Origin of the sequence: Lysinibacillus sp. UBA5994, from assembly GCF_002429725.1 — a bacterium.
GTDB lineage: Bacteria > Bacillota > Bacilli > Bacillales_A > Planococcaceae > Lysinibacillus > Lysinibacillus capsici.
In genome coordinates, this window is the sequence record NZ_DJAU01000012.1 from 194,378 (window position 1) to 251,594 (window position 57,217).

General features: G+C 40.5%; 68 protein-coding genes (1 of these 68 only partly in view). 55 read left to right on the plus strand and 13 right to left on the minus strand.

What is annotated here, in order from left to right; translation table 11 throughout:
* Positions 1–719 precede the first annotated feature (719 nt).
* From B3D98_RS03465 to B3D98_RS03510, 10 genes are all read left to right on the plus strand, one after another.
* Positions 720–950, plus strand: coding sequence for a hypothetical protein (locus B3D98_RS03465; protein WP_066038523.1), 231 nt, complete (start codon positions 720–722; stop codon positions 948–950).
* A gap of 90 nt (positions 951–1,040) precedes the next feature.
* Positions 1,041–1,547, plus strand: a complete 507-nt coding sequence (locus tag B3D98_RS03470) for a GNAT family N-acetyltransferase (protein WP_083225430.1) — start codon at positions 1,041–1,043, stop codon at positions 1,545–1,547.
* A gap of 106 nt (positions 1,548–1,653) precedes the next feature.
* Positions 1,654–2,157: a hypothetical protein gene (locus tag B3D98_RS03475; RefSeq protein ID WP_131519913.1), complete on the plus strand. Its 504-nt coding sequence runs from the start codon at positions 1,654–1,656 to the stop codon at positions 2,155–2,157.
* A gap of 243 nt (positions 2,158–2,400) precedes the next feature.
* A complete protein-coding gene (locus B3D98_RS03480) occupies positions 2,401–2,898 on the plus strand; it encodes an RNA polymerase sigma factor (RefSeq protein ID WP_016994968.1) in 498 nt (165 codons plus the stop codon).
* Positions 2,885–4,000, plus strand: a complete 1,116-nt coding sequence (locus B3D98_RS03485; RefSeq protein ID WP_288580632.1) for a hypothetical protein — start codon at positions 2,885–2,887, stop codon at positions 3,998–4,000. Before B3D98_RS03480 ends, B3D98_RS03485 begins: the two co-directional genes overlap by 14 nt.
* A gap of 219 nt (positions 4,001–4,219) precedes the next feature.
* A complete protein-coding gene (locus B3D98_RS03490; RefSeq protein WP_288581086.1) occupies positions 4,220–5,044 on the plus strand; it encodes a copper amine oxidase N-terminal domain-containing protein in 825 nt (274 codons plus the stop codon).
* A 147-nt stretch (positions 5,045–5,191) separates the two neighbouring features.
* The gene (locus B3D98_RS03495; RefSeq protein ID WP_054548773.1) at positions 5,192–5,509 is read left to right on the plus strand and encodes a hypothetical protein; all 318 of its coding nucleotides are present in this window, start codon (positions 5,192–5,194) and stop codon (positions 5,507–5,509) included.
* A 528-nt stretch (positions 5,510–6,037) separates the two neighbouring features.
* A complete protein-coding gene (locus tag B3D98_RS03500; protein ID WP_288580635.1) occupies positions 6,038–7,138 on the plus strand; it encodes an alpha/beta hydrolase in 1,101 nt (366 codons plus the stop codon).
* 163 nt (positions 7,139–7,301) lie between these two features.
* The gene (gene topB / locus B3D98_RS03505) at positions 7,302–9,431 is read left to right on the plus strand and encodes a type IA DNA topoisomerase (RefSeq protein ID WP_288580638.1); all 2,130 of its coding nucleotides are present in this window, start codon (positions 7,302–7,304) and stop codon (positions 9,429–9,431) included.
* Between the two features lie 107 nt (positions 9,432–9,538).
* On the plus strand, positions 9,539–10,384 hold the full coding sequence (locus tag B3D98_RS03510; RefSeq protein ID WP_288580641.1) for a nucleotidyltransferase: 846 nt from the start codon (positions 9,539–9,541) through the stop codon (positions 10,382–10,384).
* 80 nt (positions 10,385–10,464) lie between these two features.
* Here the strand turns inward: B3D98_RS03510 and B3D98_RS03515 are convergent, their stop codons facing one another.
* The gene (locus B3D98_RS03515) at positions 10,465–11,076 is read right to left on the minus strand and encodes a TetR/AcrR family transcriptional regulator (protein ID WP_009371039.1); all 612 of its coding nucleotides are present in this window, start codon (positions 11,074–11,076) and stop codon (positions 10,465–10,467) included.
* 202 nt (positions 11,077–11,278) lie between these two features.
* On the opposite strand from B3D98_RS03515, the gene B3D98_RS03520 reads away from it, so the two are divergent.
* The 19 genes from B3D98_RS03520 to B3D98_RS03610 all read left to right on the plus strand — a co-directional run bounded on the left by B3D98_RS03520 (position 11,279) and on the right by B3D98_RS03610 (position 28,387).
* Positions 11,279–12,031, plus strand: coding sequence for a glucose 1-dehydrogenase (locus tag B3D98_RS03520; protein ID WP_004228793.1), 753 nt, complete (start codon positions 11,279–11,281; stop codon positions 12,029–12,031).
* 464 nt (positions 12,032–12,495) lie between these two features.
* The gene (locus B3D98_RS03525; protein WP_048390622.1) at positions 12,496–13,854 is read left to right on the plus strand and encodes an aspartate kinase; all 1,359 of its coding nucleotides are present in this window, start codon (positions 12,496–12,498) and stop codon (positions 13,852–13,854) included.
* Positions 13,855–13,958: 104 nt separating this feature from the next.
* The gene (locus B3D98_RS03530; protein ID WP_048390624.1) at positions 13,959–14,144 is read left to right on the plus strand and encodes a hypothetical protein; all 186 of its coding nucleotides are present in this window, start codon (positions 13,959–13,961) and stop codon (positions 14,142–14,144) included.
* A gap of 204 nt (positions 14,145–14,348) precedes the next feature.
* Positions 14,349–15,032: an adenosylcobinamide amidohydrolase gene (locus tag B3D98_RS03535; protein WP_288580645.1), complete on the plus strand. Its 684-nt coding sequence runs from the start codon at positions 14,349–14,351 to the stop codon at positions 15,030–15,032.
* Entirely contained in the window at positions 15,029–15,985 is a 957-nt protein-coding gene (gene cbiB, locus B3D98_RS03540; protein WP_288580647.1) for an adenosylcobinamide-phosphate synthase CbiB, read from the plus strand. Before B3D98_RS03535 ends, cbiB begins: the two co-directional genes overlap by 4 nt.
* Positions 15,972–17,066, plus strand: a complete 1,095-nt coding sequence (locus B3D98_RS03545) for a pyridoxal phosphate-dependent aminotransferase (RefSeq protein ID WP_054548767.1) — start codon at positions 15,972–15,974, stop codon at positions 17,064–17,066. The genes cbiB and B3D98_RS03545 overlap by 14 nt, the downstream gene beginning before the upstream one ends.
* Entirely contained in the window at positions 17,063–17,671 is a 609-nt protein-coding gene (locus tag B3D98_RS03550) for a histidine phosphatase family protein (protein ID WP_054548766.1), read from the plus strand. The genes B3D98_RS03545 and B3D98_RS03550 overlap by 4 nt, the downstream gene beginning before the upstream one ends.
* Positions 17,672–17,683: 12 nt before the next feature.
* On the plus strand, positions 17,684–18,259 hold the full coding sequence (locus B3D98_RS03555) for a bifunctional adenosylcobinamide kinase/adenosylcobinamide-phosphate guanylyltransferase (protein ID WP_048390634.1): 576 nt from the start codon (positions 17,684–17,686) through the stop codon (positions 18,257–18,259).
* Between the two features lie 20 nt (positions 18,260–18,279).
* Positions 18,280–19,056 (plus strand): adenosylcobinamide-GDP ribazoletransferase, encoded by a 777-nt coding sequence (cobS, locus tag B3D98_RS03560; RefSeq protein WP_054548802.1) that lies wholly within the window; start codon positions 18,280–18,282, stop codon positions 19,054–19,056.
* A complete protein-coding gene (locus tag B3D98_RS03565; RefSeq protein ID WP_048390636.1) occupies positions 19,029–19,625 on the plus strand; it encodes a histidine phosphatase family protein in 597 nt (198 codons plus the stop codon). Before cobS ends, B3D98_RS03565 begins: the two co-directional genes overlap by 28 nt.
* Positions 19,577–19,969, plus strand: coding sequence for a bifunctional adenosylcobinamide kinase/adenosylcobinamide-phosphate guanylyltransferase (locus B3D98_RS03570; protein ID WP_288580652.1), 393 nt, complete (start codon positions 19,577–19,579; stop codon positions 19,967–19,969). The genes B3D98_RS03565 and B3D98_RS03570 overlap by 49 nt, the downstream gene beginning before the upstream one ends.
* Positions 19,970–20,000: 31 nt before the next feature.
* The gene (locus B3D98_RS03575; RefSeq protein ID WP_103117933.1) at positions 20,001–20,495 is read left to right on the plus strand and encodes an ECF transporter S component; all 495 of its coding nucleotides are present in this window, start codon (positions 20,001–20,003) and stop codon (positions 20,493–20,495) included.
* Entirely contained in the window at positions 20,492–21,178 is a 687-nt protein-coding gene (locus B3D98_RS03580) for a hypothetical protein (protein WP_288580655.1), read from the plus strand. The genes B3D98_RS03575 and B3D98_RS03580 overlap by 4 nt, the downstream gene beginning before the upstream one ends.
* 436 nt (positions 21,179–21,614) lie before the next feature.
* Positions 21,615–23,348 (plus strand): ABC transporter ATP-binding protein, encoded by a 1,734-nt coding sequence (locus B3D98_RS03585; RefSeq protein WP_288580657.1) that lies wholly within the window; start codon positions 21,615–21,617, stop codon positions 23,346–23,348.
* A complete protein-coding gene (locus B3D98_RS03590; RefSeq protein ID WP_288580660.1) occupies positions 23,345–25,156 on the plus strand; it encodes an ABC transporter ATP-binding protein in 1,812 nt (603 codons plus the stop codon). The genes B3D98_RS03585 and B3D98_RS03590 overlap by 4 nt, the downstream gene beginning before the upstream one ends.
* Positions 25,157–25,197: 41 nt before the next feature.
* On the plus strand, positions 25,198–25,617 hold the full coding sequence (locus B3D98_RS03595; RefSeq protein WP_066038512.1) for a DUF1801 domain-containing protein: 420 nt from the start codon (positions 25,198–25,200) through the stop codon (positions 25,615–25,617).
* Between the two features lie 126 nt (positions 25,618–25,743).
* Complete coding sequence (locus B3D98_RS03600) at positions 25,744–26,727, plus strand: alpha/beta fold hydrolase (protein ID WP_259949040.1); 984 nt, start codon at positions 25,744–25,746, stop codon at positions 26,725–26,727.
* 2 nt (positions 26,728–26,729) lie between these two features.
* Positions 26,730–27,401: a response regulator transcription factor gene (locus B3D98_RS03605; protein ID WP_115673717.1), complete on the plus strand. Its 672-nt coding sequence runs from the start codon at positions 26,730–26,732 to the stop codon at positions 27,399–27,401.
* A complete protein-coding gene (locus B3D98_RS03610) occupies positions 27,398–28,387 on the plus strand; it encodes a sensor histidine kinase (protein WP_054548761.1) in 990 nt (329 codons plus the stop codon). Before B3D98_RS03605 ends, B3D98_RS03610 begins: the two co-directional genes overlap by 4 nt.
* 34 nt (positions 28,388–28,421) lie before the next feature.
* On the opposite strand, the gene B3D98_RS03615 is transcribed toward B3D98_RS03610, so the two are convergent.
* Positions 28,422–29,291, minus strand: coding sequence for a DMT family transporter (locus B3D98_RS03615; RefSeq protein ID WP_131519934.1), 870 nt, complete (start codon positions 29,289–29,291; stop codon positions 28,422–28,424).
* A gap of 109 nt (positions 29,292–29,400) precedes the next feature.
* Positions 29,401–30,258 carry a LysR family transcriptional regulator gene (locus B3D98_RS03620; RefSeq protein WP_288580666.1) on the minus strand — a complete coding sequence of 286 codons (858 nt, stop codon included), beginning with the start codon at positions 30,256–30,258 and terminating at the stop codon, positions 29,401–29,403.
* A 136-nt stretch (positions 30,259–30,394) separates the two neighbouring features.
* On the opposite strand from B3D98_RS03620, the gene B3D98_RS03625 reads away from it, so the two are divergent.
* The 5 genes from B3D98_RS03625 (at position 30,395) to B3D98_RS03645 (ending at position 34,259) form a co-directional block, all read left to right on the plus strand.
* Entirely contained in the window at positions 30,395–31,603 is a 1,209-nt protein-coding gene (locus tag B3D98_RS03625) for an MFS transporter (RefSeq protein ID WP_066038507.1), read from the plus strand.
* A 29-nt stretch (positions 31,604–31,632) separates the two neighbouring features.
* Complete coding sequence (locus tag B3D98_RS03630; RefSeq protein ID WP_288580670.1) at positions 31,633–32,013, plus strand: SRPBCC domain-containing protein; 381 nt, start codon at positions 31,633–31,635, stop codon at positions 32,011–32,013.
* A gap of 112 nt (positions 32,014–32,125) precedes the next feature.
* Positions 32,126–32,842, plus strand: coding sequence for a toast rack family protein (locus tag B3D98_RS03635; RefSeq protein ID WP_288580673.1), 717 nt, complete (start codon positions 32,126–32,128; stop codon positions 32,840–32,842).
* A gap of 128 nt (positions 32,843–32,970) precedes the next feature.
* Entirely contained in the window at positions 32,971–33,495 is a 525-nt protein-coding gene (locus B3D98_RS03640; RefSeq protein WP_288580676.1) for a tubby C-terminal domain-like protein, read from the plus strand.
* 32 nt (positions 33,496–33,527) lie between these two features.
* Entirely contained in the window at positions 33,528–34,259 is a 732-nt protein-coding gene (locus tag B3D98_RS03645; RefSeq protein WP_288580679.1) for an alpha/beta hydrolase, read from the plus strand.
* Positions 34,260–34,383: 124 nt separating this feature from the next.
* On the opposite strand, the gene B3D98_RS03650 is transcribed toward B3D98_RS03645, so the two are convergent.
* The 3 genes from B3D98_RS03650 to B3D98_RS03660 are packed head-to-tail and all read right to left on the minus strand — an operon-like array spanning position 34,384 to position 38,253.
* A complete protein-coding gene (locus B3D98_RS03650; RefSeq protein WP_288580681.1) occupies positions 34,384–36,858 on the minus strand; it encodes an ABC transporter permease in 2,475 nt (824 codons plus the stop codon).
* Entirely contained in the window at positions 36,858–37,586 is a 729-nt protein-coding gene (locus B3D98_RS03655) for an ABC transporter ATP-binding protein (RefSeq protein ID WP_054548801.1), read from the minus strand. Before B3D98_RS03655 ends, B3D98_RS03650 begins: the two co-directional genes overlap by 1 nt.
* A gap of 52 nt (positions 37,587–37,638) precedes the next feature.
* Positions 37,639–38,253, minus strand: a complete 615-nt coding sequence (locus B3D98_RS03660) for a sigma-70 family RNA polymerase sigma factor (RefSeq protein WP_308339955.1) — start codon at positions 38,251–38,253, stop codon at positions 37,639–37,641.
* Positions 38,254–38,358: 105 nt separating this feature from the next.
* Here B3D98_RS03660 and B3D98_RS03665 point away from each other — a divergent pair, with 105 nt between their 5' ends.
* The 8 genes from B3D98_RS03665 (at position 38,359) to B3D98_RS03700 (ending at position 47,153) form a co-directional block, all read left to right on the plus strand.
* A complete protein-coding gene (locus tag B3D98_RS03665; RefSeq protein WP_288580684.1) occupies positions 38,359–39,252 on the plus strand; it encodes a DoxX-like family protein in 894 nt (297 codons plus the stop codon).
* A gap of 5 nt (positions 39,253–39,257) precedes the next feature.
* A complete protein-coding gene (locus B3D98_RS03670; RefSeq protein ID WP_259418953.1) occupies positions 39,258–39,869 on the plus strand; it encodes a DUF4166 domain-containing protein in 612 nt (203 codons plus the stop codon).
* Positions 39,838–41,394 carry a YndJ family protein gene (locus tag B3D98_RS03675; protein WP_288580688.1) on the plus strand — a complete coding sequence of 519 codons (1,557 nt, stop codon included), beginning with the start codon at positions 39,838–39,840 and terminating at the stop codon, positions 41,392–41,394. The genes B3D98_RS03670 and B3D98_RS03675 overlap by 32 nt, the downstream gene beginning before the upstream one ends.
* 118 nt (positions 41,395–41,512) lie before the next feature.
* On the plus strand, positions 41,513–41,890 hold the full coding sequence (locus B3D98_RS03680; protein WP_288580690.1) for a hypothetical protein: 378 nt from the start codon (positions 41,513–41,515) through the stop codon (positions 41,888–41,890).
* Positions 41,891–42,052: 162 nt separating this feature from the next.
* Complete coding sequence (locus tag B3D98_RS03685) at positions 42,053–43,735, plus strand: methyl-accepting chemotaxis protein (protein ID WP_288580693.1); 1,683 nt, start codon at positions 42,053–42,055, stop codon at positions 43,733–43,735.
* Between the two features lie 71 nt (positions 43,736–43,806).
* Complete coding sequence (locus tag B3D98_RS03690) at positions 43,807–44,766, plus strand: hypothetical protein (RefSeq protein ID WP_288580696.1); 960 nt, start codon at positions 43,807–43,809, stop codon at positions 44,764–44,766.
* Between the two features lie 227 nt (positions 44,767–44,993).
* Entirely contained in the window at positions 44,994–46,505 is a 1,512-nt protein-coding gene (locus B3D98_RS03695) for a right-handed parallel beta-helix repeat-containing protein (RefSeq protein ID WP_288580699.1), read from the plus strand.
* A 456-nt stretch (positions 46,506–46,961) separates the two neighbouring features.
* Positions 46,962–47,153 carry a hypothetical protein gene (locus B3D98_RS03700; RefSeq protein ID WP_054548747.1) on the plus strand — a complete coding sequence of 64 codons (192 nt, stop codon included), beginning with the start codon at positions 46,962–46,964 and terminating at the stop codon, positions 47,151–47,153.
* Between the two features lie 62 nt (positions 47,154–47,215).
* Here B3D98_RS03700 and aac(6') read toward each other — a convergent pair whose 3' ends face one another.
* Complete coding sequence (gene aac(6'), locus B3D98_RS03705; RefSeq protein WP_103117952.1) at positions 47,216–47,650, minus strand: aminoglycoside 6'-N-acetyltransferase; 435 nt, start codon at positions 47,648–47,650, stop codon at positions 47,216–47,218.
* A 122-nt stretch (positions 47,651–47,772) separates the two neighbouring features.
* Here aac(6') and B3D98_RS03710 point away from each other — a divergent pair, with 122 nt between their 5' ends.
* The 3 genes from B3D98_RS03710 to B3D98_RS03720 are packed head-to-tail and all read left to right on the plus strand — an operon-like array spanning position 47,773 to position 49,645.
* Positions 47,773–48,369 carry a class I SAM-dependent methyltransferase gene (locus B3D98_RS03710; protein WP_054548745.1) on the plus strand — a complete coding sequence of 199 codons (597 nt, stop codon included), beginning with the start codon at positions 47,773–47,775 and terminating at the stop codon, positions 48,367–48,369.
* Positions 48,370–48,396: 27 nt separating this feature from the next.
* Positions 48,397–48,972, plus strand: coding sequence for a DNA-3-methyladenine glycosylase I (locus B3D98_RS03715; protein WP_048393888.1), 576 nt, complete (start codon positions 48,397–48,399; stop codon positions 48,970–48,972).
* Positions 48,962–49,645 carry a DUF1963 domain-containing protein gene (locus tag B3D98_RS03720; RefSeq protein ID WP_112117936.1) on the plus strand — a complete coding sequence of 228 codons (684 nt, stop codon included), beginning with the start codon at positions 48,962–48,964 and terminating at the stop codon, positions 49,643–49,645. The genes B3D98_RS03715 and B3D98_RS03720 overlap by 11 nt, the downstream gene beginning before the upstream one ends.
* Here the strand turns inward: B3D98_RS03720 and B3D98_RS03725 are convergent.
* Entirely contained in the window at positions 49,642–49,770 is a 129-nt protein-coding gene (locus B3D98_RS03725) for a hypothetical protein (RefSeq protein WP_288580710.1), read from the minus strand. The two genes, B3D98_RS03720 and B3D98_RS03725, sit on opposite strands and share 4 nt — an antisense overlap.
* A 252-nt stretch (positions 49,771–50,022) precedes the next feature.
* Between B3D98_RS03725 and B3D98_RS03730 the strand changes: the two genes are divergently transcribed.
* Positions 50,023–50,223 carry a hypothetical protein gene (locus B3D98_RS03730; RefSeq protein WP_048393883.1) on the plus strand — a complete coding sequence of 67 codons (201 nt, stop codon included), beginning with the start codon at positions 50,023–50,025 and terminating at the stop codon, positions 50,221–50,223.
* Between the two features lie 158 nt (positions 50,224–50,381).
* Positions 50,382–50,681 (plus strand): hypothetical protein, encoded by a 300-nt coding sequence (locus B3D98_RS03735; RefSeq protein ID WP_048393880.1) that lies wholly within the window; start codon positions 50,382–50,384, stop codon positions 50,679–50,681.
* Between the two features lie 116 nt (positions 50,682–50,797).
* Here the strand turns inward: B3D98_RS03735 and B3D98_RS03740 are convergent, their stop codons facing one another.
* On the minus strand, positions 50,798–51,298 hold the full coding sequence (locus B3D98_RS03740; RefSeq protein WP_048393879.1) for a hypothetical protein: 501 nt from the start codon (positions 51,296–51,298) through the stop codon (positions 50,798–50,800).
* A 239-nt stretch (positions 51,299–51,537) separates the two neighbouring features.
* On the opposite strand from B3D98_RS03740, the gene B3D98_RS03745 reads away from it, so the two are divergent.
* The 4 genes from B3D98_RS03745 (at position 51,538) to B3D98_RS03760 (ending at position 53,135) form a co-directional block, all read left to right on the plus strand.
* The gene (locus B3D98_RS03745; RefSeq protein WP_103117954.1) at positions 51,538–51,924 is read left to right on the plus strand and encodes a hypothetical protein; all 387 of its coding nucleotides are present in this window, start codon (positions 51,538–51,540) and stop codon (positions 51,922–51,924) included.
* Positions 51,925–52,000: 76 nt separating this feature from the next.
* The gene (locus B3D98_RS03750; RefSeq protein ID WP_048393876.1) at positions 52,001–52,621 is read left to right on the plus strand and encodes an NAD(P)-dependent oxidoreductase; all 621 of its coding nucleotides are present in this window, start codon (positions 52,001–52,003) and stop codon (positions 52,619–52,621) included.
* Between the two features lie 15 nt (positions 52,622–52,636).
* A complete protein-coding gene (locus B3D98_RS03755; protein WP_175400806.1) occupies positions 52,637–52,813 on the plus strand; it encodes a hypothetical protein in 177 nt (58 codons plus the stop codon).
* Positions 52,814–52,979: 166 nt separating this feature from the next.
* Positions 52,980–53,135 (plus strand): hypothetical protein, encoded by a 156-nt coding sequence (locus tag B3D98_RS03760; RefSeq protein WP_016993988.1) that lies wholly within the window; start codon positions 52,980–52,982, stop codon positions 53,133–53,135.
* Between the two features lie 197 nt (positions 53,136–53,332).
* On the opposite strand, the gene B3D98_RS03765 is transcribed toward B3D98_RS03760, so the two are convergent.
* On the minus strand, positions 53,333–53,533 hold the full coding sequence (locus B3D98_RS03765; protein WP_016993987.1) for a hypothetical protein: 201 nt from the start codon (positions 53,531–53,533) through the stop codon (positions 53,333–53,335).
* A gap of 150 nt (positions 53,534–53,683) precedes the next feature.
* On the opposite strand from B3D98_RS03765, the gene B3D98_RS03770 reads away from it, so the two are divergent.
* The 3 genes from B3D98_RS03770 to B3D98_RS03780 all read left to right on the plus strand — a co-directional run bounded on the left by B3D98_RS03770 (position 53,684) and on the right by B3D98_RS03780 (position 55,257).
* The gene (locus B3D98_RS03770; RefSeq protein WP_048393875.1) at positions 53,684–54,013 is read left to right on the plus strand and encodes a hypothetical protein; all 330 of its coding nucleotides are present in this window, start codon (positions 53,684–53,686) and stop codon (positions 54,011–54,013) included.
* Entirely contained in the window at positions 53,997–54,635 is a 639-nt protein-coding gene (locus B3D98_RS03775; protein WP_288580732.1) for an O-methyltransferase, read from the plus strand. The genes B3D98_RS03770 and B3D98_RS03775 overlap by 17 nt, the downstream gene beginning before the upstream one ends.
* 64 nt (positions 54,636–54,699) lie before the next feature.
* On the plus strand, positions 54,700–55,257 hold the full coding sequence (locus tag B3D98_RS03780; RefSeq protein ID WP_288580734.1) for an isochorismatase family protein: 558 nt from the start codon (positions 54,700–54,702) through the stop codon (positions 55,255–55,257).
* A gap of 37 nt (positions 55,258–55,294) precedes the next feature.
* On the opposite strand, the gene B3D98_RS03785 is transcribed toward B3D98_RS03780, so the two are convergent.
* Entirely contained in the window at positions 55,295–55,516 is a 222-nt protein-coding gene (locus tag B3D98_RS03785) for a hypothetical protein (RefSeq protein ID WP_115673735.1), read from the minus strand.
* The gene (locus B3D98_RS03790) at positions 55,517–55,864 is read right to left on the minus strand and encodes a hypothetical protein (RefSeq protein ID WP_115673736.1); all 348 of its coding nucleotides are present in this window, start codon (positions 55,862–55,864) and stop codon (positions 55,517–55,519) included.
* Between the two features lie 297 nt (positions 55,865–56,161).
* On the opposite strand from B3D98_RS03790, the gene B3D98_RS03795 reads away from it, so the two are divergent.
* Positions 56,162–57,043, plus strand: a complete 882-nt coding sequence (locus B3D98_RS03795; RefSeq protein WP_281216558.1) for an AraC family transcriptional regulator — start codon at positions 56,162–56,164, stop codon at positions 57,041–57,043.
* A 12-nt stretch (positions 57,044–57,055) separates the two neighbouring features.
* Here B3D98_RS03795 and csaA read toward each other — a convergent pair whose 3' ends face one another.
* A protein-coding gene (csaA, locus tag B3D98_RS03800) for a chaperone CsaA (RefSeq protein WP_004228641.1) crosses the window boundary here: on the minus strand, positions 57,056–57,217 show its end. Its footprint extends 171 nt past the window's final position; the window shows 162 of its 333 coding nt (coding positions 172–333); the start codon falls outside the window, past its right edge; it ends in the stop codon at positions 57,056–57,058.

Genomic DNA, 57,217 nt, shown 5'->3' on the forward strand with positions numbered 1-57,217 from the left:
TAAACGTATGAGGAGTAAGCATTATGAAAGATAATCATCAAGATTCACAACTAAAGCGGGAATTAAGTACGCGTCACATGCAATTAATTGCACTTGGCGGATCCATTGGGTCGGTTTATTTTATGACTCTAGTTCAACCACTCAAATGGCAGAGCAGGCAAAGTGAGGAATAGGCTCTAAAGTAGCGGTTAAAACATGAAAAGTAGCGGATACAACGTGAAAAGTGATGGATAGAGCAGGCAAAGTGAGGGATAGAGCAGCCAAAGTGAGGGATAGGCTCTGAAGTAGCGGTTAAAACATGAAAAGCAGCGGATACAACGTGAAAAGTGATGGATAGAGTAGGCAAAGTGAGGGATAGGCTCTGAAGTAGTGGTTAAAACATGAAAAGTAGCGGATACAACGTGAAAAGTGATGGATAGAGTAGGCAAAGTGAGGGATAGGGCCATCTATTTTGCTCCTTTTCATTTAAGGGTCATATTGTTGAGTAAAGCAATACATCTTACATTTGCGTGTTTATCTTAACATTGGGTCCAATTGTTGAATAACATTCTTTTAAGTAAAGTTTCCAAACAAAGCTTCTGGCACTTTAAGTTTCAGCATTTTAATACATGATATACTTAAACGCACTTGAATTAACACAAGGTATATTGTTATCTTTGTAGTATCTAATTATTATAATAAATTGCGGTGAAATTCAATTCTATAAAGGGAGTGTAAAGGTGGACCTACTACTTTGGGTAACTATTGGTTTCATAATAATTGGATTTGTTGTGCTCGCTTCTATGAAAAAAGATATGGAAAGTAAGGTCGCTTTTATAAAATTGAATATGGAAGAAGAGGGAAATTCATCAAAAGCAAGATCTGTAGTTTGGTGGATATGGAGTACCACTGCTTGGGGGATCGTAAGTCTGTTTCTTGTTGTTTGGTGTGTCCATCATTACTTTGGGTAACTTTTTGGCTTCAAATGGGTAAAAACAGGTACTGCACATTTCTAAATGAAATATTGTAGCAAAATATATTAAAAGCAAAGGGTGGGTATTTTGAAGATAATCGAGACGGAACGATTATACCTTAGAGCGTTAAAAATGGACGATCATCATGAATTATCAAAAGTGCTTTCCGACCCCGAATCTATGCAATATTACCCTCATCCCTTTAATCAAGAAGAGGTTAAAAATTGGATCAGATGGAATGAGAAAAATTATAAGCAATATAATCACGGACTATGGGCAGTTGTTTTAAAAGAAGGAGATCTATTTATCGGTGATTGTGGAATAACCATGCAAAACATTGACGGTGTATGGTTACCTGAAATCGGTTTTCACATTATTAAAGCGTATTGGAATAAGGGGTATGCGACAGAAGCGGCATCTGCTTGTAAGGAATATGCATGGAATGTTCTGGGCTATTCTGAAATATTTTCATACACGACCTTAAAAAATATCCCATCCCAAAAAGTTGCGGAAAAAATCGGGATGGAAAATTATAAGATTTTTGAGAAGAATGGTGAACAACAAATCGTTCAAGTTGCCTACAAAAGTTTATGAATAGTTAGTAACTCATTTTTTATTCCAGAAAAGGGCGCGTTTATTTAGGAACGTGTCTTTTTCTTTTAAAGAATTGAATTGCATTCATTTTTCAAAGGAGGATCGAATGAAGAAATATATAAAAGGTTTAGTGCCTTGCATTTATTTGATGTTGTCGTTCTTTGTACTATCTGGCTGCAATGCTCAAAAAAGTGGTAATACTTATTATTTATTATTGATGGGTGAAAGTGAAAGCTGGAATCTAACTGGGTATGAAATTGTTATAACACCAGAAGACTTTAAAGCAGGATTTGGGACCTTAAAAATGAAAAACGTCAATACGTATATGACAGATTTCTTCCACTTTGAAACGCATGTGGTTATCGAAAGTGATGATTCAGTAGTTCATACTGATTCAGTTACTGGTGAGACGAATATAGCAGAATATACAACTGGTGCTATTGCAGGGCCATACATCAATAAAAATGGTGACTTTATTACACTGAAAGATATACATGAGATTTATGTGGTCGTTGAATGGTGGGATACTAGTAAGAACGAAAGTATAAAAGAAAGAGTAGATTTATTTAACAAATCGAAAAAAGAACAGTCCTTCTTGAACGAACTATAGGTAAAGTTGAATAACGATCTTCTGGGACGCTTTTCTGAAATAATAGAAAAGCGTCTTTCTTCATGAAAAGGGCCATTATCAGTAAGCCCATCTAATACATAGGTACTGTTGCATCATCTAGAAGTGCATTGCATACTACTGCAATCTTGATAAAAAGGCTACTCTAAAATATTTCCAGGAGATTGAACAATTTTTTAGAAAACGAGCGTCTAAGTAGTAGGATTGAAACGAGGTGAGTTGTTGTTGGAACAAATCGTAGAACAATATGGTGAATATTTGTATCATCTTAGCTATTTATATATGAAGGATTTTCAGCTTGCAGAGGAGATTACACAGGACGTACTCATGAAGTACTTATTACATAAAGACGATTTTAGAAAAGATGCTTCATTGAAAACGTATTTAACCCGTATCGCTATTAATTGCTGTCACGATGAACTACGTAAACAAAAGAGAAAATCATTTATTTCAAAGCTTTTACCACTAGGTAGAACTGAACCCTCCGTAGAGCAAACATATATAGCAACTGAAGATTTTGCAACTTTAAAGCAAATTGTCTTTGCATTACCACTTCATTATAGGGAAGTCATTGTACTGTTTTATTATGAAGAATTTGATGTTTCTGAAATTGCTAGTTTATTAAACGTCTCACAAAACACCGTTCGTACAAGGATTCGTCGAGCGAGAGAATTGTTGAAAACAAATCCGGAACTGGAGGCAATATTTTATGAAGGAATTTAAAGACAAGCTAAAAGAAGAATTGCGACAAGATGCCCCATTTACAAACGACATCAAGCAACGTATATTGCAAAAGAAACCCATAAAAAGAAAGTTTAACTGGCAGGTTGTCACCGTATCTATTGCAGCTTGTTTCATTATTGGGTTAATGCTATTCGTTGAGTTTTCTCAAAAGAATAACCTACAAACCGCAAGTCAGCAAAATGAGCTACTACCGATTGTCGATGATGTTTCTTCGTTAGACATCATTCAACCTAAATATGCCCATCTACTTGGAAAACAATGGATGCTGCATTTTTTACCAATGATTATCGATAAGGAAGCCCCCATTACGTATGGAGATTATATTGCTTTTTATGGAACGGATGGGCTTGTCGTTTCAACTGTATTAGGATTAGGGAATGATCATGTAACAATGAAGCAAGGGCAAATTTTAGTAGAGGATACCCCATTAAAAGTACATGGATTAAATGAGCAAATAAAAAAAGAGGATATCAATGACCCATTGAAAAACCCTTACTTTTTTCATAACTTTGGAACAAGACCAGCGCCATTCAATGACAAATCGATTTCTGCGAAAGAAAAAGAAATGGTTGTTTATGACAGTGACGAAGGCCATACGATTATGAAAATTAGTGAGGGGCAATTAGTCGGTAAGGTCGTAGGCTTCCAAAATTTTGAGCTAACATTTGAATTGTCTGAACAGGAGCAGCAAGTTTTTGATGCCTTTAAAGCGGATTATAATATTGAAAAGTTAAAAAATCTGACACCCCAAGCGATTACTAAAATGTTTTTAATGAGTGATATTGAAAAAGATTATGAAACATACGAAGCATTGTTTACAACAAATAAGAACGAAGAAACAGAAAGTATTCGAAGATATTATGAGAAAACGAAATTCGTACGTCAGGAGTTGTTTACAAAGGAAATAAATCGCCTTATTATTGCAAACCTCTTTGCTGGGCTAGAACATGCGGAGTTTGAGCAACAAACAGATACAACAGGTGTTGTAAAATTTATTTCACTTGAAGGACCAACAGAGCTAGGTATGGAGAAAAATGCCCAAGGAATTTGGCAGCCAGCCTTTAGTAGGGGAATTTATTAGGTTTTTAGAAAGGACATCAATTCTAGTTGATAATTTTCATCAGTATCTTTATCTAACAATCGGACGCGTTTATTTCGAAACGCGTCTTCTTTTATAGGTCATGTAGATTGAATAAAGAGCAGGATAGTTTAACGATATAGGTGGATTTTTATGGTAAAATATTTAGTGGAATGTATTTTTGGGGAGAATAGTGAGTTTTAAGAAAAGGAGTGTTCAATGTTGAAAAAAGTGTTCTCAGGAATTTTTCTTGGGTTGATTCTAATCATGACTTCGTCACCGGCATATGCAGCCGATTTTCAAATAAAAGTTGACGGTGTTACAATTGCATCTGATGTAAATCCAGAAGTTAAAAGTAATCGGACAATGGTTCCTTTACGTGTAATTAGTGAAAATTTAGGGGTAAATGTTGTATGGACGGATGCCCAAATCACTCTTACTAAAAACGATATACAGGTAACACTAAAACTTAATCGTAATCAAGTGGTGAAAAACGGTAAAACAGAAACGCTTGATGTAAAGCCATATATGAAGAATAATCGTACTTTTGTTCCGATGCGTTTTCTTGCCGAAACATTTGGCAGCAATATCACTTACAAAAACGGTACAGTAACAGTTGAGACACAGCCTCTCTTTATTGATGGTATAAAAGTAAAAGCATTGCAATACGAATATCATATGACATTAGGCGGAGTCGTACAGCAAATCAATGGGAATGGTTATAACGAAGCTATTTATAATACTTTTATAAAAAATAATGGAAGTAAAATCGAAGCACCTACTTATAATCCTTGGAATTCTCATCCCATTCCAGTAGGAGACTATGATAAAAATGCGCAATTTGATTTTTTAGACCAAGACTCGAACAGTATCAAACGGTTTGATATTTATTTTTCCACGGGGGACTTGGGCGGAGTTTTGGTGCATGATACTACTGCAAATCATTGGTATGTCTACAGTGATACCGCAAGACTGGGAATACTTCAATTAATTGATACAGCCTCGTTGAACGGCTTTGTGACGGTTATGAGTAATACAGTTCCATAAGGTGGATGATAGTGTTTTACTATTGTTTTAACGGACTTACTTTAATAAGGAGTAGAGCCTTTTTCTACTTAAACAACATTGCAACTTTGTTTGTACCATTACGCAGGTTTATATTTTCATGTTGTCAGAAGAAATGAGGTAATTTATTTGGATGAATGGAAGAAAGTTGTACTTAGTTTACTCGAAATCATTGTAATTCTATCGATTGGTTTACTTTTCACAACTTATATTTTAAGACCTATATACGAGAATTTTGGAATTCAATTTACAGGTGACGTATGGGTAAACTGGTTTGGATTATCGTATATTTTATTCGTCTTATACTCGTTGATTGTCGGTATTTTTATTTTTCAGGAAAGTAATATCTTTAAACAGCGACGTACATCCGTACTCTTTTGGCTCATTTTTATTGGTTCAAATTATGTAGTTTTTATTCCTTTTATAAAAGGTGAAAATCCATTCTAAGACTTCTATATAGTTCATTATTTCAACAATCCCAAAATCTATTACCGACACAAAGTAGGATAAAAATCAAAAACTGCATCCATTTAGATGCAGTTTTATTTTTTTCTAATCAGTGTTTCACCAAGTGGGATTCCAACCACAACAACCAAAACAGTTAAAATTAATAGTGCTCTAAAAATAAAATATGCAGCTTCATCAAACATCGTATCCCTCCTTCTTTTTTACAATATCTACCTCATATTCCGAAAGAATTATTGTTGTGTTTTTATAGTTTACGTCATTACAAGGTACGTATGCAGTTTTTAAAAAATTTGTGGTCTTCAGACATTTCTTTAGTAAGGAATACGTCATGCTTCCTCTAAAGGGTCACTTTAATCCTTTAGAAAATGGAAGAATACAACCTTATATTGATGCTATACAAGATCTTCAATCGTTATTTGCTAAAGAATGAGCTAAAGGTTAATAATCCTTTACCCGAGATAATAAATAGTAAACGATACATAAGTAAATTTAATGGGGGTTATGATGATGAGGGTAGCGAAGAAAATAGCCAAGATAGCAGGAATCCTTCTAGTTATACTGACTTTGTTTATGGGGGTTGGATACGCTATTCTTGTGATTAATCCGTTAGGAAATAAACCAGGCAAGCCAGTTGCGGATATTGAAGACAAGGTGGAGATTTGGGGAGAAGAAGTGGCAGGTAATCATTCGGGAAGTAAACTTGACGATATGAATATTAAGGGCAATCCTAACAGACTTTTGGCGACATTCAAATTTTCCACTGGCATTGTGGGAGAAGACTATAAAGACAATGAAGCGGCCATTGATACCTTTACCTATGTCCATGAAATTGAAGGGGGCTATGAAAAATCAACCTATGAAGATGAGCCCTATCTGATTCCTTATACGGTAGCGAACAGTGACAGTGCCGTCATTATTATGCCAGGTGGTGGTTATGGCTTTAAGGAAATGGATGGAGGAACAGCGGAAGGAAAGGAAGTAGCTGCATCATTAAATAAAGTAGGTATTAATGCATTCGTTCTCCACTATCGTTCCAATCCCTATGAGTGGCCTATTCCACAGCTAGATGTTCAGCGTGCCGTCCGATTTCTACGTTATCATGCCAATGATTATGGTCTCCATCCAGATCGAATTGGTTTAATAGGTTTTAGTGCTGGAGGCTATCAAACGGGTAGCTTTATTAACCTCATTCAGGGAGAAAAACTGTTTCCTGCTAGTTATCAGCCTGATGCCATTGATGCTGTTGATGATCAAGTAGCATCCGCTGCTATGATTTACCCTGCATTGACGTATCGCTATAATGTGCCCATGCTCTTTGCTTCTTTTAATGATGAAGATGTCAGAAATCCAGAAAAACGTGAAGAGCTCTTGCAGCAGACAGATTTATCTACGCATTTCAGAACAGCTCATATACCTCAGTTTATAGCTTATGGGACAAAGGATTTAGCAATCGGGGTAAAAGGTCCACAGGAGTATATCCAATCTGCACGAAACGCAGACGCGGATGTGACTGTGATAGTAGCAGAGGACCAGAATCATGGCTTTAAGCAGGAATACTATATGAGAGCATACCTTGAATGGGTAAAGAAAATTTTTGCTTCTTTATAATTCGCTTTAAAAGAGCTCAAAGATTTTAGTAAGTGCTATTTTATATGGTTTAAAGTAAAATAGTAGTAAGGTATTCACCATCAACTCAACTAATCTAATTAGTTGAGTTTTATGTTTTTATAGAAAAAGCTACTAAAATATTGTAAAGAAGATGTGATGATTAATGGGGAAAATTGCTATATTAGCAGAGAAACCATCTCAAGCAAGAGCATATGCAGACGCCTTTAAAGTGAAGCAAAAAGAGAAAACCTTTATTGAACTGGAACCTTGTGCTACTTTTCCTCATGGTGCAGTTATTACCTGGGCGGTGGGTCATCTTGTTGAATTAAAGGAGCCGAAAGAATATCAAAAGGAATGGGAGAAGTGGTCGCTTGCTTCATTACCGATCATTCCGCAAAAATTTGAAGATAAAGTGGTCTCTAAAACGTATCCACAATTCAATGCAGTCAAAAAAATCTTTAGTGATCCCCAAGTAACAATGATTTATAACTGCTGTGATAGTGAACGTGAGGGTTCAAATATCTTCTACTCCCTTTTGAAAATGACAAAAGTAAATAAGCCAGTTAAACGATTATGGATCAATTCATTAGAAGTGGAGGAAATCCGAAAAGGTTTTAATCATATGCAAGGTAATGAGCGTGATTTGCTTATGTACCAAGAAGCCAAAACGCGTCAAATTAGCGATTGGCTAGTGGGTATGAACTGTAGTCGCCTCTATACGCTACTGTTGCAGAAAAAGGGCTTCAAGGGCAGTATCTCCATCGGACGAGTACAATCGCCAACCGTCTATTTAATTTATAAAAGACAGCAGGAAATTGAACAGTTCAAGCCTGAAAAATTTTATGAAATTGAAGGGGTATTTAAAGCTCAACATGGTGTATATAAAGGGAAGGCGAAGCTAAAGACAAAAGAGCGGGCTGAGGCAGTGCAGTTATTGCAACAGCATGGGATTGAACCGAATGATACAGGTCTCATTACAAGTGTCACGAACAAAACGAAGCGGATGGCACCACCTAAACTACATGCGCTATCAACTTTACAAGCGGCTGCCAATAAACGTTGGAAATACAGTCCATCACATGTGTTGAAACTTACGCAATCACTTTATGAGAAAAAACTCGTTTCTTACCCACGTACCGATTCACAGCTCATTACACATAATGAGTTTGCTTATTTAAATGAATCATTAGGAAACTATCAGCAGCTCGTGGGAAAAGCATTTCAGCCAATCAATAGAGGGAAGAACAAGCGCTATGTCGACAGTGCCAATGTTGGGGAGCACTATGCGATAATTCCAACGAAAAAAATACCGACCGCCAAAGCGTTGCAATCCATGAATGCTGATGAACGAAATATTTATTTTGAAATCCTCAATACGACACTCGCTATGTTTCATCAGGATTATGAATACGATGAAAAAACGATTATCACGAATGTCAAAAATGTAGAGTTTAAAACAGTAGGGAAAACAGAGCTTGTCAAAGGCTGGAAAGAATTATTTTCAAATGAGACAGAGGTGCAGGCGCGTGAGGAGTCTTTACCTGTTGTCTTCCAAGATGAGCTGGTACAAAGTAAGATTGCTATACTAGAAGGCACGACAACACCTCCGAAGCCCTATACAGAAGGTCAACTCATTACGATGATGAAAACCTGTGGTAAATCGGTTGAGGATGAAGAGGAAATCGAGGTGCTGAAATCGATTGAAGGGATTGGGACGGAAGCAACTCGAAGTGGCATTATCGAGACGATTAAGAAGCATGGATTTATTGAAGTACGAAAAAATATCGTGAGCATTACACCGAAAGGACAGCTTTTATGTCAGGCAATTGAAGGGACATTACTGTCAAGTCCTTCCATGACGGCCAAATGGGAAATTTACTTACATAAAATTGGCCATGGGGAAGGCTCTGCCAAGCATTTTATTGAGAGCATAGGCAAGTTTATTCATCAACTAATAGCAGAGGTGCCTAAACAGTTAGAGTCACTGACAATTGAAGCAGAGCAGTTTAAACCAGCTGTGGTCAAAGATATTGCCATGTGCCCAGCATGCAAGGAAGGGAAAATAGGCTTGCGTAAAAGCTTTTACGGATGTTCGAATTATAAAAATGGTTGTAAGCAAACGTTCCCACAAAGGCTATTAGGAAAAAAACTAACGGAAAAAAACATCCATGATTTATGTAAGAGTGGGAAAACTGCTATGATGAAAGGCTTTAAATCAAAGAATGGCAAACAATTTAATGCAGCCCTACGTTTGGTAGAAGGAAAAATTGAATTTGAATTTAAAGAAAAGTAAATGCTGATAGTTTCAAAGGACTTCCAACATGAAAGTAGGATAGTGTGTTTGTATAGGACATGCTATCCTATTTTTAAGTAAATCAGTCACCTAAAAGGAGCGATGTAATGACGACTATAAAAGAAATTGGCAGCTTATGTCTGACAGATAGTGATGGATACATTATTAATCATGCAGATTGGAATAAAATCAACCCTATTTTTCTTGCTGTCATCAACGATGTGGTTCATACCTATCGCACCCTTCTCCAAGATGACTTACATAGCATTTATATAAGGGGATCGATTCCAAAGGGTATAGGTATTGAAGGAGTAGCTGACTTAGACACAATAGCGGTTACGAAGCATAAGCCTAAAAAACAGCAGGTAAAGCGGATAAAAGAAGTAGAACAAGCGTTAACTCAAAACCATCATTGTGTAGATGGGATTGAGCTAAGTGTATTCGGTAAAGAAGATATTTTAAATACGACATCTTTTTCAATCATTAGTTTCATCCTCCAAACCCATAGTATAAGTGTCTTTGGAGAGGATTTAATACCTCGATTACCAAGATATAAAGCGAACGAGGCTTTAGCGAATGACCACCTTATTCATTTGCAGGGGCAAATAAAAAATGCCTGTGATGATCTTCAAGATAATTCGGATAGAGAGGATATTAAAGATTGTTGTAAGTGGATTATGAAAATTATAGTAAGAGCAGGACTTGCACTTGTCATAACGAAGGAAAACACCTATACAAGGGATTTATTCCCCGCCTACAAACGGTTCTCAGAATATTTCCCTGACAAGGAAAGCGACATGAGAAGGGCACTTGAATATGCAATAACACCCATAATCGATACGAACGTTTTGTTATTGTTTTTAAATGAATTTGGAACGTGGATGGTCAGTGAAGCGGAGAAATGGTTACAATTCTATAACCCTACTAGAGAATTAAACATGAAAATCATATAACTTTCGAGACAAATAGAGAAAGGTAATCACATTTGCGTTGTGATTACCTTTTGTTGTTAATTGAAATTTGGTGTTCTGCTTTATCTTTCAAAAGGGTTGTCAATATAAGGGCCTTTAATGGTAATACGCATTAACTGGGTCGCCATAAATTTGGGGGTATAGGGCATATCATTTTCTAACCACCAGACGATTACTTCAAGAAAGGCGGCTGCATAAAAACGGACGGCCATTTCGCGCGGCACGGTCAGCTTTTGGTCGTCAGGCTCCATCATTTGAATGCCGCTCGAGACAAAATTGATAATAATGTCTTTAAGACCATCGGAGAAATAAGGGATATTTTTTTCTGTGAGATAGACCTTGTATAGCTTACTATTCAGCGCTATTTGTTCAAATAAATGCATAAATGTCTCATGTGGCTGGTCATAATTTGGTAATAAATCAAAATCCTTCTTCTCTTCGAAGGGTGGATGGATACTACTTACAAGCTCATGCAAGGCTTCTTCTGAGCTTTGATAGAGAAGGTCTAATTTATCACGGTAATGTAAATAAAAAGTGGCACGGTTTAATGTAGCCCGTTGTGTAATATCTTGTACCGTAATCTTTTCATAGCCTTGTTCATCAATTAATGCCACTAGTGCATCTCTTAATAATTGGCGCGTTCTGATGACGCGAGGGTCCATTTTTTTCGACATTTTGAAGCTCCTTGTATTAAATTTTCTATTTAAACAACAGTCCGATTGCAAGTGTTGTGAAAGCATCATTATGGGCTTTGGTGTTGTTTGCCCTTTTTCAATTGCGCGTTATAATTATATTAACGACACCGTGTCGATAATACAACTAGTTGTTAACGTGTTCACGAATTGTTCATTTATATAGAAGAAAGGGAGTTTTATGATGGGTCGTTTAAATGGGAAAGTAGCAATTATTACAGGAGCAGCAATGGGAATGGGCGCTTCTGAGGCAAAACTATTTGCACAAGAAGGCGCAAAGGTCATTGCAACAGATGTACAAATCGAGCCCTTGAATAATTTAGTAAAAGAAATTAAAGAAAATGGTGGGGACATTATTGGTCTTCAACATAATGTTACTTCTGAGGATGAGTGGAAAGCAGTGATTGCCGAGGCTGTAAAGGCATATGGCAAAGTGGATATCCTCGTCAACAATGCGGGCGTTTCATCACCTAAAACAATTGCCAACATGGAAATGGCTGAATGGAATAAAATTATGGATATTAACCTGAATGGTTGTATCATTGGCATGAAATATGTGATTCCTGAAATGCAAAAAGCTGGCGGTGGTTCAATTATCAATATTTCTTCGATCGGTGGAATCGTGGGAATGGCTGGTACAAGCCCTTATACAGCAGCAAAAGGAGCGCTTCGTGTGCTTTCTAAATCGGCTGCGATTGAATATGGTAAAGATAAAATTCGTGTGAATTCTGTTCATCCAGGCATTATTGTAACACCAATGACAGCGCCTACGATGGAAGAGGGCGGTGCATTGCCATACTATCAAGCTTACACGCAATTACCATACTTCGGTGAACCTGAAGATGTAGCTTATGGCGTAGTGTTCTTAGCGTCAGACGAATCCCGCTTTATGACAGGCGCAGAGCTCGTAATCGATGGCGGCTGGACAGCCATTTAATCCAATAGCAAAATCAAAACTAGGCATCACTCGACGTGAGCCTAGTTTTTTTATATCCACAGTCACTCCATAAAGGCCTCAAGAACGAGCGAAAAACCTCATAAATAAAAGAAAAAGCCTTGCTGAAGGAATCAACGATACATACAAAAATAGCACAGACATAGTGGATATTTGTGCATATCATAAATGGAGTAAGCGTTTTCTTCATTTATATAGAAGAAAGTCAAAACCGAAAATTTCACGATTATGTGAACGTCACGAAAAAAAATTCACAAAAACCTTAACTATTTCATGTGAAATCCGTATAATAAATCAAACAGTACGAAAATTGTCCATATTTCTCGAAAAATTGCGTGAATTTTTTAAATTGTATTGACGTAGGAAACGATAATTTGTACACTGTGTACAGTCAATTGTTTTGTGGAGGAATACAATTAATTTGAAAAAGTTAGGATTTGATAGATATGATCGTGTGTAAATTTGGTGGAACATCTGTAGCAAGTGCAGAACAAATACAAAAAGTAGCAAACATTGTAAAATCTAATCCGGCGCGTAAGATTGTTGCCGTTTCAGCACCAGGGAAACGTTCTGGTGACGATATAAAAGTAACTGACCTATTAATACAATTAGCAAATGCAGCGTTACTACAAGAGAATACAGAGGAAAAATTGCAAACTGTTGTGGATCGTTTTAGAGCGATTGCTGATGGTTTGGGGCTAGATAATGCCATTTGTGACGTAATCGCAGAAGATTTACGTGAACGTGTACAAGGTGACAAAACAAATGTGGAATTATTCATCGATAGTATTAAAGCAGCAGGTGAAGATAATAACGCCAAGCTTATTGCAGCTTACTTTAATGCCATTGGTATGCCCGCACGCTATGTCAGTCCTAAAGAAGGTTTAGTGGTCAATGATTTACCAGAAAGAACCTTTGCATTACCTGAAGCGTATGCTAATTTAGCCCCTTTAAAAGACACAAAAGAAATTATTGTGTTCCCAGGGTTCTTCGGTTACACTAAAGCGGGCGTATTGCGAACATTTGACCGCGGTGGCTCTGATATTACAGGCTCTATTTTAGCAGCAGCCGTTGAAGCGGAGCTGTATGAAAACTTTACGGATGTGGATTGTGTGTTCTCCGCGAATCCGAAAGTCGTCAACGATCCAGTGGAAATTAAAGAAATTACGTATCGCGAAATGCGCGAATTATCATATGCAGGCTTTTCAGTGTTCCATGATGAAGCGTTAATGCCTGTCTACAAGATTGGGGTGCCCGTTAACATAAAAAATACAAATAATCCATCAGCCCCAGGTACACGTATTGTACCAAGCCGTCCTGCAACAGGTCGTCCAGTTACAGGTATTTCGGCAGACAGTGGCTTTTCAACTTTATATGTCTCTAAATATTTGATGAATCGTGAGGTAGGCTTTGGACGTAAGCTACTCCAAATTTTAGAAGATGAAAATATTTCTTATGAACACACACCATCTGGTTTAGACGATATTTCTGTCATCATGCGTTCGAATCAACTAACACCAGAAAATGAAGCACGCATTCTTAGTCGTGTGAAAGAAGAGCTACATGCAGAGTATGTAGAAATGCGTCACGGTTTTTCCATGATCGTGATTGTGGGCGAAGGGATGCGTCATAACACAGGATTAGCTGCCCGTGCTGCCACAGCGATTTCAAAAACTGGCGCAAATATTGAAATGATCAATCAAGGTTCTTCTGAAGTGAGCCTCGTGTTTGGTGTCCTTCAGGAATATGAAAACCGCATTTTACAAGCGTTATATGAAGAGTTTTTTGCCCATGCAAAAGCATAATGACACAATCGTCACTAATCCAAGTGTTTCTTGCTTGGATTAGTGTTTTCTTTTTGCCGAGAATACGGTAAAATCGAGGGCGTACATAGTTGGGAGGGTTATTCGTGAAGAATTTAACAATCGGTATGCTTTTTTCAATCATCGGGATACTTTTTGTCTGTTTAACGATTATGGATATTTTACCGTCATCGACAAAAACAATGAAAATTGTTTACATAGGCATTGGGTGGGTCTTTATTATCGTCGGCTCTGTCATCCGCTTTAAGAATCTCAAACAAAAGCAGCAATAACACTTTGAAAATGGAATTGTGACAATAGCCAAAGTTATGATACAATTTCAAAGAAAATAAATAATTTGAGTATTATGAAGTTGTTATTCTGTACAAATGTTCAGAAGGTTCAAATTTTAATAAAGAATCGACCGTACAAATTCTTCTTTGTAAGAATTTGTTTTTTTATGTTCCGTCATAACTTTATCGCGAGGAGGCGATTGATTGCCTATACTTACTAAGGATTGCATTCATATTTTTGACGATTATGTTGCCCTTCAAACAGCTTCAGCCATGAAGGTTGTATCCTCAGCCATGCATAACCCAGGCTTCGGTCATTATACGCATCTGATGAATCGAACGGTGCCTATTACCTATGATGAACGACAGCCACATCAGGAATTGCTGCAGTTTTTGCAGGCACAGCATTTCCCGCATGACAATACAGTGGCTATGATGACGGCTGTCCAAGCCAAGTTTGCGACTATTCGTGACTTTACATATGAGGGAATCCACCTTGTCATTATGATTACCGCAGGGCTTGGCAATGCGGTGGATATTACCCGTGCTTTTCAACGAGAGGAGCAGTACCATGCAGGCACCATTAATACTTGGGTACTGATCAATGGGAAGCTGTCTGATGAGGCACTTTTTCAGGCAATGATTTCAACTACGGAAGCCAAGGTCAAGGCTTTAGTAGATGAGGGTGTTACAGATCCTACGACAGGCACGCTAGCTACAGGTACATCTACTGATAGCTTGCTTATTGCCTCGACAGAAGAAGGGGACTTCCATCAATATGCAGGTCCCATCACTATGCTTGGTAAGGTCATTGGCTATGGTGTTTATGAAACGTTGTGTGAGGCGGTTAGAAAATACAAAAAAGATAAAGAGGAGAGGTCTAAATGATTGCTATCGTGATTGCCTGCATCATAGGGCTTATTTTTGATTTAGTAGTAGGGGACCCTCCGAAGCTTCCTCATCCTGTACGCTGGATTGGACACTTGATTCAATCGCAAACAGCTTTATGGAATAAGGGCAAATGGCGCAAGCTACGTGGGACAGTGATGGCACTTGCTGTTGTTGGCACGACCATGTTTGTGGTGACGCTAATTCTATTACTAAGCTATCAGGTGAGTATCATTTTTGGCATCCTTGTAGAGGGTCTGCTGATTGGTATCGGACTGGCACAGCGGAGCTTGAAGGAGGCGGCGATGGCTGTCTATGAGCCGCTTGTCAAAGGGGATTTTTCCGAAGCACGTGTTAAGCTGTCTTGGATTGTCGGACGTGATACCGATAAACTAGGTGAGGATGAAATTGTGCGTGGTGTGGTAGAAACGGTTTCTGAGAATACAGGTGATGGTGTGACAGCTCCACTCTTTTATGCCTTTCTATTTGGGGCAATTGGTTTATGGGGCTATAAGGCTGTCAATACCTTAGATTCGATGGTGGGCTATAAAAATGAAAAATATAAAGACTTTGGTATGTTTTCAGCCAAGCTTGATGATGTCCTGAATTTTATTCCAAGTCGCATTACAGGCTTACTGATCGTGCTTGGTACGAAAAATGAAACAGATCGTTCGCTTGGCAAGCGCTTAAAGCGTTGGGTACAGGACGCTAAGAAACATCCTAGTCCAAATAGTGGCTATTTAGAGGCAGCGACTGCAGTGCAGCTTGGTGTACAGCTAGGAGGAAAAAATACGTATCAGGGCGTTGTTTCTCATCGAGCAATTATGGGGGAAAAATTAGTGCCATTAACGAAAGAGCATATTGCAACGTCCATTATTCATATGCGTATTGCCACAGTACTGTTTGCGCTTGTTATGTTAGCAGTGGAGGTGTTAATTTATGCGGTTACCTAATCACGGAGCAAATCCGCAAAATGTTTATCAGCAATTAGGCTTAACGATGCCTGAGGTGGTGTATGATTTCAGCGAAAATGTCAATGCGGCAGGACCACCAGCCTTTGTGGAGGCACGTTGGCGTACTTTTTATCCACTAATTCAGCGCTATCCAGATCCAGATGGGGAGCCTTTTTTAACGAAGGTCGCTGCTTTTCATCAAGTAGCAAAGAATACGATTTTACTAGGCAATGGGGCTTCAGAGCTTTTTAGTGTACTAGCAAGACGCTATGCCAATAAGCGTGTCATCATTGTGCATCCAACTTTTTCAGAGTATGAGCGAACATTGCGTGCAGCAGGTGCTACGATCGTTCCTATTGTCGTGACAGATTTTATCAATTACACATTGCCATTAGAGCAGCTACAGCAGGAAATGTTGACGGCAGATGCTGTTTATCTTTGTACACCTAATAATCCAACTGGCGTATTGCCAAATAAGGAAGATTTACTCGCCTTAATCGCACACGGAGCAATCGTTAACTGTGAGCTTGTTATCGATGAGGCATTTATGGATTGGGTAGATGAGGCGCATTCGCTGATTCAGTTTAGTGCCCAAAACCCACATGTTATTGTCGTTCGTTCGATGACTAAAATGTATGCGATTCCAGGTTTACGACTTGGGTATTTGGTTGCGCATGCTACAATTGTGAGCGCCTTAAAAGAAATGCTACCGCATTGGAATTTAAATGCCTTTGCGCTTGTAATTGGGGCAAGCTGTTTAGACGAACAGCACTATTGTCAGCAGGCAATTACCTATGCCGCTGCGCAAAGGGAATGGCTGCATCGTTACTTACAGGACAATGGCTGCCAAGTAACGAATAGTGTGACGAATTATGTGTGCTTCTCCTTACCGAAAACACAGCAAGCAGACGCCTTTTTCACCTATTGTCTTGCACAGGGGGTTGTGCTGCGTCACACAAAAAACTTTCAAGGCTTGCAGGGTGAGTGGTTCCGTATTGGCATAAAAGACATTGCAGCCATGACATCTTTACATAATTGTCTACAAACGTGGTTTAACCTAAATAAGGGGAGAGAAAAGTGACAACTTTTTATCTAGTAAGACATGGGGAAACACAATGGAATCAGGAGCATCGACTACAGGGGTGGCTGGATTCTCCATTAACGGAAAACGGTAGAGCAGCGGCTGAAAAACTTCACAAGCAACTGCAACAGATTCCTTTTACCGCTGCTTATTGTAGTTCAAGTGGTCGTGCAAGAGAGACGATGGCTATTTTGATGGCCAATCGCAAGCTGCCTATTGCCTATGAAGATGATTTACGGGAGATCTTTTTAGGGAAATGGCAGGGGCAGACAATCGACGATATACTGGCGACACATAAGCTTGATTATGAGCTATATACGAACTACCCTGCGCAGTTTGTGGCGAGTCATACAGAAAGCTTTGGAGCTGTAACAGAAAGAGCGATGTTTACATTAAAAAAAATAGCAGCCCAACATCACAATGAAACGATCCTCATTGTCTCCCACGCTGTAACGATTAAATGCATTATCAATGCTATTTTACAGCGCAGTATTAGTGAGCTATGGGCGGCCCCATACATTCATGGGACAAGTGTGACAGTGATTGAACGGCAAGGTCAACAATGGCTTGTGAAGGATATTGGTAATTTACATCATTTACAATAGGAGGTGTCCTACATGGCGCTTATTTTTATTACAGGTGGTGTACGTAGTGGTAAATCCCATTTTGCCGAGCAAGCAGCGCTTCAGCATTATGAGGCACAGGCATGTACAGCGAAACGCTTGCTCTATTTGGCTTCGGGTATTGCCTTAGATCATGAAATGGAAAAAAGAATCTTACGGCATCAGGCAGATCGCCAGGCACAGCCTGTACAATGGCTGACGGTGGAGGCTCCCTATGCAATTTCTGAAGTATTTGAGACACTTCAGGATGGAGATGTGGTGCTGTGGGATTGCGTGACAACTTGGCTGACCAATGCTTTTTACGAAGGCTATGACAAGGGGACACCCTGTTTACAACAGCCTGGTTGTTTAGCTAAGAAGCTACAGGCCGTCAAGCAGGCGATCCAATCACTACTGAAGAAGGATTTGACTTTTTTTGTGGTATCCAATGAACTGTTTGATGAACCTCCTTATGCTAGTGATGAAGTAGAATTATACCGACGAACGCTCGGACAGTTCCATCAATGGTTGGTTTCTATGGCACAGGAGGCCTATGAAATGAACTATGGCATTGTAAAGAGATGGAAATAATCAAGAAGGAAGGCAAGAGGATGAAAAATTTTTGGCATAGCCTCCTACTGGCATTTCAATTTTTTACGGTATTGCCAGTACATAAAGAGCTTCCGCTAACAAGGTCCACCATCACAGGCATGTTTGCTTGCTTACCGTGGATAGGTGCTTTAATGGGAACAACGGTGGCAGCTGTGCTTTATAGTCTTATGCAGTGGACAGCCAGCAGTGAAGTGATGCTAGCTTTCACTGTGATAGGGCTATTTGCTTTATGGACAGGTGGTTTGCACTTAGACGGCTTTATTGATATGGGCGATGCCTATTTTTCCTATCGAGATCGAGAAAAACGATTGGAGATTTTAGATGACCCCCGTGTGGGAGCGTTCGGAGTATTGGCTGTGGTGTTTTTATTAATGGGGAAATTTGTTATTCTACATGAGCTTTTAGTGCAGCAGAAGTTCGACTTGTGGATGGTGATATTCATTCCATTTCTAACAAGGGTGGGCATGAGCTTTTATTTTATGTCACTCCATTGCTCAAAGGAAAAAGGTCTTGCTTATTTTTTTAAGTCTCATATGAATGCTAATCGATTAAAAGTGATCATGCTGTTATCGCTCGTATTGGCGATGACGGTTGTTTTTATCAGCACGCAGTTCTTACTTCTTCCTGTTGTCCTAGTCGTCGTTTTAGCCATTGCACTTTTTATTTTTCGACAATTTACGTTGCGTAATTTTGGTGGAGTATCTGGCGATTTACTGGGTGCCTCCATTGAAGGGATGGAGGTTGTGCTATGGGTGACATTGTTACTGTGTGCTTAATTCGGCATGCGCCTACAAAAGAGAATCTTGAAAAGCGTTACCTTGGGTGGACGGACGCACCATTAGCAGATACAGCCAAGCTTGCTGTTGTGGATGCATTGGTTAAAAAGGTATATGGCAGTGATCTACAGCGCTGTCGACAAACGGCTGCTCATTATTTTCCCAATGCTAGCTACCAGGCAGAGGCATCCCTTCGAGAGACGAACTTTGGTGCATTCGAAGGGAAAACCTATGAGGAGCTAAAAATGGATGCTCACTATCGGGCATGGATAGATGATCCAATCCGTACACCCCCTCCACAAGGTGAGGCATTCGATGATTTTATGAAACGTGTTGTAGATGGATTTCATTATTTACCGAAAAATGAGGATAGCTATTATTTAGTGGTTCATGGTGGGGTTATTCGTGCCTTACTTGTTGCCTTTGCGCCAACAGAACAGCCCTTTTGGTCCTATCAAGTGCCACATGATAAACAATTTGTTTTAACATTTACAAGAAAGGCTTGGGAGGAGGGAGCACGATGCATGTCTTTATCGGAGGTGCCTATAACGGCAAAACCGACTATGTGAGGCGCTTGTATGAACCGCAACAGATGGTTATGATTGCTGGCGAACTACCTGAGGTAGCGCCCGCCTGTGATGTCCTTGTCCTAAAGAACTTAGAAAAATGGCTTGTGACACAAAACTTGGAGGAAGATGAACAAATCGTACAAAAGGTGCTAGCAACCTTACAAGAGCTTGAGCAGCATTGCACACTCGTACTTATTGTGACGGATATGGGGCGTGGGGTTGTGCCAATGGAAAAACAAGCCCGACAGCTACGCGATACCTGTGGTCGTCTATACCAAGCTTTGTTCAAGGAAGCGGAGCAAGTTGTACGGATTTGGTATGGAATAGCTGAGCCATTGAAGTAAAGTAGACATTCAACAGAAAAGAGGGAATGAAATGGAACGACAAAAATTAAGAAAATTGATTTTGACGGCGATGGTAGCGGCCATCTGTGCAGTAGGAGCAATGATTAAGGTACCAGCGTTTATTTCAACGGCTGCACTGGATTCGGCTCCTGCCTTTTTAGGTGTTGTCTTTCTATCCCCCATCTTAGCAGGGGTTGCTGGATTAATCGGCCATTTTATTACAGCATTAACATCTGGATTCCCCCTAGGACCTTTACATATTATTATTGCGGTAGAAATGTTGATTGTCGTATGGGTCTTCGGAATGATGCATAAAAAAGGCATGCACTTTTGGAAATGGCCAGTTGCCTTAGTATTAAATGGTATTGTTGCGCCACTACCATTTTATTTTATTATTAGTCCAGCATTTTTCTGGGGTGCTTTAGGTAGTATTCTAATGGCAACGGTGATCAATTTAATCATTGTTGCGGTAGTAATGCCCGTCCTATCAAAGGTTTTTGTGCGTAAGGAAGGTCGTGCACAGTGAGAAATGCGATGAAAGTAGGGGCGTTCATTGCGACCATGGATAATGCCGCAGCCATTGGACAAAAACCGCAAGATGTTGTGTCGGCACCAGACCAATTGACAGCCTACATGACAGCCCGTGTAACGTTTTTAGAACAGCTTGCTGCACAGGCACTACCTATTCAAGTTCTACTTGCGAATTTTTCTGGAGATGCCGCATGGTCTCGCTATGAAAAAGGTATACAGCAAGTGTTTACAGAGGCAGGTCTTACATGCCCAGCCATTACGGGGAGTACGGAATCCAATATGCCCACATTGCAGTCAGGCTTAGCTGTTACAATGCTTGGAGAAATTCAGCAGCAGCGTCGAGCATTTGACCACGATCAGCTTAGCTGGTACACCTATGGCCTGCCGCTTGAGGGTGAAGAGGTGTTGGCACAGCCTGAAGATGTGGCGCAGTTGCTGCCTGTTTTCAAGGCATGGCAGTCAGAAATTGTTCAGCAAGTATGGCCAGTCGGATCAAGGGGGCTGCAAGGAGAATTTGCCCGTCTGTTTGGGGAGCGACATGTGGAATGCGCCCTTGATGGTGCAAAATCAGCAGGCCCCTGTACAGTCATTTTGCTAGGCATTGCTCCAGACAATGAGTCACAGGCACAAAAAATTTTCCTGCGAAATTTTGAGAAACTCCGCATTTCTGAAAAGTGATGGGGCTTGTTTTGAGCAAATGATCGCATCTTGGGACAGGGCTAGATAACCCAGAGCAAGTGTTATTTTACTTCGATATGATTCTTGCTCTGGGTATTTCCTTACTTATTGACAGGATGACGCTGAATCTAAAGTAGCTGGCTGTTGCTTGTAAAGGAATAGGCCCGCTCTGTAGTGTGAGGAAGTCGCTCTTCAGCAGGGCAAACCCGCTCCAAAGTAAATGAAAGCCGCTCATAAGAAGTGGAACTTCGCTCTAAAAAGTCACCACCCTCCAAAATCTGCTTAGAAATTAGATTTTTTTTCCTTATGAAGACACTACACCACAATCAAACCACCCCAATAATATTACGAGACCCGAAAAATTATTTATCAAATGGGAATGATTTTCAGTTATAATAAGGAACGAATGGGATTTAAATAGAACGGAGTCGAATGTATGCAGGCAGTTAAACAATTAGGGCAGTATTTGGGGCCTTATAAATTTTTCACGCTGATTGCACCGCTATTGATGGTGCTAGAGGTGACGATGGATTTAATTCAGCCGACCATCATGCAACATATGATTGATACGGGGATTGCCAATGGGGATAATCGTTACGTATTGAATATGTTTGTGTGGATGCTTGGCAGTGCAGTGCTCGGACTTATTGGTGGGGTTGGTTGCTCGTATTATAGCTCGAAGGCGGCGATTCATTTTGCCTCGGATATTCGACAGGCTCTTTATGAGAAGATGATGACTTACTCAGCCAAGGAGCGAGATGCTTTTACAACGGGGAAGCTGATTACGATTTTAACGAGTGATGTGGAAAGTATTCAGCGTGCCTTTATGATGACGCTGCGTATTTTTGTGCGTGGGCCCTTGCTCTTTATCGGCGCAGTGATTATTGTGTTTGTCACAGCACGTGAGCTTTTTTCCATATTGCTCATTATCGTACCATTGTTGGTTATAGCGATGTATTTTTTCACGCAGTATTCGGGCGTGCTGTATCGTCGTGTTCAGGAGGCCATTGATGCCGTCAATACGAAGCTACAGGAAAATTTGGCGGGTATTCGTGTAGTTAAAGCCTTTCGCCGTGAAACACAGCAGGTAGCACAGTTTGGAGAATTAAATGAGGCGTTGACGAAACGTTTTATTACAGCTGAGCAAATTGTCGGCGTGCTTGTACCCTTTACGATGTTTGTTGTCAATCTAGGGATTGTAGCCGCGCTTTGGCTTGGAGCCATTAAGGTAGACGCGGGTACACTGCAAGTGGGCGTTATTCTTGCATTCATCAATTATTTAACGATTATTTTAAATGGACTGATGTCCTCTAGTATGGTGCTGATGCAAATAGCGCGAGCCTTGCCTTCAGGAGAACGCATTGTGGACGTGTTAAACAAAGAGATTGCTGTTAAGGAAGCGGAACATGCGCTGACCGATCCAATAAAAGGGGCCATTGACTTTGATCAGGTGAGCTATCGTTACTATGAAACAGCTGAGGATGTCCTCAAAAAGATTTCATTTTCGGTGAAACCAGGGCAAACGGTCGGCATTATTGGAAAAACAGGTAGTGGTAAATCGACGCTGGTGAAGCTATTACCTCGCTTATTTGATCCCTCTGGTGGCGAAATCCGCATAGACGGAAAACCGCTAAAATCCTACTCACTCGCAACCCTACGTGAGCATATCGGATTTACCTCACAGAAAGCATTATTGTTCTCAGGACCGATTGAAAAAAATATTCGTCTCGGTAAGGATAATGCTACAGCTGAGGACATACAGCAGGCATTAGAGGCGGCCTGCGCCAGTGAATTTGTAGAGCGACTTGATAAGGGCTTAGCACATGAATTATCACAGGGTGCTACGAATCTTTCGGGTGGGCAGAAGCAGCGGCTTGCATTAAGTCGTGCGTTTATTCGAAAGCCTGCTATTTTGGTGTTGGATGATACAACGTCAGCGTTAGATAGTGCATCAGAACAACAAGTGCAGCGAGCTATTGCCACCTATTATCAAGACACAACGACCTTCATCGTAGCGTCGAAAATTGCCTCCATTCAGCAGGCAGATGTTATTTTGGTACTAGAGGATGGCGACATTGTTGGGCAAGGAACCCATCAGCAGCTTCTACAATCAAATGCGCATTATCAAGCAATTTATGCGTCACAGCAAAAGGCTGGTGAACAAGGATGAGTCAAGGTCAACCAAAGCAAATGAATTTTGGACGTGGACCGCGTATGGGGGGACCAGCTGAGAAGGCGAAAAATCAAAGGGAGACATTGTCACGTGTATGGCATTATGTCAAGCAACAAAAAATAGGGCTGTTTTTCTCTATCTTTTTTGTCATTGCCTCGACCTTTTTAAGCCTTGCGGGGCCCTATATGATTGGGCATATTATTGATGATTACATTATGAAAAAGGATATCGACGGAACGATTCGTTTAGGCATCCTGTTGGCCGTTATTTTTTCAGTAGCCTCTATTCTGACATGGCTGCAAACCTATGTCATGATTCATGTGGCGATGAAAACCATTCGGACATTACGTCTGGAACTATTTCAAAAACTTCAGACACTGACATTACGTTTCTTTGATCAGCGTGCACTTGGGGATTTAATGAGCCGTGTGACCAACGATATTGATAATTTAAATACAGCACTTGCGCAAAGTGTTACGCAAATCGTGTCGTCCATTTTAACTGTAATCGGTGTCAGTATCGCCATGTTTACATTAAGCTGGCAATTAGCAATCGTGACATTGATTATTATTCCGCTGATCGTTTTCACAACCAAGCAAATCATTAAACGCAGCAGTAAAAATTATGCAGCACGACAACGAGATCTCGGGAAGCTCAACGGCTACATTGAGGAAATGATTACAGGAGCGGAGGTACTTACGCTTTTTGGCAAGGAGCAGCAAACGATTGATACGTTCCATCAGCAAAACGAAAATCTACGAAACTCTGCCCAACGAGCAGAAATTACCTCTGGCTTACTAGGTCCGATTAATAACTTTATGAATAATTTAGGCCTTGCTGTCGTCATCGGAACAGGTGCCTTTTTAGCAGTAAAGAGTATTGTTACAGTGGGGATTATTGCCGCCTTTGTGACCTATACACGGCAATTTTTCCGTCCGCTTAATCAGCTATCTAATCTATTAAACACCTTCCAGTCTGCTATTGCTGGGGCAGAGCGTGTTTTTGAGATACTAGATGAACCCTCAGAGGTAGCCGACAAGCCTAATGCTATCAAGACGGCATCGCTCAAGGGGGATGTTGTTTTCAAGCAAGTATCATTTAGCTATGAGCCAAATAAGCCTGTGTTAAAAAACATTGACTTCCATGCCAAGGCAGGAGAGACATTTGCTCTTGTTGGCCCAACAGGCTCAGGCAAAACAACGATTATCAATTTATTAACACGTTTTTATGACGTCGATCAAGGTGAGATTTTAATTGATGGGCATAATATTGAGCACTATCAGATGGCGACGATTCGCCAAAGAGTTGGTGTGGTTTTACAGGACACCTATTTGTTCTCGGGAACGATTCGTGAAAATATTCGCTTTGGTAAGCTAGATGCGACAGATGAAGAGGTTGTGGAAGCGGCAAAAATTGCGAATGCCCATCATTTTATAAAATATTTACCTGCCCAATACGAAACACCCGTGCAGGCAGGAGGAGCCAATTTAAGTCAGGGGCAGCGTCAGCTTATTGCGATCGCCCGTGCAATTTTAGAGAATGCAGATATTTTAATTTTGGATGAAGCGACATCTAGCGTGGATACCCAAACAGAGGTCGATATTCAAAAAGGCTTACAGCATTTAATGCAGGGACGCACAAGCTTTGTCATTGCCCATCGTCTGAAAACAATCGAAAATGCCGATCAAATCCTCGTGATTCAGCAGGGAGAAATTGTCGAGCAGGGCAATCACCAAGAGCTGATGCAGCAGCAGGGGATCTATCGTCATCTTCAACAAAAACTATTGTTAGAGCAGGTAGAATAGGGAATAATGAAGGTACATCTTCCAGAAGGCGAGGGATTGACATGTATGAATTAAAGACCAAAGAAACCGATGTAAGTGTCATTGAATTTATTGAAAGTGTAGACCATCCAAAAAAGCGTGAAGACGCCTATCGATTATTGGACATTTTTACAGAGGTCACAGGCTATGAAGCCAAAATGTGGGGACCGAGTATTATAGGCTTTGGTAAATATCATTACAAATATCAAACAGGCCATGAAGGGGATGCCCCACTAGCTGCCTATTCCCCTCGCAAAGCGAAAATTAGCTTATATTTTGCTCCAGGGGATGAACGAGAGCAACTATTACAACAATTTGGTAAACACACAACAGGAAAAGCCTGCGTTTATATTAATAAGCTAGCTGATGTGCATGAAGACATCTTAAAAGCCCTTATACAACAAACGATCGATTTTTTACGAAAAACCTATCCAGATGCTTAATCAAGAGAGCTGCCTATTAGTTAGGTAGCTTTTTTGTATGAAATTTATCTATTTTCTCCAAAAGTTTAGTAGATATTTATTTTTACCGTGTATCCTTGCAAGTATCAACGAAAAGAGGAGATACGTATGAAAAAGAAAGCAAAGAAAATGATTGTCTATATGGGGGCATTGATTGTGCTTGGAATGGTGATAATTTGTATTTATCACTATAGCTTAATACAGAAGGAGTCAGCTATTTTACAACCTAACGGCACATTAAACAATGTAGATGGTCACAATCTCCATGTTTATCAGGAGGGGGCTGGCGAGGATACATATATTTTTATGGCTGGCTCAGGTATCGCAGCACCCGTATATGAGCTAAAAGGGCTGTATCGTAAGTTTTCACAGCATCATCAAATTGCAGTAGTGGATCGAGCTGGCTATGGCTATAGCGACGTAGCCCATGATGATAGAGGAATCGATACGATTTTAGCGCAAACACGACAGGCACTTCTGCAAAGTGGGCTTGAACCGCCCTATGTCCTTGTGCCACATTCCATTTCAGGGCTAGAGGCCATTTACTGGGCGCAAAAATACCCAGAGGAAGTAAAGGGCATCATCGCGCTAGACATTGGCCTACCTAGTCAATATGTAAAGCATAAAATGGGGACGGTCGATCGTTGGATGGTGAGAGGCATGCACCTCGCTACTAAACTCGGCTTACATCGACTTTTGCCAACACAGGTCTATAATCCGCAAGTACTTCAACTGTCGTTTTTAACAGCACAGGAAAAGGAAATCTATCAGGCGTTGTCCTTTAAGCAATTTTTTAATGAAGATATGCAAAATGAGCTGTTGCAGGTCTACGAAAATAGTTTACAATCAGAACAGCTCAAAAAGCCGCAAGACACGCCTATCTTACTGATTGATGCGATTGTGGAAGAAAACAAACATTCGAAATATACGAAGCAAAATCGGCAGGATTATGCTGACTTTGCAAAGCAATTCACTAATGCACAGGTGAAAGAGGTCAGTGGGACACATAGTATTTATCTCTATCAGCCAGATGAAATCTATCAACTGGCAATGGAATTTATGAAAACAACGGGTGATGAGAAAGGTCGATAAGTATGAAAGGATTTAGAATCTTAATTATAGAAGACGATCACATGATTGGTGATCTACTGCAAAAAATAGTGCAGCGTGAGGGCTATGAGGCAATCTGGAAAACAGATGGCAAGGATATGATGGCGCTGATTCAGCAGGTGGATTTAGTCATAATGGATATTATGCTGCCAGGAGAGGATGGCTATCAATTAAGCAAAAATATTAAACGTTTAGGCTTAAATATTCCAATCATTTTTCTATCGGCACGTAATGATATTGAAAGTAAGCTAGAGGGGTTGATGGTCGGCGAGGATTACCTGACAAAGCCATTTGATCCGCGAGAGCTGTTGCTAAGAATGCAAAAAATGCTAGCACAACAGTATGGTACACTTACGCAAATTCAGCATTTATTGATCGATGGGGAACGCCGTCAAGTATTTCATCATAGTATCCATGATGAAATCGCCCTAACAGCGATTGAGCGAAAAATTTTCTTTTATTTATTTGACAATCGTGACAGAGTATTAACAAAGGAACATTTTTTTGATTATCTCTGGCCACTTGATGAACGCAATCATAATATTTTGAATGTCCATATTAAAAAAATTCGAACAAAGCTACAAGACCCAGCAGGCATTATTGTGCAAAATATTTATGGAGAAGGGTATCGTTTAAATACCTATAATAAAAAATGACCTTAAAAACAAAATACCGTACTTTGTTATTTGTAGCCATTGGGAGTGTGCCTGTTGTACTATTAGGCATTAGTGTGGCCATGTCAATTTTGTATGACAAGGCCTTTAAAATGAAAAATGACGGCATTCCGTTTCATGAGTCCTATGCCTATCCTGTGATGCTGATTGCGTTTGTGCTAGCGTTAGGAATGCTCGCATGGCTATTTTCCACATCGATTCATTCGTTACTATCCAAAATTACACTACTTAATAAAACAATACGAGAACTAGCAAGTAATGAGCGAATACCTGACACGTTAACGATAAAAAGTGAGGATGAAATTGGACAGCTTAGCCAATCTGTCAATCTTTTAATTGAGCGTACAACATACCGAGAATTAGAGCTTGCCCAGCAGCAGGAGCTTCAAAAAGAGCTGCTACAAAAGTTGCGACATGACATTCATACGCCGTTAACGGCTATCCGTTTGCAGCTGTTTTATCTAGAGGATCAGCTACAGGGGCAGCCCAAATTGGTGGAATCCTTACATGCACAAATTCAATATATCACGAATTTAACTAATGCATTTCAGTTACAGTCCTTTGATACGAGTGAACAGTCCTATGTCATGCAGGAGGAGGTTCAACTTGTCCCATTGTTACAAATGATGATAAAGAAGTGGCAGTATCTATATCGCATGCAGAATATTACGCTGCATTTTCAGCACGATGATTTACAAGCAGCTTGGCTTAGCAATGAATTGTGGCTACAGCGTTTATTCGATAATGTCTTTCAAAATACATTAAAGCATGCCCAAGCATCCAAGCTAGAGGTGACGATTAAGGACGGGCAAGTTGTCATGTGTGATGATGGTATTGGCTTTACGACTGAAGATGAGCATGGCGGACTTGGGCTTAAAATCATTCAGGATATTGCTAAAACATTGAATATCGAAGCTTCCTTACAATCAAACAAAAATGGCACGACCTTCTACTTTACACACCAATAAAAAACAACGGCAGCCTTTGCCGTTGTTTTTTATTTTACACTGATTTTCGTTGCTGTAGTAAGAACAGGGCAAGTCCTAGTAAAATGACCACAATACCGATCCCCTGTTGAACGGAAATCATCTCATCTAAAATAAAATAAGCTAATATACATGTGCCGATTGTTTCGCCTAAAATACTCATGGAAATCACCGTTGTACTTAACCATTTCAATAGCCAATTAAAAATGGTTTGCCCGAAAATCGTTGCAATGACAGCCAGCCCTACAAGGGACCACCAGGTGGAGGCTGAATAATCGAAAAACGATTCTTTCATAAAGAGGGCATAAACGGCTAAAAAGATCGAGCTACTGCCATAGCCGATAATAGAATAGGGAATGAGCGATAAATCCTTGCGCACTGATTGCCCAATAAAAAAGTAGGCTGTAATAATACCTGCCGCAATAAAGGCAAGAATATCGCCATAAAGGGCTTGTCCACTAATCTGGAAATCTTGCCAGCCAATAATGAAGCAGCCGATGATCGCTACGAAGCAGCCAACAATCGCTCCTTTTGAAAATCGCTCTTTAAATAAAAAATAGCTGCCTACTAAAGAGAATAGTGGCTGTAGTGTCACAATGACGGTTGAACTAGCCACAGATGTGTAGTTTAATGATTCAAACCATAACACATAATGACAGGACAAAAATAAGCCTGATAAAATGCCGAGTCCCCATTGTTTTTTTGAGAGACTTGTAAGCTCCTGCCGCAAGCTCTTCTGTGCCAATAAAAATGGAAGAAGTACTAGCATCGCAAAAAATAGTCGATAAAAGGCTGTAATCGCTGGTGGTGCATCAGCTAGCTTAACAAAGATTGCTGAGGTAGATAATGCAAATACTGCAAAAAATAACGAGATGTAATAAAACATGATGTACTCCTAAGCATTTACAAGATTAATAATGACAAACCTATTATAGTGTAGTCCGCATGAATAATATAGGGTTTTTAGAATATTAGCACAAAATAAGTTTATGGAGCTAATTCTGCTCAAGCAAGGATTCAATGACCTGTTTTAATTGCAGGATGAAGGGCTGCTTACTGTCATCTTTTTTATAGATATAAACTGTTTCGATCGCACTGTGAAGCCCATCTAAATCATAAAAATGCAGGTCGGGACAAGGATAAAGTGCTAGTAATTTGGTATTTAATACAGCCAATGTATGCTCGATTTCAAGAAAATCTAAAATACTACTAACTGATTTAATTTCCTTCATCGTAAAAGGTACCTGCTTGTCAGTGAGCCATTGTGCTAATGCATGGGTATACATGCAGCCCTTACTTAACACAAGCAATGTGACAGGTGTTCGTTGATCAAAGTCAATGATATGAGCGGAGCTTGAGATAACTTCAAACGTCTCTGTGGCTAGTACATCATAGTGTAGATCGCTATAATGCTTGATTGGATTACTTGTCAATGCACAATCTATTTCCGCCAGATGGACTTTGTGATTTAAGGCTGTACTTGATTCCACAGTGAAATCAACATCTATCGGACTTCGACTAGTTTGCAGTGCGTTCATAATGGATGGTCCATATATTTTAATGGTTGTATGAGATGTACCAACCAAAATGCTCGTTTGTGTAGGGCCGATGGTATGTAAAAAGTCTTCATACTGCTCGGCAACTTTCTTTAAAAACTGTAAATAATGTTGACCTACCTCTGTCAGCTTTAAGCCTTGGGGTGTTCGTTTAAAGATGTCCTGCCCAATTTCACGCTCCATTTTTTTCACCTTTGCTGTTAAGGCAGATTGTGTATAATTGGTGATTTCAGCCGATTTACTCAAGTTTTGCCTCTCTAAAAGCTCCATTTTTAAGGCAATTTCTTCAATGTTCATGTTGTTCCTCACATACCTATAGAATTTTTTAATAGCCGCTATCATTTTCCTCCATTTTACGTACGCGAGCTGTCCACGTACACTCTAGATAATGAAAAGGTAGACTGCAAAAGCAGTAACCTGATGGAGGGTTTTTATGCATACATATTATCGATGGGTCATCTTGCTTGTGGCTACACTTTCGCAAACAGCCGCAACCTTTGTGACCTACGGAATGGGGCCAGTTGCCTCTTTTTATCAAATGGAATGGCACTTAACGTCCTTCCAAACAGGGCTAATTGTTTCAGCCGTCAATATAGGGCCAATTTTCTCCATGCTGCTATTTGGTTATCTCATGGATAAAAAGGGAGAAAAGCAGATTATTGGATGGGGCTCGATACTACTGGGCCTGTCAGCCTTATTGCTAATACCCGTGAATCATTATACGACATTGCTTCTCGTATTAATAGTTGTGGGGATATGGTATGGCAGTGCGCAAACAGGTGGCAGTACTGCTATTGTGAAATGGTTTCCTAACAAGCATCGAGGACTTGCTATTGGGATACGCCAAACAGGTATTCCGATTGGAGGTGCATTGGCTTCCACTTTGCTGACCTATTTGTATCAACATCATCATCTATCCTCTGTCCATTTAGCACAGGGCTTGATGGCGATTGGTGGGGGACTATTATTTTTATTGCTGTACAAAGAACCAAAACAGCATGACACCGCTACGGCACCTCTCATTCCTTTTAAAGAGAAGATGCGTGCTATTCGGCACAATCGGGCGCTCTATCCTTTATTTTTTGTGGGCATGGTCATGATGTCCCTCCAAATGATTATCATTGCTCATTTTATGAGCTATTTACATCATGAAGGTGGGTATACATTAACCGAGGCAGGGCGCTATTTAAGTCTGATTTTATTTGGTGGGATGCTTGGGAGAATTGTACTTGCTTGGATGAGTGATCATTATTTCGCTCAAAAACGAGAGCCATTATTAGTGCTCGTCATGCTCGCTACATTCCTGATGCTTGGCTTTTTGCCCTTTGTCATACATAGCAAGGGCCTCATGATTTTATTTTGCAGTTTATTTGGGTTTTTAGCGCTTGGCTGGTATTCCATATATATCACTTGTGTCACGGAGCAATCCGATTCGCAAGCAGTAGGACTAACTGTTAGTGCAGCGTTAACAATTAATCAGTTCTTTATTGTCTTGGCACCAACGGTTTATGGTTTATTGGTTACTGTTTTTTCCAACTATCAGCTCGCTTTGGATGTTATCGCTGTGATGGTTATACTGGGGGCATTTCACTTATACAGAACATCCCAAGGTAGTTTAACTTCTGAAAGTTCGGTAAAATAATGGAAAAGAGGAAATGGAGGTTGCGACGAATGACCAGTTCGATTTGGATTGAGGCAAAGATAGATAAAGTATGGCAGGCGATTACAGAGGAGCAATCCCTCTCCCGATGGTACGCACCAGGCTCCATATGGGACATCCCTATACTAACAGCTGGGGAAAAGATGACATTTACCTTAATGCCAAATGCGCATAACCAGCTTTCTGAAAAACTGCCGATGGAGCTAACGATTCAGCAAGTGAAGAAAAATGAGGAATTTTCCTTCTATCTAGAAGTTCCTGAAACATTGATTGCTATTACGCTAGCCCAACAGGGTAATGGCACTACGGTGAGCTTTAATTCGTCAGGCTATGATGCCTCTCTTGCGAATTTAAAGGCATTGCTGGAGGGACATGACATTCCTTTTCAGTAAGCCTCTCTACGTCTTAGGTCTTAGATGAATTTCGAGCGGAGGGTCGTATTTTAATTTCCTTCCTTCTATATAATGAAATTATTGGTAGATTATACGGTGGGAGGAAATAATAGTGAAAAAATTAGTGGGTTTAGGTGTCGTGATAGGCACGTCAGCATTGGTATTATCGGGGTGCTTTTCCTTTATTCCAAATAAAATGCGAGAGGAAGCCATTTTGGTGGAAAAGGATAAAGCGAAAGCATTAGAGGTAGACATTGATTTAGGTGTTGGCGAAATGAATGTATCGAGTGGTGCAAAGGAATGGGTTGAGGGTAACGCAGAATATAATGTAAAAAAGCTAGCCCCTCAGGTAGACTATGATCTACATGGCGATACAGGAGAAGTGGAAATCAAGCATAAGGGCTCAACGAAGCTGGGGCTCTCCAATATTAAAAACACATGGGCGATTCAACTGAACGACAGCATCCCCATGAATCTAAATGTGGAAACGGGTGCCTCTCTTGCCAATCTTGATTTACAGGGTATTCAGCTGGAAAAGCTCGATATTGAAGCGGGTGTCGGTGATCTAACGGTTAACCTAGGTGGCGACTGGAAAAAGAGCTTTACAACGACTATTGAAACAGGTGTCGGTCAAACAACAGTTATTTTACCTTCAAAGGTTGGCGTGAAATTAACGACAGAAAAAGGCATTGGCTCGTCTAATGTGGAGGGCCTTATATCAAAAGGGAATGGTGTCTATGTCAACGAAGCTTACGACAAGGCGGATGTCGTGCTAGAGGTCAATTCGGAATTGGGCATCGGGGAAATTACCTTTAAGTTAGATCGATAGAAAATGGAGTAGGCTACTTGATTGAAATAAATGCAATAACCATAATAGGAGCGTCAAATACATCCTTTGTATTTGACGCTTATTTTATGGTAGTTTTAAGAAAGCAATGTTTCAAAGGAGCGAATAGATTGAAGACCTATACATACAAGCAACCAGCGGCCATCGAGTCAACAGAGGCCGTTACTATTTTAAATGAAGCGGGGGAGGTATCGTCCACCGTTCAACGCGTGTATTCCAATGCACTAAAAAAAGCATTCGATAAAACGATGGACTATCGTTATTTCGTTCGTTTTGATGTTCACGATCGCAATGGTCAGCCGCTTTTTACGTGTAAAAAAGTATCCCGTCGCGGGCGCGTGCATTTCCGTGGCAAGGATTTGGTAACAGGTAAAGACTATATGATTGCCTATGATGGCTGGCAAATTATGATTCCTGATTTAGTCATTACCAATGGCGAACAGCAGATCAAGCTCAACAAAGAAATGGAGGACTGGTCTGTTTTTACTGTGAATGAGCAGCCCATAGCACGCTGGCAAGCGACTTTCTGCGAGACGCATTTTGACATTACACTACAAATTGAAGACAGCAGCCCCATTCAGCAGGAAGCCTTTTTTATTGCCATCGGACAGGCAGTGCTGTTTGTTGGGGCTTAAATAAAGGTAGATGGAAGAAAGGGCTTGATGAAATGCTAAACATATTACCAGCAAAAGAGATTTATTTACAGGGAAATGAGCATGCCCTATTGCTTTTACATTCCTTTACAAGTCATACAAGAGATATGAAGACAGTAGCCACTGCACTACATAACCAAGGCTATACTTGCTATGCGCCGCTGTATCGTGGACATGGCACTCATCCAGAACAGTTATTACACTATCAGGTAGACGACTGGTGGCAGGATGTAGTGAATGCTCATCAATTTTTATTGGATGAAGGCTATCAAAAGATTTCGGTCATCGGTCTATCCATCGGGGGAATTTTCGCGTTGAAGCTTGCTCAATTAGAAAGGCTCGAGCAAATCATTGCCTTATCTGTGCCGTTTGATAAGGAGCCAGAGCAATTAAAACAAAGGATTATTGACTATGCCCATAATTACAAAACAATAGAGGGCAAGCCACCACTTCAAATCGCTCAGGAAATGGAGCCATTTGAGAACATGCCATTACATGCAATGAACGTATTCCAAACATTTATCCAAGCAACGATGGAGCAGCTTGATAGAATTATCATTCCTATCGCTATCTACTATGGTGAAAAAGACGATGCCTTATACACGCAAAGTGCTGAAACGATCTATCAGCACGTTCATTCATCTAGAAAGCAGAAGAAAGGCTTTGGAAATTCTAAGCATCTCATGACATTAGGACGAGATCAAGAGGCTATCATAAAGGAAATGATAGAATTTCTTCAAATTTAGAGAGAATTTCATTTATAAAAGGAGTGGGGGTGCTCCACTCCAAAGAGGGGTAAAAGCGCTCATTCAAGAGAGAGCCCCGCTTCTAAAAAAACAGCCACCTCTATCCATAGAGGGGCTGTTTTACTTATATTTCCAAGATCTCATTCGCTAATTTTTGTCTGCTCATCCAGTAGCCTTGGAGGGTAAAGACAATGAGGGTTGACCCTAGGAACGCGAGACTTGTGAGGCCCAATGTTAGAAAGTCATAGGACATCGGCGAGCCATCATCAATGAAGCCTAGCATCCTCGTTAAAACGAACCCCAGAAATGTACCGACCGTGAGACCATAAAGGACAAACGATAGGACTTGTGTCAGTATGAGTTTCATCAGCCCATTTGGTGACAGACCAATTAATCGTTGGATGGCATAGTCACTGCGTTTTGTATAAATGGTATGCAGTAATGTTTGGAGGACACCAAGCCCCGTGGCAGCTATTAAAATAACAAAGACGCCAACAAATAAGCTCCACCGTTGGAAGAACATTTCATTGGATTGTGCTAATATGGTCGCTTTATCTGTCAACTTCAGGGCTGGCCAGCGCTGTTCCAAGAATGACAGCTCCGCCAATGTCTGCTCTGGGTGGGATGTTTCTACCATAATGTCTTCGATAATTGGGTGATCCTGTGCCGTGAGGAATGATGACCAATCAACGATTAAATCAGCACGGTGAATAGGTGTATCAGTAATTCCTATAATTTGTAACTCACCAGTAGGCATATCCTGCCGGGCAGTAAAATCATAGGTACCCATCGTTACACGATCACCCACTGCCAAATGATAACGCTCGGCAAAGCCCTTTGTCACGACAAGGCCATTTTGCAAATTTCCTTCCTCAATTTGAGGCAACTTCTTTAATTGCATAAATTTCTTAATATCAATGGTTGTATAGTTCTCTGGTAGCCATTCATCGCCGAGTTGTAGAGCAATATACGCATTATTACTTTGTGTATACGCGTACTGTACGCTTGGCAATGCTTCTATTTCCTCTATAATTGCAGGCGTGATAGTTGGATCATTTAATTCATTATTGATTTTTATGGCTGTTTCGTATTGTGATTCTGTGTAGGCAAGGTCATTGAGTTGTAAGGTTTTCATTAATGAACTTCCAAAGGTTAAAATAACCATTAATCCTATCATGCTGAGCACCACGGGCATATTTTTGCGTACTTGTGGCATGAGCTGCTGGCATGCTAAATAGGCTTCCTTGCCAAGTACCCTTCGAATCGGCTTTAAAGCCAGATGAAGGATGGCAGTAAATAGATAGGGGATTAGTAACAGTAAAATTCCACATACAAATAGTGTTCCGAGTAAAATAAATAAGGCACCTTGATCGCTTCCTGTCCCAGCTAAATAGGCTTGTAAAAAGAAGAAGGTAGCTGACACACCTACAATACTGACAATAATTGTTTTCCATTTTGTCCAACGCAGCTCTAAATTTTCATTATCTGTCGCGATTTGTAATGGCAGTAGTCGAGAGCTTTTCGCTACTTGCCATTTTGTCATCACTTGAAGAATGATGAAGCTGGAAAGGGCAATTAAAAGAATAAACACAATAGGAAGCTCTGTTTTAGCTTCGGGTAAATGCAAAAAGCTAATTAATTGTGGTAGCCAGCTTTTTATTATCACAAGGCTCAGCGTTGTTCCAAGCATAACGCCAAAGCTAATGATCAGTGATAGTTGGAGCTTGACTATACGTCCAACCTGTTTCACGGATGCCCCGAGAGCCCGTAAGATCATGAGCTGCTCTTTAATTTTATAAAATAATAGCTGGAATGTGGACAGCAATAGGACACTTGAAATGAGTAAAATAAAAACGGATAGTACAATCATAAAAACCATTAAGCTCTGTAAATTTCTTTTAATCACATCGTAATCACTCATAACATCAACACGTAATGTTTCATCCAGTTGTTTGATTTCTGCGCCTACTGCCTTGGCACGCCCCTCATCAGTTTTAATGAGCGCAAATATGCCTGCCGTTTGTGGCTGACTGTTGTTCATCCATGCCTTAACTACGTCATTCGCTAAGAGGATGATATTAGGGCTGTCAGTGCCTTTCATCGTCGGTAAAATTTCTTGCACGATAAAATCCTTTGATTGAATATGAATGGAGTCCCCAACTCGTTTGTTGAAAAGACGGGCAACATTTTCCGAAAGAATGGCATCGTTCGGTCCAAGATTGACCGCAAAATGGTAGCGACTTTTCACAAGGTCATCATTTTCGACGCCAACGGTATAAAATGCGGTGTACTTTTCATGTTCAACGATTGTATGAGCTATCGATAAGCGGGACACTTGTGTGACACCGGCTAGAGTAGAAAGCTCCTCTATTTGATTTGTCGTCAACAATTTTTGCTGATCGGGATTATAACCAACCATTAAATCCATTTCCCCATACAACGCTTGGATGTCTGCCTTCATCTGGCTATTCGCATTCCAAATGTAGACGGTCATCGTCATCACCAGGCAAATCGAGATCGTAATAATACTAATACTCGTTAGGACATTTGCCCAAGCGGCACGAAAAAGCTTGAGGGCAATATTGCGCATCGTAAACATTAGCGATCCCCCCTCGTTATTTCCTTGAATTTCATTAGAATACAATCTAAATCCTCTTCATTTTGCCGGTTTTGATAGGAATCCACAATCGCCCCATCATGGAAGAACAATACCCGATTGGCATAGGTAGCCACATAGGGGTCATGTGTGACAAGTAATATCGTTTGCTGGTTCTTTTTTTGCAGAGCAACAAGCAGCTCTAAAATTTCATCTGTTGTATGAACATCCAAAGCCCCCGTTGGCTCATCTGCCAGTAAAATAGGAGGATTGGCAATAATCGCTCGCGCAATGGCGACACGTTGCTGCTGTCCACCAGAAAGCTCATGTGGTCGATGCTTTGCCCAAGCAGCGATGTTTAAGGTTTCCATCATGTGCTGCACACGCACCTTAATCTCCTTGCTAGGAATATCATTTAAAATAAGGGGAAGTGCAATATTATCCTCGACGGTTAAATCCTTTAGCAGATGAAAGGATTGGAAGATAAAGCCGATATTTTCTTTTCGGAATTGCGATGCTTTTGGCTCTTGATAAATAGCCTGAGCTTCCTTGCCAAATAAAAATAATGCTCCATCTGTTGGCTCATCAATGGCACTGATCATATTCAGAAGAGTACTTTTACCAGAGCCGCTTGTCCCCATAATCGCCACCATTTCTCCTTGATAAATGGTGCAATGGATATTTTTCAAGGCATTCACAGTATGATGCTTTTGCTGATAAATTTTGGACATCCCTTCAACACGTAGCACCTCTGTTAAACGTCCTTCAGGGATGGGTATTGCATTAATGACTTCTTTCAGCGGATTGAACCCACTCATCGAGATATGCCCCCTTTAATTGTTGTCGTAATGCATGCAAGCCACGGCGAATATGTGTTTTCACGGTACCTTCAGGGCATTGCAAAATCGCCGCAATATCCTTGACAGAGTAGTCTTGATAAAATCGTAGTAATAGCACCGTTTTGTACTTTTCCTCAAGCCTGCAAAGAGCCTGCCATAAATCCAGCTCTTCTTCGATGTATGTAGGAGATGCGCTTGTTAAATCCTCGAAAGTTTGTGGTTCAACAGGCATAACTGTTTTTTTCTTCGCAATATAGGTTTTACAGCAATTTATCATAATGCGGGTAAGCCAAGTGGCAAAATAGTGAGGCTCCTTTAATTGCGGTAGCCCCTCATAGGCTCGAATAATGGTTTGCTGAAAAACTTCTACGGCGTCGTTTTCATTTTGTACGTAGACATAGGCCATTCGGTAAAGCTTATGCTGCTCCTGCTCAATGAGCTGATAAAACGCCTGCTCATCACCTTGTTGGGCTAAGGCTACAAGAGTTTGTTGGGTGCTCGTAATGAAAATCGCCTCCTTTTCGACCATTAGACTCAGCAAGTCATCATTTCGATTCAAGTTTTTTATTTTTATTGAGAAACGTCATAAGCATACCCATTTAATAGAAGGTTATCAATTTACTGCTATAATGATAGTGGCTTCATCAAAAAAAGGAGTGAGTTTATGAGCAGAAAGCCTATTTATGTCGAGATAGACATTCAGGCTCCTATAGAGAAAGCATGGGATTATACACAAAATCCTCATTTGCATGAGCAATGGGATTTACGTTTTACATCGATTACATATATTCCGAAAAAAGCACCCGAGGAGCCACAGCGTTTTACCTATGAAACGAAGGTAATGCCAGGCCTACAGGTAAGCGGCTGGGGAGAAAGCAAGGGGGAGCATCATAAAGAAAATGGCACGCGAACATCCTCACTGCATTTTGGTACGCCTCAAAAGCGCTCACCCATAGCGGAGGGAAAAGGCTATTGGCAATATATCCCGCATCAACAGGGGCTGACATTTCTGACCCAATATGATTATGATACACGCTATGGCAAGCTTGGCGTATTCTTTGATTTATTTTTTCGTCCATTAATGGGGTGGGCGACGGCACTCAGCTTTGACGTTTTAAAAAGATGGCTAGAAAAAGGAGAAAATCCTACCGCACAGTATAGACGATTCTTTTTAACGATGCTTCTGTGTCTATTCTTTTGCTTTGTCTGGTTCTATCATGGTCTTGTACCGAAGATCATCCATATGCATCCGCAGGAATTAAAGATGACCGCTTCATTACTAAACCATGCAGATCAGCTAGTTATGTGGATAGGGGTTGCGGAAATTCTCTTTGCTTTTTGTTGGCTTTACCCGCGAGGAAAACGCTGGCTCTTTGGCATGCAAATCATCGTTTTTCCGCTCTTGACGATAGCTGCTATTGTTGCGGACCAGACAAGTGTACAAGCACCCTTTAATCCACTTACCTTTAATAGTGCTTTATGGGTGTTGTCGATTGTCGGATTTAGCTTAAGTAAGGATGTACCGAGTGCTAAAAGTTGTAAAAGAAAGCGAGGATAACAAGGATGACGATCTATCAAACATTATTAGGGGATGATTTTGCAAGACTTCATCCGATGTTACAACAGCGTTATGCGTTACCAATTGATGAACCATTTTTTGCTAAGGGCGTGATGCATCAAATAAAATCTGGTGCTAAATGGATGTGTCCCTTCTATACACTGGCTGCGAAAACGCGATTTCTGTTCCCAGAGTCAGGGGAGGATATCCCCTTTACTATTTCGAATACATGCAGAGCCCTGCCAAGTGGGGAACTAGACGTGCTATGGGAGCGCACCTTTTATTTCCCGCAGAAAACAAGGCATTTTGATGCAAGGATGACCATTGATCCAATCCAAAAAATTGTGAAAGATTATTTAGGCACACCCGCTCTTTTTTATTCCGATTTGCACTTTACGGTGACACGAGCGGGGACATTGGTCATTCGTTCAGGTAAGCAGCGCTTTGTCCTCTCGCGTTTCGAATGCCCGATGCCTAGACTGTTAGAGGGTCGAGTCATTGTAGAGGAAGGCTTTGATGAATCGAAAAATGTCTTTACCATTCATGTCTCCATCCATAATCCATTCATAGGGAGGCTCATGATGTATGCTGGTGAATTTACGCAACAATCGAAGTAATTTCATTTTTTTACTAGGGATTTTGTTCACGGTGATGTGCTTTGTGCTTAGTGGGCAACCCAATTACTTATGGTTACTAACCGTTGCTCAACTAATTTTCGTTCCCACCATGGTATCAATGGTTGTGGATGTTCAGAAAGTCGGCACAGCCATTACTATGGGGATGATGCTAGCCGTTACACTGCTGCATTGGTCGACGGATGGCGTTTTGGCTAATGTTTTGGCAGGCATGTATGTACTGTATACCTTCTATATCGCCATGCAAGGCGTGAAAAGATTTTTACAACGAGGTTTTACAAATATTGCGGAGTTTGCTATCGACATGGGGCTTTTCTACCTAGCCCTCGGTGGTCTGTGGTTTTTCGCCTATGTCACCAACATGGATACTGGTTTTTCACCATTAATAACGTGGTTAACGGCCATTCACTTTCATTATTCGGCTTGTTTATTACCCATTTCAGTTGGACTTTTAGGTCGATTACATGATAGTAGAGGCTATCGTGTTATGGTGATGATGTTGCTGGCAGGACCAATCCTTGTTGCGATAGGTATTGCCTTTTCCATTCTCATCGAAATCATCGCCGTCGCTCTTTATATTTTCGCCATTTACGGCTTGTTTTTCGTAGCGCTCAAAACAAAGCTTCCGTTTGGACAGGGGCTATTGCTGAGGACTTCCTATGGAGCGCTCTGTCTGACGATTCTTGGATCTTGTCTGTATGTTTACAGTCGTGTCAGCGGAAACATTTCCATCGGCATTCCAGAAATGCTTCAATTCCATGGTGTGATCAATGGTGTTTTCTTTGGGGGAATAGGGGTCATCGCCTGGCTAATGGCTGTCCCCCCAACAACACAGCGTCCGTTTGAGTTCCCTGTAAGCCAAATTCGCGGGAAGCTACATCATGAGAATATACCACACCCTGGCTTGGTCGATGCCTTACAGGATTTTGTTGATACAGCAAAGCTACCGCCTGTCATTCCACATTTTTATGAGTATACGACGACCTATCGGCTGCTTTCGACGGTGCAATGGAAGGCTTGGTTTAGACCTTTTGCCTTTCTGTATCAAGGAATGAGCCGTTTGCTCCAACAGCTCAATTTACCCTTTTCCAGTAAGCAAGTTGAGATGACGGGTAGCATTGTTCAGGTCGATTCTGCACGAGATAGCCGTCCGTCTCCACGTGCATGGATTCGGACAATTCATCAGCAAACCGTTTTTGTCGCGATTTATTCGAAGCACACAAGCGACGAAACGACCTATATGAATATAGCCTTACCACTCCCGTTCTCAACAATGGTTGGCATTTTGTATGCCTATGAAGAAAATGGTCAGCTACACCTAACAAGTCGTCATGATGGAGATGCAGGAATTTATTTGGCGATAGGAAAAAATGTGATGAGGCTACCCCTACAGGAGCATTTTCAAATTTCTGCGGTAGATGACCAGACATTGTCAGCACGCCATCAGATGACGTTATTTGGTATTCCATTCCTACAAATTGATTATCATATTAAAAGAAATGCTTAGATTGGCAGGAATTTCCTCAACCGAACGAGAAGGTCCTATTATAGAGACAAATAACAAGGAGTGATGGAAGGCTTGCGTTTAACAAAAGGAATTTCTGGTTTCGATGCAGCGCATTTAATTGAGCAGGACATGCGCATGTTTCAGTCGATGGTGGACAAGCGAACAAAGAGCGAAAGTAAGGCAATTTATTGATCAAGCGCCCTTTGTCTATATGCAGGCAGTGATTGAAATCGATGGAGAAACACTGACGATTCTTCATCATCGTTTGATGCCGTACATCGCATTTGCCAAGCAGGAGGTGAATAGCTTTACCTTTTTATCCAAGCCTCACCTGCATAAATATTTTCCTATGCGAAAATGCTTGGAAGCGGAGACACTTACAACATTACTAACAAAGGATGAGGCGTTCCATAGCCTATCTGCTACAGAATGGAAATACGTCTCTTATTTTAATAGTCAAACCATTGGCGATGTAATGTTCAATGGCTGGGATTAAGGATAGTACTATAGGCGTGCGATAAAAGATGCTATAAAAAACATTATATTGACCAAGTTATTTCTGGAAATATAGCAAAAATTCCTAAAACCGCTAATCGTCCTAATTAAATGGTAGATTTTTAAGGATGGAATAGATTAGGAAAATAAGGGGTTTTTGCAAATGAAGTTCAAAACAATCAGTAGACGCATTGTTTTTTCCTTTAGCATTGTGATTGCAATCATGATAGGATACATTGTTTACAATTACTTTGCCATCAAGCAAAGCAATGATGCGACAGAGCAAATTGTACAGCAAGAATTACAACTATTAATCATCGATTACGAGCAGGCACAGTCCATTGATTTAAGAATAGCGGCAGCTAGAGGCTATGTGCTTTCTGGGAGAGAAAAGTATAAAGAGATATTTCAGGATAATGTTGCAAAGGAACTAAGCAATGAAGAAAAGCGGTCAGCATTATCTTCCTCAGGCGAATTCGGACAATTTGCGGAAATGTCTAAGGAATGGAACCGTTATATTGAGCAAGAGGTATTTGCGGTATATGATCAAGGGAACACCGAGCTAGCTACCCAAAACCTCACAAAAATGGATGACACAGCTACGACCATTCGTGAAGGCTACGAAGACTTAGTGGCGCAACGGAAGCTAGCCATTAATGAGGTAGGGACGGACAGTATTGCTGCTGGAGAGCAGAAACAGCGAATCGCCATTATCGTAGGTATTGTGATTGTTCTTCTAGCAGTGATAATTGAGCTATTAAGTGCTCGTGGTATTTCAAGACCAATCGTGACGTTAACCAAGCGTATGCAACAAATGACCAATGGCGATTTAAGTGAGCCGCCTTTGAAGGTTCAATCGAAGGATGAAGTAGGGCAACTGATGGAAGCGACCAATACGATGTCAGATATTTTAAATCGTCTATTAAAGCACATTCAAACGGTGTCCAATGATGTAGCGGCACATAGTGAGGAGCTTCTTCAGTCGACTTCTGAGGTCAAAATGGGGACAGAGCAAATTGTTCATACGGTTACAGAAATGGCAAGTGGGACAGAATTACAGGCAGATCATGCCTCTGATGTCGCTTCCGCCATGAATGATTTTACTAGCAAAGTTACTACGGTTCATCACTGCAGTAAAGATGTTCAACAGTATTCGCAGAGTGTGAAGGCTTTAACACAAGAAGGTAGAAGCTTAATGACCACTTCCACAAAACAAATGGAAGCCATCCAGCATACAGTGAAGGACGCGGTGAATCAGGTAAATGGCTTAAGTAAGCAAACACAGGAGATTTCTAAGCTTGTAGCGGTCATTCAAACGATTGCTGCCCAAACTAATTTACTCGCATTGAACGCAGCGATTGAAGCAGCTAGAGCTGGGGAACAGGGGAAAGGCTTTGCCGTGGTGGCCGACGAGGTTCGAACATTAGCCGAACAGGTCGCCTTCTCCGTCGATGATATTACAGCGATTGTCAGAAAAATTCAGGATAATTCCGATACAGTAACCTCCTCGCTAGAGCAAGGCTATGAGGAAGTCGAAAAGGGCACAACACAAATGGCCGCAACCAATACAACATTCAATCGAATTGCGGATGCTATTGAGGCCATTGCGACAGGCATTGAAGGTATGTCAGTGGAGCTAGCTGAAGTTGTTCACAATACTGTCACGATTAATAAAGCAGTCGATGAAATTGCTGCTGTCTCCGAACAATCAGCGGCAGGCATTCAGGAAACATCGGCTACCATTGAGCAAACTGCAAGCTCCATGGCTGAAATTAAACATAGTGCCGAGCATTTAGCAGAAATGGCTGAACAACTAAATGCCCTGATTCGTCAATTTAAGCTATAGAAAATACCTGTGGATTTCAAACTTCCCTCACATTTCATCTGTATACTAAGGCATTGGAAGGTGGAATCATTTTGAGAAAATATTTACTTTTATTATTGATGAGTACTTTATTCATGGCACCCGTTGCCTACGCCCATACGATGGATAAAAGTACACTATTCACAGATGTCCCTGAAACAGCCGCCAATATTCAGGACATTATGGTACTACACAGTATTGGGCTTCTTGGGTACAATGGCAAAGATATGGCCTTAAACCCAACAGACAATCTTTCACGCAAGGACTTTGCAGGCTGGGTAGGTGGCTTTTTCGGCCTTGAGGGAGCAACAGTGGATGAGCTAGCACAAGCAGCTCAAAAAGAGGATTACGTATCTTCGCTAGAGGGAGATATTACGTACAAGGAAATAAATACAGCACTTTTTCATCATAAACTTGAGCTAGCCAATCCTGACGCAACCATGACGAAAGAAGAGTACATTGCATTCTTAACAGAGCACCTTACATTTGATATGGGCGGACATACGCTTATTCAGATGGGCGGCTTTGCAGAAGGACCAACGGGTACGATTGAAGACGTTGTCACAGGTGACCAAACAGGAATCATCATCGACGGTAAAACATACATGCTGTCAGGACACCCTCGCATCTTTGCCGATTCAACAGATGCCAAAAGCTGGGTAGGGCAACAGCTAGAACGTTCTATTTTTACAACAGCAGCGGATCACCATCATGGTCATGACGGTGGGCAAGAGGAAAGCCACGGGGATCATGCAGAAGGCCATGGCGACAGCCACGAGCATGAAGCATCCGGCTCGAATGAAGCAACACTACAATATGTGCAAATTAGCACTGCACAAGTGGTGAAAGAGGATGCCAAAGAAATGGAGTCTTCGAACGCTACACCAAGAGAAGAGCAACAAGCAGCCGCAGCAGATGACACAGCATCCAACTCAAACACAGTTTGGATGATCGCTATCCTAGCAGCACTAGCCGCTATTTTTGTTATTGTATTTGTGAAACGCAAGAAATAATGTAAATGAAAAAAACCAGCAATAACCGAGGGAATTCGGTTGTTGGTGGTTTTTTCATTTTTCCCCACTTTCATTAAACCGTCAAACATTCCAAATAAACACCTGCATATTCCAGCAATTTTACACAAAATTGAATAAGCACAAGCATGTTCGGTATATAAATAGGGTACGAACATTTTTTGGTTAGGAGTGTGTAAATGGCTGTACTTGTGGTGAAGAGGAGCATAATGCATCGTTATCAAAGTATCGGGCAGGCGATTGAAGAGGCGGCGCCTGGGGATATGATTGAAATTCGGGATGGGATTTATGAGGAAAGCTTGGATATTGCCAAGCGGCTGACGTTGTATGGGGTTGGCAATGTGACCATCAAGGGTGGTGTATTTATTCGCTATCAAACTCCTGTCGCGATGCGTAATTTACGGTTCCGGCAAGGGCAGGGGCTATATGTGAAAGGTGATTTACAGCTAGAGAATTGTGTCATTGAGGAGCAATTGATTCGAACGCAGATGATGGTGAGCTATGGTAGTTTGCTGATGAAAAATTGTGCAGTGCTTGCTACGCCACTGAATCATTTTGGTTTGCGTGTGGCGAATGGATCCAGTGTTATTCTAGTCGACACGACATTTGAGCATCATAGGAAGGCACAGATTATCGCTCAAAACTGTGAGCTGACCTTGACGAATTGTATGCTGTTGGAAGGGAAGAAGCATGGTATTTTTGCGATTCGCCATGTCAAGATGACAATGGAGGACTGTGAAATTCATGGGCATGACAAGGCACAAGTAATAGCTGCGTCGAGTGAGATTACGATGACCAATTGTTTAGTGCACCAAGGGCAAGGGGTAGGCATTCAATTGTTTGATAGCACGACTTTCAGGATGGATGGCTGTGAAATAAAAGAGCATCTTGATACGAATATGGTGGTTCATCGCAGTGAACTAATGGTATCTGATTCTATTTTTTCAGATGGTCAAAGTCATGGGTTGTATCTTGGAGAAAAAACCGAAGCCAAGTTCTATGATTGTCAAGTTTCTCGGCATGTCAAGGCACAGGTGTTGATAGAAAATAGCAAGGTGGAATTGCATACATGTCATGTTCGTAATGGCATGGCTGTCGGGCTTACCATTGTGGATGAGGCAAATGTTTCGATGAACCAATGTAAAATTCAAAACCATCAGCAATTTCATATTATTGTTGATGCTAGTGGATTAAAGCTACAGCAATCGATTATTCAATTTGGGCAATCAGGTGGTGTTTATGGTAATGAACATGCCAAAATCATGATGCATCATACAACGATTCGAGAGCTGCAAAGCCACCATATCTATATCAACAATGCCCGATTATTTACACAATATTGCACGTTTGAACAAATGGAAGGAAACGGAATTACTTGCATTGATGCAATTTTTGAGATAGCTAATAGCTATTTTAAAGATGGTCAAGAAAGCTCTTATGCCATGATTTGGTCAGATCAATCAATGGGGCGTATTGAAAATTGTAGGGTGGATAAGGCGGCTAGACCATTCTTAGCGCTGTCCAATAAATCATTATTGGAAATGCGTCATACTGATATAGCCGCAGTAAAGGCTCCAGCGGTGGTACAGGAAAACAGCCAATTATTTGTACAAGGACATGTGCAGTCAGCGACATGGCAGAAGGATACAGCATCAAAGGTTTCTCAAATTGAGGACATGAAATTAGAAATAGTGAAATATGATATTAAAAAAATAATATAAAAGCCGATTATACAAATAAGACAAGTAGTTTCAATTTTGAAATTACTTTTTTTATGGATTCGTGTATTGATATTTCATATATGTGAAAAATGGGTAAAGGAATACGTTTGGGCTGTTAATTAATTTTAATTTGTGCAAAAAAAATCTATAATTCGACAAAATGCAAGAATATTTTTATAATGGTATAGATGTCTTGTTGCAATTACTGCAATATTTTGAAATATTCCACAGGAAAACTTATACAATCTTTGTATAAGTTATAACCAACATAATAAAAGTTTTTACTTAATGTAAAATAAATATTAAATAAATGTGGATAATAGATTGATTATTTTCTATGTTTAAACCTATAATTAGTAAAAATGGTTCATCCAATAAGATAAATTTTCGTTAATTATGAAATGGGAGTAATGATTTTACAATAATAAATAGAGAGAGTATTGGGGTGATATGAGTATGTTTGGGCTGACAAAAGAAGAAATTATGTTAATGCTAGAGGAGATGGAATTAGCAGAGAAGCACAAGAATGTGATTGCTGATATCTTACATCTAAATAATATGCGAATCGAACAACAACTCGCATTAATGATCCAATTAATCATAGATGAGCGCGAACGAAATATTTCCAACAATACATATCTAAACTAAAAAAATGTCGAAAAATCACAGGTGCTATGTTTGCAACGCCTGTGATTTTTTTGTCAGCCATTTTATAATTTTTTTGTGAAGCAAATGATGCGATTAGCTTCTGTAAAACCGAGCTGAAGATGAACCCTTAGGCTTTCGTCATTGTCCCATTCACAGTCACTGGCAAACTCTAGACAGCCCCTATGCTTTGCCCATTGCTCACATTTCTCCACAAGCAGTCTTGCATAGCCCTGCTGGCGATATTCCTCTCTCACAAAAAGGCCTTCTAAATAGCCGACTGGACTCGAGTCAGTCCCTTCTACATAGTCTGTTCTTAACTGGCATTGGGCAAATCCAACTGCTTCGTCATCGTCATAGGCAAGGAAAATAGCTGCGTTTTCTTCCTTTAGCAGCTGTGTCATCTCTTCGGTAAATTCCTCTAGTGTATGATTGGGCCAGAGCAGTAAGGCTAATGAGGCTGCAGCATGAGCGTTCTTCTGGTTTGCTTGTTGAATCATAAAATCTTCCTCCTTTGTAAAAAATGAAACAAATTGTTTTGAAGTACGTACAAACTAGTAAGCGTTTTTATTTTAAAGCTCTAATTCTATTTTAACAATCTTACTTGGGGGGGAATCCAATCATGTCACTCTTACAAACGTTAATTGAACAAGCGAAAAAGCCAAATGGATGGATTGGCTCAACGATGCTACAAATTATGAATTTTGCCCATCGTGGTATGAATGCATGGTTCATCAGGCAAGGAGCTATCAATGACGGTGATCGTGTGTTAGACATAGGTTGTGGTGGTGGGAAAACGCTCCAAATTTTATCCAAATTGAATCCAAATGGTATAATATATGGGATAGATTTTTCCACACAGGCAGTGAAGGAATCAATCAAATTGAATAAAGCAAATGTTGCCAGGGGTAGCGTCATTGTGAAAGAGGCAAGCGTTTCAAGCATTCCATACGATGATCAGTTTTTTGATGGGATTACAGCCTTTCAAACGCACTATTTTTGGCCATCCTTGGAGCAGGATGTAGAGGAAGTATGGCGGGTTCTGAAAAACGGTGGGAAATTTATTATTATAGCAGAGCTCTACAAAATGAACTATCATATGAAAGCCTATCAAACTCCTGAGGCAACGAAGCAATTATTAGAACGTATCGGTTTTCAAACCGTGTATGTCACCGAAAAATCAAGTAAAGGATGGCTTTGCATTACAGCTATTAAGTAAAGGATACATAAAATGGAGGGTATAAAAATGAAAAGATGTGATTGGGTCAAGCTAGATGAGCCTTTGTATGTGGAATACCATGACAAGGAGTGGGGTGTACCGGTCTATGATGACCAGCATTTATTCGAGATGCTTTGCTTGGAGGGGGCACAGGCTGGCTTGAGCTGGTGGACGATTCTCCAAAAGCGTGAAGGCTATCGTGAGGCATTTGATCAATTCGATGTGGAAAAAATTATTCATTATACAGCAGACAAGCTAGAGGAATTGCAGCAAGACACACGGATTGTACGCAATAAATTAAAAATAGCTAGCGTGGTGACAAATGCTAAAGCATATCTCCAAATACAGGAAAAGCATGGCTCATTCTCAGATTATATTTGGGGCTTTGTAGATCACAAACCAGTTATGAATGAGTGGGCATCCATCAAAGAGGTGCCTGTGACGACAGAAATTAGTGATCGTATGAGCAAGCAATTGAAGAAAGATGGCTTTAAATTTATCGGTAGTACAATTTGTTATTCTTTTATGCAGGCAGTGGGCATGGTAAACGACCATACAACAGATTGCTGCTGTCGACAAAAGGAGCTAGCGGATGGCAATTGAACAAATTCGGGCTCAACTAGCCACGCAGGCCACGATTTTTCAAACGGGTGGTATTCGACCTACACATGATTTATTGGAAAGCTGGATTGGCTATGTGGGCTGGTCCTTACCAGAAGAGCAGCCACCATCTGGCTATCAGCCGCTCGCTACGTTTTTTCTAAAAGGTCTACCCTATGTACCGATGGCATTACAGCCTTTTCAATTAGTCACAGTCTTTGTCGATGAACGTCTATTAGATCATCTGATGGAGGATGATCTTTGTTCTTATTTTGATATTAGAACGTACACCACTTTGGAAGGCTTAGTAAAGCGCGAATGGCAGCATGAACAAATTCGCGCGTTTCCACTCATACCACAACATATCACGAACGACTATCCAACATGGGATGGGGGCGGTATTCCTGCTCAATTGGAGGAAGAGATTTTGACGTTGGAGCATGAAGAGCAGCTCGACTATTTTGAGGATATTGTTGAAGACCTCTATCCACTCCATAAAATTGGTGGCTATCCAAGCTTTTGTCAAAGTGGCGTTGATTTCGGTGACGATGCGCCATTTGTCCTCCAAATTGCCTCCGATGCAAAAGCGCGTTTGAACATCGTGGATCATGGTAATTTTTATTTATTCTACAATCCAACAATCCAGACTTGGCACGTCTATTGTGATTTCTACTAAAGGGATGGCGGCTTGTCTCTTTCATGAATTGTCATCATGATGAACCGGTAAATCAGATATAAGCCAAGGTACGCCCCTGTAATTAGAAAGACAGGGTTTAAGAACACAGCATGGATCGTTGTCATAAAGACTACATCCTCAAGAATAATGTTCGTTATAGCTGTAGCGGCAATCGTGCTAAACAGAATCGCAGCAAGGACACCTAGTATGTTGAAAAGAAGGCGAAAGCTAGCCCATTTGTGCTGAAGATATGCCATAAGGCTGGGGATGCCAATCGTGGCAGTCAGCATGAAAATTGTCATAACATCACATCCTTTCTTTCAGATTGCCCTTGTTCGTTCCTGCATAAACATAGAAAACGATAGGAGGGAAACCGATTGCGATGGCAAGAAGGAGAGTTAAAAAGCACTAGGAAGGTGAAAAAAGTGGAGCATAAAACGGTGGTCAAAAATGGCATTGGCTTTGGTTCGGTTTTAGCGATTACGATCTCCTGGAGTGTGCATCACTCCATCATTTGGGCAATCATCCATGGCTGTTTTAGCTGGCTGTATGTTATTTACTACGCCATCATGCGCTAAGCTTGTAGGTCAGCCTATCAACTAAGATGTTGTTTGAATAAAAATAACATTGGGTACATAAAAACAAAGCGTTCATAATTTTTAATGAGCAAGCATAAATAACAAAGTGCTCTTTTCCAAAGTACCAATTGTATGAACGTAGAAGAAAGGTTGATAGAATGACACATCAAGTAACGGCTTTAAGTAATGTTAATGGTAATGCTACAGGCGTGGAAGGTATATTACAAAATGTAGCATTTATTTTATCGACGTTTACGATTCCTTGTCCGCTCCGCGAATATGTGACAAGGTCTGATATTCGTAAACCCTTCCAGCGTATGAAGAAAATAAACACAAAACGCCTCATAGAATGTATCCAACGTTTTGAGCCACGAGCTGTCGTAGTAGATGTTGATTATCTTGGCGATGTGAATAGAGGGAAATTAGAGCCCATTGTCAAAGTCATTGTCAATGAATAGCTGAAAAAATATGAATTCTGCCAGGTATGGTTTCACGAACCTGGCAGAAGATTAAATGTGCTTATAGTGGTAGGATTATGGTATATGAATTGGTGTCAAGTATGATAATGGAACAGTTACGCGTTTCTAATGGCAATAATTTGCTGGCAATCAATGATAAGTGGTGTTGCTGCTGCTGCATCTACCTCTAAGAATGTAGCACAGCAAGTTTTAGGATCTAAGCTGATGAATAAAATTCCTGCAAAGCTACCGCCACCTGCTAAAATAACATCTACCAAAGTGCCAGGAGATAAGCATCTTAATAGATGACAAATACAGCCTTTACACTTGTGATCTTTGGAATAATCCTTCTCGTAGTAGTACTCTTCCTCCTCTTTTTTGCAAGAGCAAGAATCCTCCTTATGTTCCCATTTACAATGGTCATCCTTTTCATGACACTTACATCGCTGATGCTTCTGTTCCCATTTGCAATGCTCATGCTTGTGTTTGCATTTGCATCCTTCTTGTTTGTGTTCACATTTTTTTTCTAAATGACAATAGCATTTTACATATTGTTCACAGCACTTTTCTTTTTTATGATTCCAATTCATATATTGACTGTATCTACTATCCTGCATCTTTTAATCTCCCTTTTTGTTAGTTTTTTAGTAATGGTAGCGCTAACCTTTACATTTCTAATCTATGAAGCCACAAACAAAACTTCTTGGTAATTTGCCCTTTGTACAAAAAGAAAATTATTTTTTAATAATTAAAAAGAGAGAAATAGCCATACATAGCTGTGAGAATAATAACAATTTCAGGGCAAAAGATTGCTAGACTTCCGCCTGTAAATTTCATGGAGAAATGGAGCGAGTGTATGAAAAGTGTCCTGCAAATCTTCTTTTTATTCATGTGCTTACTGGTTGTGATGTCATTGTGGATGGCACAAAGGGAGCCTTTAGCTATAGCTCCGAGCACCGAAAGAGCAACTCCCTATGCTGAGGAGCTTGGCGAAAAATTACAAGCTACGAATTTTACAAAACAAGTGTTACAGGCGATACGGTCTGCAGGCTACTCGCCTGATAGTACAGTTGGTTATCTAATTGACTCTCCAGCGCATCAAGTCATCACTATTCAATTACACGATGGGGAAGAAATTGATGTAAGTACAGAAAGTGAAATTCAATCGATTATCGATGAGCTAGCTGAAAAGAATAATATGCATCTATTTATGGTTGATGTTCAATTACTAGAGCGTGAATAGTAGACGGGAGGCACTGTGAACTGTGCCTTTTTACATATAAAGGGAATTGGAATATAATGATAAAGAGGTGAGAGAAATGAAAATATTAATATTAGGCGCGAGTGGTCGTGTCGGCAGCCATTTGGTAGAACTAGCAATAAAGGATCAGCATGAGGTCACCCTATTAGTCCGAAATCCCGATAAATTACCGCACCATCATCAACAGCTGTGTGTAATGAAAGGGGATGTTTTAAACAAGCAGGATATCGAGCAGGCAATGCATCATGTGGATGTGGTGGTGAGTGCATTAAATACAGATGGAGGCACTACATTATCGGCTAGCTTACCATTGATTCTTGAAGCGATGACAAAGCAACAGGTGACAAGAATCATTACGATTGGAACAGCAGGGATTCTACAAAGTCGTGTAACGCCGACTCTTCTTCGTTACCAATCAACGGAATCGAAACGAAAATCGACCTTTGCTGCACAGGAGCACCAACGTGTATTCGAACAGCTACAGCAATCTGCAATGGATTGGACAATTGTTTGTCCTACCTATTTACCTGATGGGGCCTGGACAGGAAACTACCGCGTTGAACGTAACTTCTTGCCAGAGGGAGGTAGCGAAATTTCAGTAGCGGATACAGCAGATTTTGCCTACCAACAAATCTTCAGTGAGGAATTTTTGAAAACACGCGTCGGACTTGCCTACTAGAAAAGGGGAAATAAAGTGAAATATATTCATGCCATCTTCGGGATGGTAATCATTGTGGTTGGATGTGCCTTTCTCAGTACAACCATAGAGGAGGCGCCTGTTAGAAATGTGATGCTGAAAGTCTATGGAGCTATCATTGTGTCCATCGGCTCTTTCTACCTCAAAAAAATTGCGAAATTTGGTAAGCAATAAGCACTTTTACACAAGGATAGTCTAAATGGACTTATCCCTTTAACCTTTCTTTATCCTAAATCGTCTAAATGATAGCTATTTTAGTGAAAAAATATACTGTTATTTTCCTTTTTATAGAAGGTTTGCTATACTTTATGTCGAATATATCTATTGAAGAGGTGATTGTATGGACAAGGAGATATCAAATAACTATCAATATCCTAAACACCTAACAAGCCTTGATGGAATCGAAACGACAGAATTATATGTCATCAAGATAACAAAGGAACAAGTGGATAGGTTGATTGAGGATATCGATCAAACATTAAAGACGTCGACATGACGTCTTTTTTCATGCCAAAAAAGGCCACCTTCCAAGAAAAGTGACCTCAAAACAGGAGAGCTGTGGAAAGGCTAGATTTGCTTTACCCTACTATTTGTATGTAAAAGTAATCTTGTTAGCTAGCCATTTGCCTGAAAGATAGATGAAATTTACTCGATTTTCTAGCAACTCAGTTCACTATCCATATATGTACTACCTCAGTTCTTCTGACATGAAAAGGAGTAATTCAAAGCCAAATAATCGCGGATGATAGTAGGCTGTCCGCCATTTTCAAGACATAGCTTACTGGCAATTTTAATTTCCTTCTGATTATAGTGAGATTGTGCTCCAATCAAAAATATGCCTGACAGTATCAATAATGTACCGATGCCCAACACATATTTTATAACCCTTTTCACTCATCTAACCTCCATTTCGATACGTTTACCCTATTGTCTAACATATGTTGAAGCATGAAAGCATTATGTTTAATTGACAATTTGTATACATATGTATACAATCAGTTTAAATTAATGTATACAAACGTATACAAAAGGAGTGTTTTAGAAATGAGAGGATCTGGATTTAGAGAGCATATGAGAGAGGGACATCACCGTGGAGGACGCCACAGAGGCATGGAAGGCGCGCCACAGCGAGGAGCAAAAACGTTCCGACGCGGCAAAGCGATTTCATTTTTAGAGATGCTGCATGTGAAGCGAGCTACCATTAAACAGCAATTAGAACAGCCAGAATTTCAATCGATTCAGCAAATTTTAGTCGGTGAATTAAAAGCCATCGATCTGGTTATCCAAGAATTTTGCCAGTTGTTTGATATTCAAGAAAATGAAACCAACGACAGTCTACAAGAGGAAGATAACGCACATGAAACAAATGAATAACTATATAGATGAGGTATTTTATCAGAACGATGCCCTATTAGAGGATGTCCTGTCCTCTATTGCCGAAAATGGTATGCCTGCTATTTCTGTCTCTCGATCATCAGGAAAGCTGTTGACGATGCTTGTATCGATTACTAGGTCAAAGGCTATTTTAGAAATTGGTGCTCTTGGCGGCTTTAGTGGTATTTGTCTGGCGAGAGGAATGGAAGGGAAAGGCAAACTGACATCCCTAGAGTTAGAGGATAAATATGCACAGCTAGCCGCCAAAAATCTTGCCAAGGCAGGCTTTGCCGAGCAGGTAACGTATATGACAGGTCCTGCATTGGATAGCCTTGAAAAGCTTGTGGCAACGGGACAGTGTTTTGATTTTTTCTTCATTGATGCTGATAAGGATAACTATGAAAATTATTTAGCCTATTGCATACAGCTAGCAAGCCCTGGTGCATTCATTGTGACAGATAATGTCCTAGCAGGAGGCAGTGTAGCAGACCCTATGGCGACACCCAAGCGCTATACAGCCATCATGAAAAAGTTCAATGTCACAGTGGCTAATCATCCGCAGCTGGATTCGATTCTTTTACCCATTGGTGATGGTATGACGGTTTCAAAAGTTATAAAATAATGCATATCAGAAATTAACTATTAATGGTAAAATATTGTTAGCAAACGATAAGGGAGAGATGCTTTTGAAGCAAGCATTAGTGGTCATTGATGCACAGCAAGAATTAATCGAGGGAAATCAGGATGAACAAGCCGTCTATGGCAAGGATGAATTGCTTAAAACAATCAATGCCGTTATTCAAAAAGCTATTGAGGCAGAGGTATATATTATCTTTGTACGTGATCAGGATGTAGCGGGTGGAGAAGGGGAAGGCTTTCAGGTACATCAAGCGATCCAAGTACCTACTACCGCTGTTTATTTTGATAAACTGGCTACAAACGCTTTTTATAGGACGGGATTACTCGATTACTTACAGGCCAATGAGGTAGAGCATTTGGTGATGATGGGCTGCAAAACCGAGCATTGCGTGGATACAGCAGTTAGAGCAGCAACTATACAGGGCTTTGATGTCACTTTAGTGGGAGATGACCATTCAACAAATGGTTCCGACTACTTATCACCAGAAGATACAGTTGCACACCATAACGACATCCTGCATGGCCATTACAATGTGGATCATTTCTCACTTGTGCGAAACGCCGATGAAGCATTATTTGAACCAACACATCATAGTTATCGCTAATTATAAAATGACCAAGAATCTAGGTTCTTGGTCATTTTTACATATAGAAATGATTGAGCATCCAACCTATAACCGTACTCACGATACCAACTCCTATCAAGACTAGCCCATGGGTTGGTGCTTGATAATCCTTTTTAAGTACAATCCCCATACAGATAGCCATAAGCCCACAAAAAGCTTGGAATAGGAGAAGGGCTACTACCACATTGACCCAACCGATGATTAAAAGTAATCGCTTACTATTATTTTCATGTACCATTTATTGTTCTCCTTCTTCATTTCTATGTAAATAAAGTGCCATACCTAACACGCATAGTAGTAGAATTGAAAAAATAATAGACATTATCGCTTGATAGACAATGGCAGTTATGAACAAAAACAATAAAATAATCAGTATGATGAGACGGAGTAGGAATTTTGTTTTTTTACGAATGGCGAAAAAATCCTGTAGAATAATGAGTAAAAAGCTCACACCAAATAGGAGAGCATATTCAAAAATGATTAGAGGATGCGCATTCGGTATATCCCCATTATGAAAGTATTTTAAAATAATTATAGGAATGAGTATGTATTTTAAATACTTGTACCACTGGAAAAGACGATCCATGTTGCTGCCTCCAGCTCAATAGACTATTTTTACAAATATTGTAACGAAAATTATGATCCGACACAATGATCTTTTATTTTCATAGGGCCACTGTGCGAGCAGTGACCCTAAGTATCAAGTCAGGAGGTGTAAGGCTAAAATTAGCTTTACACTATTATATGTATGTGAAAGTAGCTTCAAAAGCTAGTTATCTGCCTGCTCGATAGATTATTTTTTGGAAGGCGACTAAATGGGGCACCAATTGTCGGATGAAGGGCTACTATTCCTGCTAAAGTAAAGATAAGGAAGGTGATAGAAGTGGATTCTTTAACAAGGTTGAATAAGGCGATTACGTATATCGAGGCCAATCTAACAGAGGAAATTGATGTGCAAGAAGCTGCGAGATTAGCTTATTGCTCGGAATACCATTTTAAACGTATGTTTTCCTTTCTAGCAGGCATCTCGCTATCAGAGTATATTCGTCGTAGGCGTCTGACGCTTGCCGCACTGGAACTATCAGATTCATCTATGAGAATTCTCGATATCGCGATTCGTTATGGCTATCGCTCTGCAGATGCATTTACAAGAGCCTTTCAGCAAATGCATGGCATCACACCATCGGAGGCGAGGCAAAATGGTCAGCACCTAAAAGCGTTTCCACGAATGACCTTCCAACTTACCATACAAGGAGGTTGTGAAATGAATTACCGACTCGAACAAAAAGAAGCGTTTCACATCGTGGGTCTTATGAAAAGAGTACCTATCGTCTTTCAAGGAGAAAATCAAGCGATAACTGAAATGGCACGTGCATTAACAATGGAGGATATTGGGCACCTAAAAAAGCTGTCGAATGTAGAACCAACAGGAATCATCCAAGCCTCCACAAACTTTTCTGAGGGCAGAATGGAGGAAAAGGGCGAGCTTGATCATTATATCGGCGTAGCCACAACCGAAACGGCTCACCATTTTTCACAGTTGGATGTACCCGCTTGTACGTGGGCTGTCTTTGAAGCGGTTGGACCATTCCCGCAAACACTACAGGAAACATGGGGGCGCATTTATGCGGAGTGGTTCCCATCTTCTGGCTATGAACAGGTTGCTGGTCCAGAAATCGTGCGCCATACAAGCACGGATTTTTCCTCACCAACCTTTACAAGTGAAATCTGGATACCACTTCAGAAAAAGAAGCCTCTTGCATAATGCGAGAGGCTTTTACTGTATTTTCGTTCCATTGGGCAGCTGCTGATCGGGCGTTAACAGGATTACATCTCCCTCCACAGGTACACCACCAATGACTAATACCTCTGACTTAAAACCCGCAACGCGACGTGGCGGGAAATTAACAATCGCCACTACTTGCTTCCCAATAATGAC

Coding starts and splice junctions, on each gene's coding strand:
- B3D98_RS03475 (WP_131519913.1), top strand. CDS start 1,654: ATGAAGAAATATATAAAAGGTTTAGTGCCTTGCATTTATTTGATGTTG.
- B3D98_RS03485 (WP_288580632.1), top strand. CDS start 2,885: ATGAAGGAATTTAAAGACAAGCTAAAAGAAGAATTGCGACAAGATGCC.
- B3D98_RS03500 (WP_288580635.1), top strand. CDS start 6,038: ATGAGGGTAGCGAAGAAAATAGCCAAGATAGCAGGAATCCTTCTAGTT.
- topB (WP_288580638.1), top strand. CDS start 7,302: ATGGGGAAAATTGCTATATTAGCAGAGAAACCATCTCAAGCAAGAGCA.
- B3D98_RS03510 (WP_288580641.1), top strand. CDS start 9,539: ATGACGACTATAAAAGAAATTGGCAGCTTATGTCTGACAGATAGTGAT.
- B3D98_RS03515 (WP_009371039.1), bottom strand. CDS start 11,076: ATGTCGAAAAAAATGGACCCTCGCGTCATCAGAACGCGCCAATTATTA.
- B3D98_RS03520 (WP_004228793.1), top strand. CDS start 11,279: ATGGGTCGTTTAAATGGGAAAGTAGCAATTATTACAGGAGCAGCAATG.
- B3D98_RS03525 (WP_048390622.1), top strand. CDS start 12,496: ATGATCGTGTGTAAATTTGGTGGAACATCTGTAGCAAGTGCAGAACAA.
- cbiB (WP_288580647.1), top strand. CDS start 15,029: ATGATTGCTATCGTGATTGCCTGCATCATAGGGCTTATTTTTGATTTA.
- B3D98_RS03545 (WP_054548767.1), top strand. CDS start 15,972: ATGCGGTTACCTAATCACGGAGCAAATCCGCAAAATGTTTATCAGCAA.
- B3D98_RS03555 (WP_048390634.1), top strand. CDS start 17,684: ATGGCGCTTATTTTTATTACAGGTGGTGTACGTAGTGGTAAATCCCAT.
- cobS (WP_054548802.1), top strand. CDS start 18,280: ATGAAAAATTTTTGGCATAGCCTCCTACTGGCATTTCAATTTTTTACG.
- B3D98_RS03565 (WP_048390636.1), top strand. CDS start 19,029: ATGGGTGACATTGTTACTGTGTGCTTAATTCGGCATGCGCCTACAAAA.
- B3D98_RS03570 (WP_288580652.1), top strand. CDS start 19,577: ATGCATGTCTTTATCGGAGGTGCCTATAACGGCAAAACCGACTATGTG.
- B3D98_RS03575 (WP_103117933.1), top strand. CDS start 20,001: ATGGAACGACAAAAATTAAGAAAATTGATTTTGACGGCGATGGTAGCG.
- B3D98_RS03585 (WP_288580657.1), top strand. CDS start 21,615: ATGCAGGCAGTTAAACAATTAGGGCAGTATTTGGGGCCTTATAAATTT.
- B3D98_RS03590 (WP_288580660.1), top strand. CDS start 23,345: ATGAGTCAAGGTCAACCAAAGCAAATGAATTTTGGACGTGGACCGCGT.
- B3D98_RS03595 (WP_066038512.1), top strand. CDS start 25,198: ATGTATGAATTAAAGACCAAAGAAACCGATGTAAGTGTCATTGAATTT.
- B3D98_RS03600 (WP_259949040.1), top strand. CDS start 25,744: ATGAAAAAGAAAGCAAAGAAAATGATTGTCTATATGGGGGCATTGATT.
- B3D98_RS03605 (WP_115673717.1), top strand. CDS start 26,730: ATGAAAGGATTTAGAATCTTAATTATAGAAGACGATCACATGATTGGT.
- B3D98_RS03610 (WP_054548761.1), top strand. CDS start 27,398: ATGACCTTAAAAACAAAATACCGTACTTTGTTATTTGTAGCCATTGGG.
- B3D98_RS03615 (WP_131519934.1), bottom strand. CDS start 29,291: ATGTTTTATTACATCTCGTTATTTTTTGCAGTATTTGCATTATCTACC.
- B3D98_RS03620 (WP_288580666.1), bottom strand. CDS start 30,258: ATGAACATTGAAGAAATTGCCTTAAAAATGGAGCTTTTAGAGAGGCAA.
- B3D98_RS03625 (WP_066038507.1), top strand. CDS start 30,395: ATGCATACATATTATCGATGGGTCATCTTGCTTGTGGCTACACTTTCG.
- B3D98_RS03630 (WP_288580670.1), top strand. CDS start 31,633: ATGACCAGTTCGATTTGGATTGAGGCAAAGATAGATAAAGTATGGCAG.
- B3D98_RS03645 (WP_288580679.1), top strand. CDS start 33,528: ATGCTAAACATATTACCAGCAAAAGAGATTTATTTACAGGGAAATGAG.
- B3D98_RS03650 (WP_288580681.1), bottom strand. CDS start 36,858: ATGTTTACGATGCGCAATATTGCCCTCAAGCTTTTTCGTGCCGCTTGG.
- B3D98_RS03655 (WP_054548801.1), bottom strand. CDS start 37,586: ATGTCCAAAATTTATCAGCAAAAGCATCATACTGTGAATGCCTTGAAA.
- B3D98_RS03665 (WP_288580684.1), top strand. CDS start 38,359: ATGAGCAGAAAGCCTATTTATGTCGAGATAGACATTCAGGCTCCTATA.
- B3D98_RS03670 (WP_259418953.1), top strand. CDS start 39,258: ATGACGATCTATCAAACATTATTAGGGGATGATTTTGCAAGACTTCAT.
- B3D98_RS03675 (WP_288580688.1), top strand. CDS start 39,838: ATGCTGGTGAATTTACGCAACAATCGAAGTAATTTCATTTTTTTACTA.
- B3D98_RS03685 (WP_288580693.1), top strand. CDS start 42,053: ATGAAGTTCAAAACAATCAGTAGACGCATTGTTTTTTCCTTTAGCATT.
- B3D98_RS03695 (WP_288580699.1), top strand. CDS start 44,994: ATGCATCGTTATCAAAGTATCGGGCAGGCGATTGAAGAGGCGGCGCCT.
- B3D98_RS03700 (WP_054548747.1), top strand. CDS start 46,962: ATGTTTGGGCTGACAAAAGAAGAAATTATGTTAATGCTAGAGGAGATG.
- B3D98_RS03710 (WP_054548745.1), top strand. CDS start 47,773: ATGTCACTCTTACAAACGTTAATTGAACAAGCGAAAAAGCCAAATGGA.
- B3D98_RS03715 (WP_048393888.1), top strand. CDS start 48,397: ATGAAAAGATGTGATTGGGTCAAGCTAGATGAGCCTTTGTATGTGGAA.
- B3D98_RS03720 (WP_112117936.1), top strand. CDS start 48,962: ATGGCAATTGAACAAATTCGGGCTCAACTAGCCACGCAGGCCACGATT.
- B3D98_RS03725 (WP_288580710.1), bottom strand. CDS start 49,770: ATGACAACGATCCATGCTGTGTTCTTAAACCCTGTCTTTCTAATTACA.
- B3D98_RS03735 (WP_048393880.1), top strand. CDS start 50,382: ATGACACATCAAGTAACGGCTTTAAGTAATGTTAATGGTAATGCTACA.
- B3D98_RS03740 (WP_048393879.1), bottom strand. CDS start 51,298: ATGCAGGATAGTAGATACAGTCAATATATGAATTGGAATCATAAAAAA.
- B3D98_RS03745 (WP_103117954.1), top strand. CDS start 51,538: ATGAAAAGTGTCCTGCAAATCTTCTTTTTATTCATGTGCTTACTGGTT.
- B3D98_RS03750 (WP_048393876.1), top strand. CDS start 52,001: ATGAAAATATTAATATTAGGCGCGAGTGGTCGTGTCGGCAGCCATTTG.
- B3D98_RS03760 (WP_016993988.1), top strand. CDS start 52,980: ATGGACAAGGAGATATCAAATAACTATCAATATCCTAAACACCTAACA.
- B3D98_RS03770 (WP_048393875.1), top strand. CDS start 53,684: ATGAGAGGATCTGGATTTAGAGAGCATATGAGAGAGGGACATCACCGT.
- B3D98_RS03775 (WP_288580732.1), top strand. CDS start 53,997: ATGAAACAAATGAATAACTATATAGATGAGGTATTTTATCAGAACGAT.
- B3D98_RS03785 (WP_115673735.1), bottom strand. CDS start 55,516: ATGGTACATGAAAATAATAGTAAGCGATTACTTTTAATCATCGGTTGG.
- B3D98_RS03790 (WP_115673736.1), bottom strand. CDS start 55,864: ATGGATCGTCTTTTCCAGTGGTACAAGTATTTAAAATACATACTCATT.